This is a genomic window from Sulfurimonas crateris, assembly GCF_005217605.1.
GTDB lineage: Bacteria > Campylobacterota > Campylobacteria > Campylobacterales > Sulfurimonadaceae > Sulfurimonas > Sulfurimonas crateris.
Genome location: NZ_SZPX01000002.1, coordinates 171,490 through 229,160 on the forward strand (window position 1 = coordinate 171,490; position 57,671 = coordinate 229,160).

The following is a 57,671-nucleotide window of genomic DNA, read 5'->3' on the forward strand; positions in this document are numbered from 1 at the left end:
AGGCGGAATATAAGTTCCGGCAAAAAATGGTTTGTTCTCCGGCGTGCAAAATATAGAGGTAGGCCAGCCGCCGGCTCTGCGGTTTAGCATCATATAGACCTCTTGATAGTGTTTGTCTATGTCAGGACGCTCTTCACGGTCTACTTTTATGCAGATAAAGCTCTCATTCAGTATATCCGCGCACTCTTTGTTTTCAAATACCTTCTCCTCCATAACATGGCACCAGTGGCATGAGCTGTAGCCTATGGAGATAAAGATTGCCTTGTTCTCTTTTTTTGCCCTCTCAAACGCTTCATCGCACCACGGGTACCAATCTACGGGATTGTCTTTGTGCTGCTGAAGGTATGGAGAGTCTTCTGATTTTAATCTGTTTGACATTTTTATTTCTTTAATATAAATTTTTGTTAGAGTAGAGAAATGTTGCTAATTTTGCGCTTAAAAAAATTGCCCTAAAGTCCTAAACGCACTCGCCTTTAAAATATCTTTTTAGTAAAAACGGGGGCAGAACCGTCGTGACTACTATTACAAATATCAGCATAGCATATATATCGTTTGGCAAGATATTGTTGACTCTTCCCATCTCTGCAAATATAAGCCCAACTTCTCCGCGTGGAACCATCGAGATACCGATGAGCGCGTTGTTTTTGACACACTTTTGTATAATGAAAAAAGCGCCGATAAATTTGCTAAAGAAGGCTATAAAGATAAATGAGAGCCCCATAATCCAAAAAATGGATGATGAAAAATCTATGATGCTAAGGTCAACAGAGAGTCCGACCATAACAAAAAATATGGGAGTAAATATTTGAATGATAGGCGTCATATTTGATTTAACATCTTTAAGTAGCGGCTCGTTCGCGCTTAGAAGTGTTCCAAAAGGGAGAAAAAATCTTCTAGAGAGCGCAAGTCCGGCTGCAAAAGAGCCCAAGATCGCAGGTGCGCCGAATAGATGTGAAAGGTATGAGAAGAGAAGAATAAGCGAGATGATGATTGTCGGTATATACCCCGGAACCAGATCGTTGCCGTGAAACTTATGGATAGCATATGATATTATCTTTGCAAAAGCGGGTGCAAGGAGTAAAAATGTGACGACCATTCCCGCAACCGAGAGCGTATGCTCAAAGTTTGTTTCATGGGAGATAGAGAAATCGTATATAAAGACAAGAAGAATAATCCCTATGATGTCATCAATAACAGCCGCACCGATCACGATTTGAGCAATATTTGTATCTTCCATATGGATATCTTTAAGAACTCTAAGCGTGATGCCTATGCTTGTGGCGGTAAGCGTTCCGCCTATAAAAAGAGATATGTCTGAAGATAGCCCAAACAGATAGTGCGCTGTGAAAAAACTAAAGCTAAAAGGCAAGATTACACCCAGTAGAGCGACTATGAGGGATTTCGTTCCCGCATTTTTGAGGCGCGTAAAATCGGTCTCTAAACCTACTTCAAAGAGAAGCAGGATTATGCCGATCTCCGCCAATATTTTTAGAACCTGATTTGGCTCTACAATGCCAAAAACAGAGGAACCAAGAAGGATTCCTGCTAAAAGTTCGCCAAGAACCGATGGGATGCCCGCCCTTGCAAAAAGTTCGCCCAATATCCTCGCCGATATCAATATTAAAAAAAGTGTTAAAAAAAAGTTATGTATCTCCATGCAAAATTGTACTATTTTTTGATTAAATTGTTAAAAGAAGCGCTAATGTGTGTCATTGGTATTAATTTGTTATAATTTCTCGACATTACATAAATCGGAAAATACAGTATGAAAAAACTTCTTTTGCTTCTTGTCTCATCAGTTCTGCTTTTTGGCGCACAGCCTAAATTTCTAATGCCCGAAGAGGCCTTTAAACCTACCGCAAAACTAAATGATAAGATGCAGATAGAAGCAACTATAGAGTTAGGCAAGGATATATATGTCTATGAGGACTCTATTAAGTTAAATATTAAAGATGGAAGCGGCATAGGCATCAAGGATGTGCTCTATCCAAAAAGCGTGGATCATCATGGGGATATGTCATATATTACTTCTCCGACATTTATTATAGATTTAAGCAAAGAGAGCGGTGTAGACGGTGTAAAAACTGTAGAGTTTGAGCTCTCTTATCAGGGGTGCTCAGAACAGGGGCTCTGTTATGAGCCCTATACAGAAGCTTTTACTTTTGAGGTAGACAGCTCAAAACTTAGCGATGCCACAGTTAAAGAGAATAGCGCAGCGGATAAAAAAGCCCAAGAGAAGATAGAAGTAAATATCGAAGTTAAAAAAGAGCTCTCGGAGAGTGACTCTATCGCCGACACTATCAAAGAGGGAAGCGTTGCTCTTGTACTTCTCACTTTTTTGGGCTTTGGGCTTCTGCTAGCACTCACTCCATGTACGTTTCCTATGATCCCTATTATTTCAGGGATCATTATCTCTCAAGGTGAGGGGATAACGACTAAAAAAGCATTTATGCTCTCTCTTGTATATGTCTTGGCCATGGCTGTAGCTTATACAATAGCGGGAGTTTTAGCGGGTCTATTTGGTTCAAATCTTCAAGCCGCTCTTCAAGCTCCATGGGCGATATATACCTTCTCAGCAATCTTTGTTGCGCTTGCGCTTAGCATGTTTGGATTTTATGAGCTAAAACTTCCAGACTCTTTTGTTGCAAAAATAAGCTCAAATCACCATACGAACCGCAGCGGTTATGTCGGAGTTGCGGTTATGGGCTTTCTATCAGCTCTTATTGTAGGACCATGTGTTGCGGCTCCTCTTGCAGGTGCTTTGGTCTATATAGGTCAGACGGGAGATGCCATCCTCGGTGGAGCGGCTCTTTTTGCCATGAGCATAGGGATGGGAGTTCCTCTTATACTCGTAGGTGTGAGTGCAGGTAAGTTTATGCCTAAACCTGGCGCATGGATGACCATGATCAGCGCAATATTCGGTGTGATGATGCTCGGTGTTGCTATTTGGATGCTTGAGAGAGTACTTGACAGTTACATTATTATGCTTCTGTACTCTATTTTGGGGATAGGTTTTGCAGTCTATTTCGGCGCGTTTGAGAAGGATGCGCATACATTTAGAAAAAGTACCGCAATCATAGTCTTTATCTACTCAGTAGCTCTTTTTATAGGAGTTCTTGGCGGTTCAAACAGTATGACAAAACCGCTGGAGTTCTTAAAGCCATCTATCTCAGTATCCTCTGATGCCGTAATCTCTTCGCATCTAAAGTTTAAAAAAGTAAAATCCATCAAGGAGCTTGACACTGTTTTAGAAGCCAACAGAGGCAAAAAGATAATGCTTGATTTTAGTGCAGAGTGGTGTGCGGTTTGTAAAGAGTTAGATAAAAAAACATTTTCAAATGAAGCAGTAAAAGCAAAGCTCTCAGAGTATGTGCTGATCCAAGCAGATGTCACAGAGAATAACCAAGAGCAAAAAGAGCTTAGCAAAAAGTATGGAGTGTTCGGTCCGCCTGTGCTTCTGTTTTTTGACAAAGAGCTGAATGTTCTAGAGTCAAAAACTATTGTAGGATTTATAGGGCCAGAGGAGCTTTTAGAACATCTTGCAAAGATGTAGTTTTAAACCACCCTCTGCTTTATATTACTAGAAGCCACAAAAGATGCCAATTTTTGTATAAACTCATTTGGATTGGTATCTGCTATCTCTTGAGCCAGTATCTTGTCTGCTCCGTCGCCTAGAATCTTCTTAAAGACCGTTTTTATCTCTTCGATATCGCCTTTGTTCTCTAACCTTCTTCTAAGACCGATAACGTTTAGTCCTTTTATTGTGGCTTTGTTTCCCTCGACCAGCATAAAAGGAGGAATGTCCGAAGCTACCACAGATGCTCCGCCTATCATAACACCCGTTCCTATCTTGTTGTTAGCCTCTACTGTGCTAAGTCCGCCGATAATAACGCGCTCGTCGCATTTTACATTCTCATAAAGTCTTACGGCATTTGTAACGATACAAAAATCACCAAGTTCAACCCCGCTTAGGATCTGTACATAACCCATAATGAAACTGTTGGCACCAATGGTTACTTTTCTGTTTTCTTCATCTACGCTCTCTTGAGCGCCTATTTGAGCAAACTCTCTCACATGAGTTTTCTCGCCTATAGTTATCTCTGAATCTTCACATCCGATAACCGCAAAGCTGAAGATCTTTACATTTTCATCTACTTGAAGCTTCCCTTTTAAAATGACATTTGACTCTAACGTGCATCCTGCTTTTAGTTCAACATCTCTGCCAATGAAGGAAAATGGACCTATCTTGACATCAGGGGCTATTTTCGCACCTTCTTCTATAACTACCGTTGGGTGAATATTTGCTTTTGTCTCTGCCATTATTTGCTCGCGATCTCTAGAGTGATTATGCTGTCGTGTACGGTTGCCAGTGAGCCGCTATTGCCTGTGTGCAGGTAGTTTATAAACGCTTCAAGCTCATCTTGGAGAGCATTGCTTCTGTTTACAAAGCAGCTCTTTGTTATAAAGGAGTTTGGATTTATATTTATGCGCTCTGTAAGGGTTTGAGAGATAAGGTCCGCTTCAAAATATTTTATCTTGCTATCCTCATCCACTCTGCACGCCAGAGAGATAGTTCTTTTTCTGTATGGAGTGAGCCAATTCGTAGATATGTCACCGATAACCTGACCCTCCAGCTCAAAGGCGAGAATGGCGTTATCTTCATGCGTCTTGTGGATCTTTTGAGATTTAAATACCGCGCTGTGGATAATGTCTCTTTTTGTTATAAACCTTATCAGGTCGCTGTCGTGGACTGAGAGGTCGGTGAGAATTCCAACATCCGCTATACGCTCTGGAAAAGAGCCGCTGCGAGTAATTGAGATGGATAGTATCTCATGGTCCGCAATTTCGTTTATAAGAGATTTTACAACGGGGTTGTATCTCTCAATATGTCCGACACAGCTTTTTATGCCGTTTTCTTCTACTGCTTTAAGTATCTCTTTGGCATCTTCTACACTTGAAGCTGCAGGCTTCTCTATAAAGATGTCCACTTTGCGCGCGGCACATTTTAGAGCAGCATCTTTATGTAAAAAAGTAGGAGTTACGATAATGACGGCATCAGGTTTGGCATTATCAAGCATCGTCTCTAGATCATAGTAAAAAGGCTCCTCGAAATCGCCGTTTTTTACTACGTCGCATAGTCCGACGATCTCTGCACCCTCTATCTTTTTAAGGGTGTTGTAGTGGTTTCTGCCCATTGCTCCAAGCCCTAGAATTGCAACTCTTTTCAATCTTTAACCTTTAATAGCGCGGACTACAAAGTCCTGCTCCGCTTCACTGAGATATGCGCTCATAGGAAGCGACATTATCTGTTTTGAGACAAGCTCGCTGATCGGAAAATCTCCCTCAGAGTACCCAAGATGCTCAAATGCCTCTTGAAGATGAAGAGGAACAGGATAGTGAACTGCGGTAGGTATGCCTTGTTCACCAAGTTTAGCGATCATCTCTTCTCTCTCTTGAACTCTAATTGAGTACTGTGCATAAACACTTCTGTTTCCCTCAGCGATCTTTGGCGTAATGACATCGGCATCTTCAAGCAGGTCGCTGTATCTTGTGCCTATGTGATCACGAAGCTCTACCTCTTTGTCAAAATGCTTCAGTTTTACATCTAAAATAGCCGCCTGAACCGCATCAAGACGACCGTTAATACCTATATACTTATGCTTATATCTCTCATTTTGACCATGGTTTAGAAGCATTCTCATCTTCTCTGCCAGTTCATCGTCATTTGTGAAGATCGCTCCGCCGTCGCCGTAAGCGCCAAGCGGTTTAGATGGAAAGAAGCTTGTGCATCCTATAGTTGAGAGGTTGCACGATCTTTTGCCTCTGTATGTTGCGCCAAAACTCTGGCATGCGTCCTCTATGACAGGAAGCTCATACTTCGCGGCTATCTCGTTGATAGCATCCATATCTGCACACTGTCCGTAAAGTGAGACCGGCATGATAGCTCTTGTTCTATCGGTTATGTATGACTCTATTTTTGTCGCATCAATATTGTAGCTCTGCTCATCAATATCAACAAAAACGCTCTTTGCGCCAAGTAGTGCAATGACCTCAGCCGTAGAGATAAAGGTAAAAGGAGTAGTGATAACTTCATCGCCCGCTCCAACGCCAAGCGCCATAAGTGCCAATAATAGAGCATCCGTTCCGCTGCTGCACCCTATAGCATGCTTAGAGCCCGTATATGCCGCAAGATTTCTCTCTAGAGAGTTTAGCTTCTCTCCGCCTATAAATTGCGCTGAAGCGAAAACCTCTAAGACCTCTTTGTCTATCTCATCTTTATATGCTTGATACTGCGCTTGTAAATCTATAAAATTAATCTTCATCTCTGTCCTCTATAATTTCTGCTACTCGCTTTGAGCTGCCGTGCACAAGGTACTCTCTTAGTGCTTTTGAGTCACTTAAAAACCTACTTCTGTCATACTCTTTGTATGCTTGAAGCAGGTTTTTGGCGGTTACATCTTTTTGTATAAACTCCGGATGCAGTGCCCTGTTCTTAAACTTAGAAAACATTATATTTGCCAGCCCGATATACTCCAGTTTTACAAGAGAGCTTGCAATAAAATAATCAACCGGTTTGGCAATGTATGTCAACACGAAAGGTATCCCGATAAGTGATGCCTCCAAGGTTGCCGTTCCGCTGCATATAAATGCAAAGTCGGCATCTCTAAGTGCAGTATGCGCGTCATTAGCCGTTTTAAAACCCAAAAGGCTACCATAAACTTCTTTTATATCTTCTTTAGAGAAGTGTTTTGGAACTATAACCGTCGCTTCTACATCAAGCTCTTTTTGAACCTCTCTAAAGATTGGCATAAGTTTGCTAATCTCGCCCCTTCTGCTTCCGGGCATAAAGACAACCTTTTTTACTTCACTCTCTAGAGACTCTTTAAATTCGGTTATCTGGTCTAAAAGAGGGTGTCCGACATACTCTATGGGGGCATCTTTGGAGTAGTACTCTCTCTCAAAAGGGAGGATGGAAGCCAGACGGTCTATCGTCTTCTCTAAAACTGGAATTCTTTTTGGCTTCCATGCCCAAGCCTGTGGGAGGATGTAGTAGATTATCTCTTTGTTGGGGTACTTTTTTTTGATCTTTTTTGCAAGCGGGAGGTTAAATCCGGAGGAGTCGATAAGAAGCACCTTGTCAGCCTCACTTGCGAGCTTTAGCATATCGTTGTTAAGTTTTAAAAAGAACCTCAGTTTTTTGATCGCATCTACAAAGCCCATTATCGCCAAGCTTCTGAGGTCAATTATGCTCTCTCCAAGCTCTTTGTCAAATATGCCGATAAATTCTGTCGTCTGGCTCAACTCTTTTTTAAGAGACTTAAGATGAACGTTTGCCGAGTGCTCTAGCGCGCTAACTAATATTTTCATGATCCTCCATCTCCGTGTACTTGATAACTGTCATCATACCTCTCTTTGTTTGTATCTTCCACATATTCATTCATATAGACCGCTAGATTTTCAATATCTTCATCGCTTAGTCCTACGGCAAAAGGTATCATCATCTCTTGCTGTTGGTTGTCGGAGAGACGCGAGCGAAAACGCTCAAGTTTATACTTCATATACCCTTTTGCACGGTTTGCCAAGTAGGGATAGCGGTGAAGACCTTCGAGTTTTGTTCCGTGACAGCCGTAACAGCCGTTTTTGATATATAGCTCTTTTCCCTTCTCATAGGCACTATCTGCATTTAAAAGAAGTGCGATCAGAGATAAAAAAAGTGTTTTCAATGCTCTCTCCCTCTGCTTTATAGATGCAATTATTTCGTATTTGAGTTAACATACTTGCGCAGAGTGTCAAAAAGTTTTTCAAGATCTATCGGTTTTATAAGGTGTCCATTCATTCCTACGGCTTTTGTCTTCTCTATCTCTTCGCTCATAGCATTCGCGGTAAGGGCAATAATAGGAGTATCGCTATCCATGCTTCTGATGATTCTGGTTGCTTCATATCCGTCCATAACAGGCATCTGCAGATCCATAAAGATAAGCTCGTATTTATCTTTTTCAAACATCTCAACAGCCTCTTTGCCGTTTTTTGCAATATCTATCTTTTCTACACACTCTTCAAGCAGTCCAAGAAGCACAAGCTGGTTCGTCTCATTGTCCTCAACTATAAGAACTCTTTTTGCATCTATGAACTCTTTGCTGAATTCTATTTTTTTCTTCTCTTTTGCTTTTCTTATAAACTCCGTCTCTTTTAGTTTTATCTCAAAGATAAAAGAGCTCCCTATGTTCTCTCTGCTCTCAACCCATATCTTTCCGCCCATAAGCTCAACAAGCTGTTTTGAGATCGCCAGGCCAAGTCCTGTCCCTCCGTACTTTCTTGTGGTGCTGCTGTCAGCCTGAGAGAAGAGTTTAAATAGTTTTGTCTGCTCCCTCTGGCTAAGGCCTATTCCTGAATCATGGACTTTAAATCTGTATTTTGACTCTTGCACTTTAGCAACATAGATGTTTATCTTTCCATTTTTTGGAGTAAACTTAATGGCATTTCCGATCAGATTGGTCAGTATTTGCGAGATCCTAAGAGCATCGCCGATAAAGTAACTTCCGACATTGTTTGCATAATCCACTGAGATAGTTATATTTTTTTGGTTTGCTATCACTTCAAGTGGGGATATGACCTTATCTATGGTATCTTTTAAGTTGAATTCAATCTTCTCTATCTTCATCTTTCCAGCTTCTATCTTTGAGAAATCCAAAATATCGTTTATTATGTTAAGAAGCGATTTTGCCGAGTCATCTATCTTGTCGAGGTAGTTTTTCTGTTTCTCGTTTAGGTCTGTTTTGAGAAGCAGACGGCTTATGCCTATCAGACCGTTCATAGGAGTTCTTATCTCATGCGACATATTTGCCAAAAACTGTGACTTTGCTTTTGTTGCATTTTGGGCAATGGTCTTCTCTTTCTCAAGCTCTTTTGTACGCTCTTTTACTATTGTCTCAAGATTCATACGCTGTTTTATATTGAAGTAGATGACCGTCAGCAGAATCATAAGCCCAAAAAATGCAGCGGCGTTTATCATAAAGTACTCATATATCATATTGTGAAGATATTTACTTTTTGTGTATGAGACAAGGTATGCCATCGTAACTTGGTTTTGAATATTTTTAATAGGTAAAAAAGAGATTATATATGAGTCATCCAAGTGATGCGTATAGAGCGAAAAGGAGTTGTTGTGGGTTATGTTTTTTGTTATCTCATCTTTTAGCTCTTTGTTCGAGAGAAGAGTTTGCGGAAAGATCTTTCTCTTTTTTGTCTTTGTGTTTAGAAACAAAAAGTCTTCATGCTCCAAGCTCTGTGTATAGTTTGAGTTAAAGTCATTGCTATACTCAACAACATCAAAGATACTCTTTCTGACTATAAAGTTTGTGTATGTGTCGTGAAGTTCAAGCATAGCGTCTTGCATACTTTGAGACGAGAAAGATATTTCGGCAGCTCCCAAATACTCTTCATTATAAAAGAGAGGAAAAACGTTTCTAAAAGCGTGTGTTCCTTTCCCCTCTTCAAAGCCGCTTATAGGCTCTTTTGTTCTGTTGGTATAAGCAAAGGAATAGCGCACCAAGGAGAGATCGTCACCGTATACATCTCTTTTGTGGACCCTTAGAAATGATCTGTTGTCTTCAAAGACGAAGTGAATAATATTTACGCCTATCTCTCTTAGATTGTAAAAATGCGGAAGAAGTTCAAAGTAGAGCATAGTGCGAAGCATATCTCGCTCATCTTTATCTTTCGTATTTTTGGCATTGTTGAAAAGCTTTAAAACTCTATTGCTGTTAAAGACCTCTTGATTTATGATCTGTGATACAACACTGTATCTATCAGTTGTGACTTTATAGCTGTGGGTAAGATTGCTTACTTCTTGATTAAGTAGGAGTTCAAGGCGTGAATTTCTATCGTTAGTAGTAATCGTATAGACAGATGAGTAGAGGAGTATAAACAGGAGGATGATGAAAATTTTGATTGTACCTAAAGAGAATCTCAACCGGCCCGCCTTCTTTTATCTCTGGATTAGTATAGCCTAAATATATTAAAAAGTTATTAGATTAATCTTATTTATAAGTCATAATCCACTACAATTTCGTTAACAGATTAAAGGTTGGGTAGATGGTAATAAAAAATGCGACGGTTTGCGATATACACGGCGAGAGAGTAACAGATGTACGCATAGAAGATGGCATAGTAACAGAGATGGCAGATGGGCTCTCATGCAGCGAGATGCTAGATGCAAGCTCTCTTTACTTTATGCCTCTTTTGGTGGAGACGAACGCAAGGGTTCAAGACTCCTCTTTAAATGCAAAGAACATAAAAGCGCTCTCAGAAGAAGCTCTAAGTGCAGGGATTGGACACGTTGTGTTAAATCCAGACACAGCTCCCGCAATAGATAATGAGATAGTTTTAGAGTTTGCCCAAAACGGTTTGCATGAGTTAAAGGGTGCAAAAGTAAATCTTATGTTAAATTCTCTTAAAGAGGATAACACCCTTAGCAATATCGCCATCTTACTAAAGAGAGGCTCAGTCGCACCATATATGAGCACGATCGCTAAAAATGACGTTGCCATCAAGATAGCAGAGTATTGCCAGATGTATGGAGTAACACTCTTTTGCAAGGCGGAAGACAACTCTCTGATATCCAGCGGCGTTATGCTAGAGGGCGATATCAGCTCAAAACTTGGACTTGCAGGCATACCTGATCTGAGCGAAGTGCTGCATGTATCTCGTATGATAGAGATAGCAAGACATTTTAAGATAAAGATACTTTTTAAGTCGATCGCATCTCCGCGTTCTATCTACCTTATAGACAAAGCAAAACAAGACGGAGTAGATGTCACGTGCGAGGTATCCATCCACCATCTAAGCAACTCGGATGAGGCTTGTCAAAACTTCAACACCACAGCAAAGTTAAATCCTCCTCTCTCTTCAAAAGAGGATCTCAAACTTTTGCAGGAGGCTCTTAAAGAGGGTAAGATAGACATACTCACAACTCTTCATCAGCCAAGCTCTCCTCTAAACAAAGAGGTTGCTTTTTATGATGCGGCTTACGGCTGTGAGGGTCTAAAAAATGCAATGAGCGTCTACTATACAAAACTTGTAAAGAGCGGCATTATATCTATGCAAGAGCTTGTAAAACTCTGCGTGCAAAATCCATCTCGCTCAATCGGAGAGAGCGCAGGGGAGATAAAGGTCGGAAGCAGAGCAAATGCGATGCTGTTCAATCCTGATGAGAAAGTTATGATGGATGAGAAACTATCTTTGTACTGCGGTGAAGAACTTTACGGCAGGGTTGAGAAGATTTTTAATTGATAATGTGATAAGATTCCAAAAAAAAATCAAGGATAAAAAATGTTACACGAATACAGAGACATTATTACACATATGAAAGAGAACAGCGCAGCAAATGCCCACTTTTTAAGAATTTTTGACAAGCATAACGAGCTTGACGATAAAATAACAAAAGCTGAGAACGGCGAGTTGGTATTGACTGACAAAGAGGTAGAGACTCTTAAAAAAGAGAAGCTGTTGTTAAAAGATGAGGCTTATGCGATTCTAATCCAGTATAAAAAAGAGCACAGCCTGTAATATAATCCATCATTTTTGATGGATTAACCCCTCTTACTATAAAACTCCGCTTTAAATTCGGCAAATCTATCCGCTAAGATCGCTTCTCTGGCTTCTCTCATAAGATTCAGGTAATAATGCAGGTTATGAATAGTTGCAAGTCTGAAGTATGTTATCTCACGGGCACGGAATAGATGGTTGAGGTAGGCTCTTGAGTATCTCTTACAAGTTAGACACTCGCACTCGCTATCTACCGGAGTATTATCCTCTTTGTACGTTGCACCTTTGATGTTGAGTCTTCCAAAAGGGGTAAAGAGCGTTCCGTTTCTTGCGTTTCTAGTAGGCATAACGCAGTCAAACATATCTATACCGCGCTCAATATTCTCTATAAGATCTTCGGGGGTTCCCACGCCCATAAGGTAGCGCGGTTTATCTTTGGGCATATATTGCACGGTATGTTCAACCGTATCGTACATATCCTGATTTGCTTCTCCAACAGATAGTCCTCCTATCGCAAAACCGTCAAAGTCAAGGTCGCAAAGCTCAGTCGCACTCTTTGTTCTAAAAGCTCTGTCCGTTCCGCCTTGGATGATCGCAAAGATGTTTTGCTCTACACCGACACCCTCTTTTTGCTTTGCTCTAAAGTACTCAATGGACTCTTTCGCCCATGCTGTCGTTCTCTCGATGCTAAGAGCGATGCGCTCCTGAGTTGCGGGAAGAGCTACGAGGTCATCTAAGATCATCATAATATCCGAGCCTAGATTGTGCTGAATGTCTATAACTTTTTTTGGCGTGAAAAAGTGCTTGCTTCCGTCAATATGGCTTCTAAACTCTATGCCGTTTTGTGAAGCTTTGGATATGTCGCTGAGACTAAAAGCCTGAAAACCTCCGCTGTCTGTCAAGAAGCTTTTTGGAAATGTAGTAAAGCCGTGAAGCTTCCCCATCTTTGCAACAGTCTCATCTCCGGGGCGCAGATACATATGGTAAGTGTTTGCCAAAATTATCTCGGCACCAAGCAGTTCTAGTACATCTTCCATATCCAGAGCTTTAACGCTCCCCACGGTTCCAACAGGCATAAAAACAGGTGTCTTTATGGTCGAGTGGGCAGTCTTGATCGTGCAGGCACGTGCATTTTTTGAGGTTGCTTCTAAAGTAAATTCCATAGATAGTAGGTTCCTAAAGCGTATTAATTTTTGAAATTATAACAAAAGAAATTAAGTCCAGTTAGTGTAAAATTTTAAAAAATATTTTATCAAGGTGTTTTAATGGCAACTGTAGGTATGAGTGATATCAAAAAAGGCGTTCGCTTAATTATTGGCGAAGTCCCATATAGAGTAGTAGAGTTTCAACATGTTAAACCGGGTAAGGGTGCAGCGTTTGTTCGTATGAAAGTTAAGAGTTTTTTAAACGGCAAAGTTGTTGATAAAACTGTTCACGCCGGAGATAAGTTTGAAGTTCCTGAGATAACTTACAAAACTATGCAGTATCTTTACGATGACGGTGAGCAGTACCAGTTTATGGACAATGAGAGCTATGAGCAGCTTGGACTTAGCTATGAGCAGTGTGATGATGCGTCAAAGTGGTTTAAAGACGGGATCAACGTTGATATAGTATTCTACAAAGGAAAGGCTATCACCGTAACTGCTCCTGAAGTTATGGAGCTTGTAATTACGGATACTCCTCCAAACTTTAAAGGTGACACTTCAAGCGGAAGCAAAAAACCTGCTACTCTTGAGACAGGTGCCGTTGTGCAGGTTCCTTACCACGTTTTAGAGGGTGATACTATTAAAGTAAATACTGTAGAGGGTGAATACTTAGAAAAAGTAAAATAGTCTCTGCGTTTAACTATTGCCTGCATCTAAAACGATATGCAGGCAATTGAAAGGCTGAACAATGAAAGATTTTTCACTTTTTAATATCTTGCCGACATGTGTAATCAGATTTTAAGGGAGATTCATGAGTACGATGGGTAATAGTGTTTTTTGTCAGAGGTTGTTTTGTTTGTTTTGTTGCTGCGCTTTTTTATTTCCATTTTCTTTGGGTGCGGTATCAACATTTAAGGGGCAGTTAGTCTACTTAAAAGAGTGCAGAGTATGCCATTTAAGCAGCAAGATATTTGTAGGTACGCACAGCTCTAGTGAGTGGGAAAAAATGCTTGATGCAAAGGGGAAAAGGCTCTCGGATATTCATCTAAATGCGGAAGAAAAATATGTGAACTCCAAAGATAGGATCCGCAAAAGTTCTCATAAATATTTTAAGAGTGAATATTACAGTAAAAAATATCATGAGCTGAGAGATTTTATAGTGGAGAGTGCGAAAAAAAATGAAGCCAGAGATGCGATCTACAGAGAGTAAAAAAGTATTATTACTCAATATTAAGTCAAATTTACTATAATAAATTTAAAAAAATATAGGCAAATTTATTATGAGCGCTCAACCATTTACCCACTTACATCTTCACACCGAATACTCACTTCTTGACGGTGCAAATAAACTTACAAATTTGGTATCGCAGGTTAAAAAGCTCGGCATGACAAGCGTCGCTATGACCGACCACGGAAATATGTTCGGCGCAATCGATTTTTACAAACAGATGAAAGATGCCGACATAAAGCCGATAATAGGGATGGAGGGCTACATCCATAACGGCGAAACGCTTGATGACAAAAGCACGAAGCAGAGATTTCATATCTGTCTTTTTGCAAAGAATCAAAAGGGGTACGAAAATCTTATGTACCTCTCTTCAAAAGCTTTTATAGACGGCTTTTACTACTTTCCTCGTATCAACAAACAAGAGCTGCGCGAACACTCAGAGGGGCTGATCTGCACAAGCGCGTGTCTGCAGGGCGAGGTGAACTGGCACTTAAATACGGCAAACGAGAGAAATGTAAAGAATGGAGCACTCGGATATGAGGGTGCAAAAGCGGTCGCGCAGGAGTACAAAGATATTTTCGGCGATGACTTCTACCTAGAACTAATGCGCCACGGCATAGGCGATCAGCTCCATATTGACGAGCAGGTGCTTCGTCTGGGAAAAGAGCTTGACATCAAGGTCGTTGCCACAAACGACACCCACTACACCTTTCCTGGTGATGCACAGTATCACGAGGCGTTTATGTGTATCGGGATGAATAAACTCTACGACGACCCAAATCGTATGCGCCACTCCGTGCATGAGTTTTACCTAAAATCCCCAGAGCAGATGGCGCGTCTTTTTGCCGACATACCCGAAGCCATCACCCATACACAAGAGATCGTAGACAAGTGTAACTTGGAGCTAAAACTGGGTGATCCGATCCCTCCGAACTTTAAGTTTACAAGAGAGTACGCAAGAGAAGAGGGTCTGGAGATAAACAACCAAGATGATGAGCCTCTGGGAGATGATGCGACCAAAGAGCAGAAGAGAGCTTGGAAGAGTGCGGCGGATAAAAATGATGCCGAGTATTTTATATACCGCTGTGAACTCGGACTTATAGAGAGGTTACAGCATGTTCCTCAAGAGAGACATGAGGAGTATAAAAAGAGACTAGAGTTTGAGATGGATGTTATCAACTCAATGAAGTTTCCCGGCTATATGCTTATAGTCTGGGACTTTGTCAAAGTTGCCAAAGAGATGGGTATTGCGGTAGGACCTGGGCGTGGTAGTGCGGCTGGAAGCCTTGTCGCTTATTCGCTTGGTATTACCGACATTGACCCGATGAAGTATGATCTGCTTTTTGAGAGATTTTTGAACCCGGAACGTGTAAGTATGCCCGATATAGATATGGACTTTATGCAGGCTCGCCGTGGAGAGGTGATAGACTATGTTGTTGAGAAGTATGGGCGAAATCAGGTCGCACAGATAATCACGTTTGGTTCGCTTCTGGCAAAAGGTGTCATCCGCGACGTAGCTCGCGTTCTTGACATGCCGCTCTCTCAAGCCGATGCGATGGCAAAGCTTGTTCCTGACGAGCTTGGAATAACACTCAACGGGAAGAAAAAAGGAGATGAGTTTATTGCGGGAGCTTTTCAAAAAGAGCCAAAACTTCAAGAACTCATCCAAAACGATGCAAATGCCGCAAGAGTTTGGGAGTTTGCTAAAAAACTCGAAGGGCTTAAGCGCAACTCGGGGATACATGCGGCAGGTGTGGTCATCTCAAATGAAGAGCTCTGGAAAAAGACCCCTATCTATAAACCATCCGGCGAGAATGTTTTTGTAACGCAATACTCTCTTAACTATCTTGAAGATGTTGATCTTATCAAGTTCGACTTCTTGGGGCTTAAAACTCTCGACGTGATCGACAACGCCATAAAGCTTATAAAATTTCGTTACAACAAAGAGGTTGTCTGGCACGAGATAGATGAAAACGACCCTAAAGTTTACGACGTTATACGCGGCGGAAACACGGTGGGGATGTTCCAGATAGAGAGTTCTGGTATGCAGGATCTAAACAAGCGTCTAAAGCCCGACAGTTTTGAAGACCTTATCGCGGTCTTGGCACTCTACCGTCCGGGACCGATGGAGTCGGGGATGCTTGACAGTTTTATCGAGAGAAAGCACGGCAGAGAGAAGATAGAGTACACTTTTGATACGATGGAACCAATTTTAGAGAACACATACGGGGTCATCGTATATCAAGAGCAGGTCATGCAGATAGTTCAGACCATCGGAGGCTTCTCTCTTGGCTATTCAGATATTATCCGCCGCTCTATGGGTAAGAAAAAGGATATGTCCGTCTACAACGACGAGTTTGCAAGAGGTGCGCAAAGCCAAGGTCTTGATTATGCTGAGGCATCCAAGCTATTTGACCTCATTGAGAAATTTGCTGGGTACGGTTTTAACAAATCGCACTCTGCGGCTTATGCGATGATAACCTTTCAGACCGCATGGCTAAAGACATACTATCCAAACGAGTTTATGGCGGCGCTTCTAACCTCGGACAAAGACAATACCGACAAGGTCGTACGCTACATAGATGAGACCAAAAGAATGGGCATTGAGCTCTCTCCTCCAGATATTTGTGACTCACAACTAGAGTTCTCGGCGATCACAAAAGATGAGAGAGAGATAGTCCTTTTTGGTCTTGGTGCTATCAAAGGAGTCGGAGAAGCTGCCGTTTTATCAATTTTAGAGACTAGAAAAGAGGGCGGCGACTTCACTTCGCTTCAAGATTTCGTCAACAGGATCGAGCCTTCAAAAGTGAACAAAAGAGTTATAGAGTCCATCATAAAAGCTGGCGGGTTCGATCGGTTCGGCTTTTCAAGAAAGGCTCTGCTTGATCAGATCGAGTATATAGTAGATACTGCAAAGGATGCCTCTCAAGCCAGAAAAAATGCCATAGGAAGCCTCTTTGGAGATGACTCCGAGATAACTATGGTCGAGCTTAAACTTACCAACTCTAGCGAGTATGAGCTAAAAGAGATACTGGAGTTTGAGAAAGAGACTTTGGGCTTTTACGTCTCAGGGCATCCGCTAGATGAGTTTAGAGAGAAGATAGATGAGCTTGACTACACGCTCTCTTCGGAGATAGAGAGTGCAAAAGACGGTTCTTATGCCATCTTCATAGGCAAGGTCGAGGAGATAACCAAAAAGACATCCAAGAAAGGGAACCAGTTCGGCATAGTAAGCCTTATGGATTTTCACGGAAATATAGAGGTGATGCTCTTTGCCGACAAGCTTGAAGAGCTTCAGGGAATGAACCTGAACGAGCCTATCGCCATCAAGGCAAAAATAACGCATACCGAGATGTTTACAAGGATCGGCGTCAGCAAGCTAATGACACTTAAAGAGGCGAAAAAAGAGACGCAAAAGACGAAAAAAGAGGTGCGTGAAGTAGAGCCAGAGCCGCTAGAGCCGATAAACCTAGCCATAAGACTCGACAGTGACATGAGAGTTTTGGAGGATTTGTACAGAGTTGTACGTCAAAATCCAGGAAAAAGAGAGCTGAAAATCACCATTATCTCAAAACTGCAAAATGTCGTAATCGACTCGGCTATAAGGGTTGATGGCAAACTTATAGCTGCGCTTGAGGGCAATGAGGAAGTGGATATTATTGCTTCATAGGAAATAGATGAAAGCAATAGTTGAATGCTTTGATGTTTTGTTTAACTGGATATTTACGAAGGGGGAGTCTATATGGAGTTGATATTTTATAAAAAAGCAAAAGGTTCTTTTTTACCTGAATCTGGACAATTATCTGTATATTTAAGGGTGGACAATTGGAATGATTTTAGTTATCGCACACTTTATGAAATAATCCTTTTTGATGAAAATGGAAGTAAGTATGACTTAGGATATATAAAGATTGCTAATTTTGGACAAACAATTGAAGAAAGAATTGAACTAGAAGAAAAATTCGATAGATTAGATGATGGATATTTTTCTTTAGGACAAAGTGCAGAATATTACCAGACCATTCAAAGTTTAAATCCAAGATTAAAAGAATTATTATTAGCTGGTTTGAGAGATATTGTTTTTAATGAAGAATTACAAGCAAGAGCTTTGGAAGAAGATGTAACAAAAATATCATTACTAAGAGGTACGAGTTTAGTAACAATTCAAGGGCAGTATAAAAGAATATTAAATGGTGGTGCAGTTCTTACGCCATATGATTTTTCATATAAAACTATACAAACTGGAAACGAAGCTGGTTATGAGTTATCTTTTAATGTAGTACCAGAATCTAATCCACCAACAAATATTCATGTATTGATAGGTCGAAATGGTGTAGGGAAAACGCATTTACTTAATAATATGGTTAAAAGTTTTATAGGTGTTGAAGATGCTAAAGGAGAATTTAAACAAGCAGAGGATGAGTGGGAAGAATCTGGAGATTTTTTTTCACGAGTAGTATCTGTATCATATAGTGCATTTGACCCATTCAATCCATATTCTGAAAATCAATATTCACACTATTCATATATTGGATTAAAAAAAGAAGAATTAGAGACAACAAAAAGTCATGATGAATTAGCAAAAGAATTTTTTGAAAGCATAAGATATTGTTTTGGTGTTGGTAAAAAAGAAAAATGGGTAAATGCTGTAAAAAGCTTAGAATCAGATCCTCTTTTTGCTGAAATTAATATTACTCAATTGATTGATATATCATTAGATGAGCAAAGAACTATAAGATTGTTTAAAAGATTAAGTTCTGGTCATTCTATTGTATTACTTACGATTACAAAACTAGTTGAAAAAATTGAAGAAAAAACATTGGTGTTGCTGGATGAACCTGAAGCACACTTGCATCCTCCACTTTTATCGGCATTTATTCGAGCATTGTCTGATTTGTTAATAAATAAAAATGCAGTAGCAATAATAGCTACACATTCTCCAGTAATTGCACAAGAAGTTCCTAAAAGTTGTGTATGGAAATTAAGTAGATTTGGATATGAAGCAAAGGCTGAACGATTTGAAACTGAAACCTTTGGTGAAACGATTGGAAAATTGACTCGTGAAGTTTTTGGTTTAGAAGTAAATGAATCAGGATTTTATAAATTACTCAGTGAAGATGTAAATACAGGAAAAACTTATGAACAAATTATCCGAAAGTATAATGACCAATTAGGATTTGAAGCAAAATTATTATTAAGAGCATTATTGAATAACAGCAGTAATGATGATGAAGAGGAATTATTTTAATGAGAATAATTCCTAAACCAAATATCTCTCCTGTTAGAGCTTATGTGGCATGTTATTCTAGTTTTGCTAATCCAGTGATACAAAATAATTTTAAATCTATTGCCAGTTTTATTAATACACAATCCATGTTGTATGATACAAATGCCAATAATATGAATTTATATACTTTTCAGCCTCACGTAGTAGTACAAGGAACTATTTCAAAAAACGATATGAAAACATTGTATAAAAATAATATGGTTCAAAATAAAAGAGGGCGAAAAATATACGATAAGCTATTATCTTTAGCACCGCTTAGTAGATGCCCGTATTGTGGAGTTGGTGAAGTTTCAACCTTAGATCATTATTTACCCAAAGCAGAATTTCCGATATTTTCTGTATTACCGCATAATTTAGTAGCTAGTTGCAAAGATTGTAATACTGGTAAATTAGCAAGCTATGCAACTACGCAAAATACACAAACATTACATCCATATTATGATGATTTCACAACTCAACAATGGCTGTATGCTAGAGTGTTGCAAACTTCTCCAGTATCAATAGAATTTTATGTGAACCCTCATGCAACTTGGAACCAAGTAGATAAAGATAGAGTTAAAGAACATTTTGTTAATTACAAATTGTATGGAAGATTTGCTATGCAAGCTGCAAATGTTTTAGCTGATTTAAGGGAAGAATTTATTTTATACAATTCAACTCCTTTGGATATTCAACAAGAACTTCAAAAAAAAGCAAGAAGTTATGAGAGTAGATATAAAAACTCTTGGGAAACTGCTATGTATCAAGCATTATATCAAGACCAATGGTATTACAATGGAGGATATCAATAATGACACAAAACTCAACTAACCAAATTCTCATCTACCAAATCCAAGACGGAAATAACTTTATGTTAAATAGAGAGGGAGTTAAATGAAGCCAGTAAAAAATGATGATTTGTATCTGAACATAAAAAATATCCTCCAGAGTGCTAGAGACAACGCCTACAGACAAGTGAACTTCATAATGGTTGAGGCTTACTGGAACATCGGTCAGCAAATCGTAGAGGAAGAACAAAACGGAAAAGATAGAGCCGAGTATGGTTCATATCTCATCAAAGAACTCTCTACTAAACTAACTAAAGATTTTGGGAAGGGGTTTACCCAGCAAAATCTTAGAAATATGAGACAGTTTTATAACTGTTTTCCAATTCGCTCCACACTGTGTGGCGAATTGAGTTGGAGTCATTATCGACTTATCATGAGGTTAGATAATCCACAAGCACGACTTTGGTACACAGAGGAATCCGCCAAAGCAAGCTGGAGTGTAAGAGCCTTAGAGAGACAAATCGGCACGCATTACTATGAAAGATTGCTCTCAAGCAAAGAAAAACAACCAGTCATAAATGAAGCTAAAGAGAACACAAAAGATTTACAGCTCACTCCAAAAGACATCATCAAAGACCCTTATGTTTTAGAATTTTTAGACCTCAAACAAAATAATGCTTTTTATGAAAGCGACTTAGAATCCGCTCTCATCGAAAAGATACAAGAATTTTTACTAGAACTTGGACGAGGTTTTGCATTTGTAGCCAGACAAAAAAGAATCAAAACAGAGACAAGTGACTTTTACATAGACCTAGTTTTTTATAACTACATGTTGAAATGTTTTGTTATCATAGACCTAAAAAAGGGAAAACTAACCCATCAAGATGTAGGGCAGATGGATATGTATGTGCGAATGTATAACGACTTAGAAAAAGCAGAGAACGACAACCCGACCATCGGTATCATACTCTGTGCAGACAAAGACAATACAGTCGTAAAATACTCCGTCTTAAACGACAATGAAAATCTGTTTGTGTCGAAGTATCAGCTCTATTTGCCGAGTGAAGAAGAGTTGAAGGCGGAGATAGAGAGGGATGTTTTGGAATTCGGGTTGAAGTAAAAGACATTTGATAGTTAAAGGCAATAGTTCTAAAAAAAGGAAATAGCAAAGTTGCTTAAAGAGAGAAAAAATAAATGAAACATAAAATCAAAGAAAAAGCACAAGCAATAGCAAAAAATCCAAACACCAAAAAAGCGCTTGAGTCGATGAAGCCTGAGAAAAATTTTTGGGGTATTGGCGGGGTTATTCTCTTTTTTATCGTTCCTGAGTTTATCGCTTACATCTGGGGAGCGGATATTACAGAGTTTGCAAAAAATCAGCTCTTGGAACCTCAGAACTTTTTCTCTACGCAGTATTACGAACTTTTAGTGATGCTTTTTGAAGATGGTATGAGCTTCTTAAATCTTGCCATTGGCATAGCACTTCTGCTCTGGCTGTTTTTTTAGATGAGAGCGCAAGACCTTGAACACGGTTTTTACGAGTGGGACGGCGACGTTTTGGTGCTAAATATACTCGGCACGCCTATGGCAAAAAAAGATGTCATACTTAAACCAAAGGGCAATCAGCTAAAGGTTAGTGTAAAAGCGCAACCCCAAAACGGACGGGCAACGGACTATATGGTCTCGTTTCTGGCAAAAGAGTTTGGCGTAAGCTCATCCGACATAGAGGTGGTTTACGGGCGTGAGAGCATCCACAAACAGCTTCGCATAAAAGCGCCCAAAAAACTCTCAGGCGGCATAGAGTTTGAGTAGAATTGAAGATATTTTTGTATAATCAGAAAAAAATTATAAATTTAACTAGGAATTGCAATGATGACAAAAGATGATTTTAACGAGGGTTTACTTGGCTTTTTAGACGCTTCGCCGACGCCGTTTCACGCAACGCAGAATATGGCCGGAATGTTTGAGAACGCCGGCTTTGTAAAGCTTAGTGAAGTAGAGAAGTGGTCTCTGAAAAAAGGCGAGAGATATTACGTCACCCGCAACGACTCATCTATCATAGCTTTTACATATCCGGGCTCGAAAGAGTACGTTATAGTCGGTGCTCACACGGATTCGCCAAACCTAAAACTAAAGCCAAATCCTGTTATAAAAGAGCATGGAGTCGTAAAGTTTGGAGTTGAGCCTTACGGCGGAGTTTTGCTAAACACTTGGTTTGACAGAGATCTCTCTTTGGCGGGGAGAGTGAGCTATCTCGATGCAAAAAATATCATAAAAGACGCACTCATAGATGCCCAAAAGCCCATAGCGATCATCCCCTCTCTTGCTATTCATCTCGATCGTGAGGTAAATGAGAAAAAAAGCGTAAATGCCCAAACTGACATAACGCCTATCTTATCTACCTCTGAAGAGTTCAGTTTTGAGCTCTTTTTAAAAGAGCAGTTAAAGTCAAGCGGCGTGGATGACGCAGTGGAGCTTTATGCGAACGAGCTTAGTTTTTATGATACACAAAAAGCCTCGTTTGTGGGTTTAAATAGTGAGTTTATTGCAAGTGCAAGGATAGACAATCTGCTTAGCTGTTACGTCGGGATGCTCTCCATCTGCAGCATCGGCGAAGATAAACCGATGCTCTTTATTGCAAGCGATCATGAAGAGGTTGGGAGCGAGAGCACGTCAGGGGCAGGGGGCTCATTCTTGGAGAGCACGCTAAAACGTATGTTCGGTGATTTTGAGGAGTATACTCAGATGATACGCTCATCTATGCTTATAAGCGCCGATAACGCTCATGCCATTCATCCGAATTTCCCAAGCAAGCACGACTCAAACCACGCTCCGCTTATCAACAAAGGAAGCGTTGTAAAGGTAAATGCAAACCAGCGATATGCATCCAACTCAAAGACGATCTCAAGGTTTATGAACGTCGCATCCTCCATTAACGAGCCGATTCAAAACTTTGTAACAAGAAGCGATATGGGCTGCGGCTCTACCATCGGTCCCATAACAGCTTCAAGACTCGGCATTGAGACTCTGGATGTCGGACTTCCGACATTTGCTATGCACTCCATCAGAGAGCTTTGCGGAAGCGATGATGCATACAGCCTTTATAAAATAATCTTGGGGTTTAACGACTGATGTCAGGCATAACACCCGATGAGCTGAACCTTCTAATAGAACAGACCTACAAGGTTGAGAAGGAGTTTAATGAGCTAAAAGCCTCTTACGCACATTTGCAGGACACAGTTGAAGAGGTTGTCGAGTTTTTGCCAAATGCCATCTGGATATTGGAGAAGGACGGCGGCGTTTTTTTGCAAAACTCTCAGGCAAAATCACTGGGCAAATTATTTGAGCTTTTGGAGCTTAAAAATGATGACTACGAGGTACAGTTTGACTCAAAATCCTACCTTATAAAAAGCTCTTCATACAAAGAGAAACTGCTTCTGAGTGCCACCGATATAACCGAGCAGAAGAGAAAAGAGAACCTCGCAACTATGGGACAGATGGCGGCACATCTCTCTCACGAGATAAGAAACCCTATAGGCTCTATCTCGCTTTTAAGCTCAACTCTTAAAAAGAGGGTTCTTCCCGAAAACGTGGCAATTGTCGAGGAGATCCAAAAGTCGGTATGCAGGATAGAGAGGATCATAAAAGCCACGCTGATGTTTAGCAAAGGCGTTCATGCGAACAAAGCGCCGTTTATGTGGAGCGAGCTTCAAGATGCTCTGAATATGGCTGTGGGATATTATGACTATACAAAAGAGATTACATTTATATTTCCGCAGCAGAAGTTTATACTAAACGCCGACAAAGACCTTCTGGAGATGCTTTTTTCAAACTTTCTGACAAATGCCATCGATGCGATAGAGCTTGATGATAATGATTATGGAAGTGTTGAGATACTCTATGAGAGTGATGACGAATTTCATAAATTTTACATATATGACAGCGGCGTGATGATAGAAAACACAAAAGAGCTTTTTGAAGCGTTTAAGAGCACGAAGGTCAAAGGAAACGGGCTTGGGCTTGTTCTCTCAAGACAGATCGCCGAGGCTCACGGGGGAAGTGTTGAGCTGCTTAGCTCAAAAAGAAAAGGATTTGAGATAAAACTTGCGTTATGACAATTTTTTTTGAATTATAAGATGTTAGAATAAACGAAAAAAAGGGGTAAATGTGAAAAAAGAGTTGATCGAGGTTCCAAGAACTACGCTGGATTTTTTCAAATATGAAGAGGATGGCTTGACATACTATGAGTATGATGCAACAGGTTGTCAGCCGCCTGAGCCTATGGTAAACACAATGGTTGGGCTCTCTCTCTTAAAAAGCAAAAACGACAGACTGGTCGGAATATTTTTTCACGAACCTTTTCCACTGTATGAGAGAATTCCACTCACAATATCACATGAAGCAGCGCAGCTTGAGAGCGGCGATTTTAGAATAACTTTCAAATTGGAAGAATAAGCCTGCATAGTTAAACTTTGTTATCTAAATTTAACTAGAATATCCTTTTTTAAATTAAGGATCTAATATATGAAACAACTTTTATCGCTGGTTAGTTCTATGAAAACCATGGCTGTTCTGATGCTAATATTTGCAGCAGCCATCGGTTACGCTACATTTATAGAGAATGACTACGGAACTATAACGGCAAAAGCCGATATCTACAACGCTCTTTGGTTTGAAGTGTTAATGGCGCTTTTAGCTCTCAATCTAACAATCAATATATTCAAATACAAGATGTTTAGCGTTAAAAAAGCTCCTATTTTTATCTTCCACTTGTCGTTTCTTATTATACTTCTAGGCGCGGCAATAACCCGTTTTATAGGTTTTGAGGGTACTATGCATATTCGTGAGGGCGAGACGGCAAACACGATGATAAGCATGGACACATATTTTCTAGTAAGTGCGAAAGTTGACGATAACAAAGTCGAGACTCAAGAGAGCGTATATCTCTCTAAAAGAGGCAGCAACTCTCTATCTGCATCTCTAAACATAGATGGAAAAGATGTAAGCGTAAATCTATCAGAGTACATCCCTGACGTTGTTGAGAGCTATATCGAGGGTGAAGATGGCGGCTTTGAGATGGTGGATATGATGGTAACGGGCGAGCAGGGGAGCGAGCCTATAAAGCTCCGCAGAGGCGAATATTATGAAAATGAGAGCATAGCAATAGATTTTGATTCAGGCAAAGTCTTTTTAAGACCTACCATTTCACTCTACAGTGAGGGCGGCGAACTCTTTATGAAGCACGATTTCGCACTAAAGTTTATGAAGATGGACGGCAGAGAAGAGGGTGAGATAGCTCCTAGCGATAAGAGTGCTCTTGCATTTAGAACACTTTTTGGCGCTGAGGGGAGCAACTTTGTCGTTAGAAATTTTTACAAACATACAAAGACAAAACTAGTCTCAAATCCAAACGCATCTGCAATGTCACCAGGAATGGATGCTTTAATCTTTGATGTGAATGTCGCAGGCGTATCAGAGTCTGTTACAATTTTCGGTCAGGCGGGAAGAAAGGCTAAAGAGAGCCACAATATAATCAATGGCGTAGATGTTCATATAGGGTACGGTTCAAAGATACTAGAACTCCCTTTTGGAGTAAAACTTTTGGACTTTCAGTTAGACAGATACCCTGGTTCTATGTCTCCTGCATCTTATGCGAGTGAAGTAGAGCTGATAGATGAAGAGCAGAACATACATATGCCTTATAGGATCTATATGAACAATATTTTAGAACACCGCGGGTACAGATTTTTCCAATCTTCATACGATCAAGATGAACAGGGAACAGTTCTATCAGTCAATAACGATCCCGGAACTCTCCCTTCGTATATAGGATACTTTCTTTTGAGTGTGGGTATGTTTTGGTCACTCTTTTCAAGAAATAACAGGTTTGCTCAGCTCTCGCAGAGGGCTAGAAAAGCAAGTGAGCAGAAAGCTCTTGGGGTACTGCTCTCTATCGGTATGCTCTTTAGCGTTGCACCGACATACGCAGAAGATGTGGACCCCCTCATAAAAACGGTACTCTCGTTTGACAAAGAGCACGCTAAGAAGTTTGGTGAGCTTATCGTGCAGGACAGCGCAGGAAGAATGAAACCTCTTGATACTCTCTCACATGAGATATTGGCAAAGATATATAGAGGCTCATCTCTAAAAGTGGGAAATGAGACACTAAATGCAAATCAGGTTATTTTGGGAATGATGTCAAAGCCCGATGCCTATAAAGAGCTTAAAATAATCAGAACAAAAAATGAAGAGATAAACAGGATCATAGGAGCAAAACTTAATGCTACCCATGCATCTTTTACGCAATTTTTTGCCGATCCGCAAAATTTAAGCACCTATAAGCTGGTCGAGTATGTTGATACTGCAGCCAGAAAAGAGCCAAAAACAAGAGACCTGTTTGATAAAGCGGTTCTAGAGGTAGATGAGAGGGTAAATATCTCATTTTCCGTCTATACGGGTGACCTTATAAAAATATGGCCAAAGCCCAATGATCTCAACAATAAATGGTTTCCAAGCATAGAGGCTCTTCAAACTTTCCCGCAAGACCATGCCCTGAAGATCAGAGAGATAGCGTTTGAGTATTTTGTCTCACTTGACAAAGGCGTTGCAACAGGTGATTGGAGTGATGCAAATAGCGCAATAGAGAAAATATCCAAGTATCAGAAGTTTTACGGGGTATCCGTTATGCCTTCAGAGAACAGGATCAAAGCTGAGATGTTGTACAACTATGCAAATATCTTTGAGAGGCTATACCCTCTCTACTTTGTGATCGGTTTCATACTTTTAATAGCAAGTTTTATAAAGATCCTAAAACCTGCACTAAATATCAGAGTGCTTGAAAAGAGTTCTCTGTGGCTTTTAACTGCCCTGTTTGTCGCTCACACGTTCGGACTTGGTCTTAGATGGTATGTTGCGGGGCATGCACCTTGGTCTGATGGATATGAGTCTATGATATACATTAGCTGGGCAACTATTTTAGCGGGTCTCTTCTTCTCTAAACGCTCATCAATGACCATGGCTTCAACTGCAGTACTTACAGGCTTGATTCTCTTTGTGGCGCATCTAAACTGGATGAATCCGCAGGTGACAAACTTGGTACCGGTTCTTAACTCATACTGGCTTAGCATACATGTTGCGGTTATCACTGCTAGTTACGGTTTCTTGGGGCTTGGCGCACTTTTGGGCTTTATAGTGATCCTTCTGTTTATATTTAAGACTAAAAGCAATGAGAAGCATATCTCGTTATCAATTAAAGAGCTAAACTCCATTAATGAGATGGGTCTTATGATAGGTCTTGTGTTGTTAACGGTTGGAAACTTCATAGGCGGTGTCTGGGCAAACGAGAGTTGGGGACGCTACTGGGGCTGGGACCCGAAAGAGACATGGGCGCTTGTGACTATTTTGGTCTATGCGGTCGTTGTTCACCTTAGATTTATCAAGTCTATCTACAGCGAATTTAACTTTAGCGTTATTTCATTGTTGTCATATACATCGGTCATCATGACATACTTCGGAGTAAACTATTACCTTGCGGGAATGCACTCATACGCAAAAGGCGACCCTGTTCCTATTCCTGATTTTGTTCCTGTGACATATACGATCCTCTTTATTGTTATTGCTGTTGCGTTTAGAAACAGAAAGTTGGCGTAAAAGGCTTAGTAGTGGAGTTTTCAGGCTTTAGCAAAAAAACGCTTCCTTTTTTGGAAGCTATCCGCAAAAACAACAACAAAGAGTGGTTTGAGGCGCACAGAAACGAGTATGAGGAGTATATACTAAACCCATCCCGCGCTTTTGTACAGGAGATGGGTGAACATCTCATGGCGTTGGAACCGACAATAGATTTTGAGCCAAAGATAAACAAATCACTCTTTAGAATCTACAGAGATACGCGAAGAATGGGCGCGAACAAGGCACCTTTAAAATCAAGGATCGGCATTATCTTTACACAAGGCAGCGGAAGCAGGCTGCAGAGATCCTCCTTTTATCTTCACTTCTCTTGCGACGAGCTTTTTGTTTCCGCTGGTGTGAGATGGTTTGAAAAACCGATGTTGGATGCTTACAGAGAGTACATAAAAGATGAGAGACGAAGAGTCGAGCTCGATAATCTTTTAGATGCTCTTGAGGCAAAGGGATACAAGACCATCGATAAGGGCTATAAAAAGTATCCGCGCGGCTTTAGCGCTGACATGCCGAGTGCCCACTTGAGCCTTTATAAAGGGATGGCAGTCTATAAGATCCTTGAGCCAAGCCTTATAGAAGAGGGCGAGAAGCTCATAGATACGCTCTATAAAATATATGAAGATATGCTACCATTACAAAAAACAGTTTATGAGATAAGCTTAAGAGCTAAAGAGGATTAGGTTATGAAAAAAGAGGCGATAGTTCTGTTAAATATGGGCGGACCGAATAACCTTGAAGAGGTTGAAGTTTTTTTAACAAATATGTTTAACGACAAGAACATAATTACCGTAAAGAGCTCACTGCTTAGAGCCTTTATAGCAAAGATGATTACTTTTACAAGAACGGAAAAATCTCAAGAGATATACAGACAGATAGGTTCAAAATCTCCGATCGTCGGACATACGAAGGAGTTGGTTGAAAAGCTTCAATCACGCTTCGGCGAAGATGTTGTGGTTGATTTTGCTATGCGTTATACGCCTCCTTTTGCCTCGGAAGTTATAGAGAGACTAAACAGAGAAGATATTGAGAAGATTTACCTGATCCCGCTCTATCCGCAGTTCTCTACGACCACCACAAAGTCCTCTCTAGAGGATTTTGAGGAACAGTACCATCTAAAGGGCGGCGATGCCATTTTGGTTGAGATAAAGCACTTTTTTCAAAATCAAAACTACAACAGAGCAGTGCTTCAAAGAATCACAGAGCGCATAAGTGCGGATGAGTGTCCAAATTTTGATCTTATCTTCTCTGCTCACGGACTACCCGTAAAAGTAATCGAGAGAGGCGATGTTTATGAGCGCCATGTAAACAAGCATGTCGCTATTTTGACAAATATGCTTAAAGAGGCGGGGATGAACTTTAATGCCATCCATCTGGCATACCAGTCAAAAGTTGGACCGATGGAGTGGCTAAAACCATCGCTTGAAGATAAGCTAAAGGAGATAAAGAGCAACGGAGTTCTTATTTTTCCGATTGCCTTTACCATTGATAACTCGGAGACCGACTTTGAGCTTGAGATCGAGTACAGAGAAGTAGCAGAGGAGCTTGGTTTTAAGGATTATAGAGTCTGCGAGTGTCCAAATGATAGTGACTTTTTTGTTGACACTCTCGTTGAGCTATATGAGAAGATGAGATAAAATAAAGAGATGAAAATCGTTATCTTTGATATGGACGGCACTCTGCTGGATTCAAAAAAAGATATTACGGTCTCGGTAAACTACGTAAGAGAGATGCACCACAAGCTGCCTCCTCTCAGCGAGGAGTTTATAGTCGAGGCTATAAATATGGAGGTGCGGAATCTCCCTATGCTTTTTTATGAGACAGAGGTCTATCATCCAAAAGATAGAGATCTATTTGAGGCTCACTACGAGCAGGAGTGCGTAAAAAACGTCTATCTATATGATGGCGTAGAAGAGCTGCTTCAAAAACTCGTAGCAGCAAACGTAAAAATATCGGTCGCCACAAATGCTCCAACGCAGTTTGCACTAAGGATGCTCGAACATCTGAAAGTAAAACCTCTCTTTGATGTCATCATAGGAGCGGACATGGTCTCCGCTTCAAAACCGAGCCCTGAGATGCTTCATCATATCTTGAACCACTATGAGTACGATGCAACAAATCATAAGGCGTGGATGGTAGGAGACAACACAAAAGATATTTTAAGTGCAAATAGCGCAGGCATAGAGTCGATATTTGCGACATGGGGTTTTAGCCCTAAAAGCGACGCTAAACTTATTGTAAAAAAACCTGCCGAGGTATTAGATATAGTTTTATAAAACTTTATGCTAGAATAGTTTTAAACTATTTTAAGGACGCAAAAGTGTTTGATAGTGACTTACTTATTGCATTTGGGTTGATGGCACTGCTTTTTCTTAGACAGATATCGATTATAAAAGAGCCAAACAAGATAAACTATGCGCCTCTAATGCTTGGCATCGGTGCTATAAGCGCCGTTGTCCACTTTATTTTACACCCTGATAGCATAGATATGTTCATGGCTCTCAAAGAGAGCTTCTTTCCCATCTTAGTCTCCCTTATTTTATACATAATAATGAATATTTTTCACCAGACACAGCAAAGAGAGCAGGAGAGGACTCAACACAAATTTACAAAAGCGCTAACTCAACAGCTCTCTGAGCTTAAAGAGTTTACGTCTGAGCTTGAGAAAAAGATGATCTTAAATCAGAACCAAGACAAGCAGATGCAAGAGGAGAACAGAGAGAGATTTAAGCATGATATAAAGGCGCTTGACTCTATACTGATAAACCAGAACAGATTTGTAGAAAAGTTTGAAGAGATGCGCGGCTGGCATGAAGATGTCAAAAGCTCTTTTGAAAATTTCACAGATGTGCAGATACCTTCGCTTGATAATATAGTACATAAACACATAGATATACTAAGGGTCGCCGAGCAGGATCACTTCAATAAGGTAAAGACTACTCTGGCAAAAGCGATGGAGAGCAGAAGCGACATAATAGATGAGATCGAAGAGCTCAAAGAGAATCTTCAGCAGATGAGCAACCTCTCAAAAAGTATTGCCAAATCGATCGTGAAAGAGACCATTGGGGAGCTCTCAAGTATCTCAAAATCTTTTGAAAAAGAGGTGCTCTCTTTAAGGTCACATACCGAAGGTGTAAACACATCTCTTTATGAGAGTGAAAACAGGCTTGGAGGCATAAAAGAGCAAAGCGAGATCATTATGAAGCAGATGATCCTCTCTTCAAACAAGATGCGCGAGCTTAAAGATCAAAACAGCTCTCTGCATGACATATACTCTACGATGAGAGATCTGATGAAAGATATAGAGGTCATTAAGTCGGAGTATGTAAAATCGCAGTCACAGCTTAGTATGATGATAAAAGAGTTCAAAGATATAAAAGAGAGCGAGATAAAGAGCGCAAAAGAGCAGATGGAGTCCATTGGCAATGAACTTGGAGCTAAAATAGAGAGCTCTTTGGAAAAGCTGCACAAAGACTACTCTTTGGCGAATGAAGATATCTCCCAAAGTGTCAAATTTCTCTCTAAGCAGGCTCAGCTAAAAAGCGGCTATACAATGTCAGAGAGCAAAGAGAATAAGTAGCGGATATAAAAAAAGCCCGATATATGGTAAAAAGCTGTTTATAGGTGCAAGAAGAATAAGGCTTAACTCTTGTGAGAGCTCTCTTTTTGTGTATATCTGCTCTATTAGAAGTATCTTGGTAGCAATATCCAGAGTCTTCAAAAAGAGCAGTATCAAGGCGTAGATATTTAGATCGGTAAGCATCGCAAAGCCGATGCTGAAATAGAATGTCGGATGCATTATCAAAAACAGCAATATGCTCTTTGAGTAGTATCTGTGCATCTTGATTATCATGCCCATAATAGTCGGCGCCTTCTGCCAAGTTACTTCAAAAAACTCTAACAAAATAAACAAAAGTAAATAGTTCAAAATCAAATCATCAGTCATCCTTGCATTTTACTATATTAATACTAAAGTACTATTTACTTGCAAAAATCTATATGTTAACATTGTGGGATAATAAAACGGAGGTGTGATATGGCAGCTGGAAAAGTAATAGGTCAGATAGAAGTAACAAAAGGCAGCATTAAAATAGTAGGTGTTGACGGTATCGTTCGCGAGCCTGGATATGAGGGGTTTTTGTATGAGAATGAACAAGTTATAAGTAATGACCCGACTGCTCTGTTTCAGATCAAGTTTTTAGCACTTCCTGAGGCCTCTGCGTATGACGGAGTATTTAGAATCTTGGCAGATGGCTCTGTAATTCACGGCAGAGATGCTATGGACAGCATAGCAAGCGATGAAGATCTCTCAAATATTTTAGAGACAGCTGCCGGAGATAATTTTGATGATCTAGAGACTGCGGCAGGTGAAGAGTCGGCTGAGGGCAGCTCTTCGTTCACTCCTACAAACATCGTTGCCGAATCAAGCGTGCTAGGCTTTAACAGAGGTGCGAACGGTGAGCTTGGATTTGGCATAACTGACTTCGGCGGCGAAAATGTTGTTTATGATCTTGCACAAGAAGAGGGCGAAGCGCCTATAGTCACTCCTCCCGTAATAACATCTCCAAACGTTGTAATATATGATGAAAACGGTACTGAGCCGGTAATTCAGGTTGAAGCAAACGGTGAGAGCAGTGTGAGCTACAGCATAGCAGGGCTTGACAGCGAGCACTTTACAATCGATCCTCAAAGCGGTGTCGTAACTTTTAACGACTCTCCAGACTTTGAAAATCCAAAAGACTTAAGCGGGGACAATGAATATAATGTTTACGTAACAGCTACAGATGAAGCCGGAAACTATACGACACAACTCCTCTCAGTTTCAATCAATAACCTAAATGACAACATTCCTCTTGCAGATGATGGCAGTAATAGTGCAACAGAAGATGTTCCTGTTGATGTTTCTGGTCAAGTTGCAGGAAGCGATGCTGACGGAAACGCAATAGAGTTCGTTTTAGTCAAAGGATTAAACGAAGGTGAGGGTACTTTAATATTTAACTCTGATGGAAGCTATACTTATAATATAGGCGATGCTTTTCAGAGCCTTGACGAGGGTGAAACAAAGGATATTACATTTACGTACAAAACTGTAGAAATAGCAGGCTCTGAGCCATCGGACCAAGGTCCTTTTGAGAGCGCGGAAGCTACAGTTACCATAACTATAACCGGTGCAGAAGATGGTCCTGTAGTAAGCGGTATTTTTACCGGTGCGGTTGCTGAGGATGCTGTTTTAACTGTTTCAGGAACACTTGCAATCACCGACGTAGATACACTTGACAATCCTGTAGACTTTAATAATGTTGCGGCAACTGTAGGAGATAATGGTTTTGGTACCTTTGAACTTACAAACGGCGAATGGACATATACGCTTAATAATGATGCGGTACAGTTCCTTGGAGATGGAGAGAGCAGAGAAGATACTCACACATTTACTGCAACGGATGGTTCTACTCAGGATGTTGTAATAACAATTGCAGGTGCAGAGGATGGACCGACAATTATAGTTACGGCAACGCCAAATGAGATTGTAGAGGATTCTGCTACTCAAGATACTATAGTCGCAAGTTTTGCGGCAGATGATGTGGATAGTGACAACTCCGCGATGACCTATGAAGTAACAGTAGGAACTGATTTAAACGGCTACTATGTTATAGACGGCTCGGATGTCAAGCTTACTGCTGCAGGTGTTGCACATGTAAATAGCGGTGGAGAGTTGCCTGATGTAAGTGTAACTGTATATTCATCAGGTTTGAGTGCGATCGGTTCAGATGCTGCACCTGAAATAACTCCTGCCGCGGATCCGCTTGTTGTCAGTGATGAACTTGGAACAATAGGCGAGCCGCTGTTTGATTTGGCAGATTTTACCTTGGAGGGTGATACAGACTTTATTAATGGAGTATCTACTACCTACAGCTCTAACGGACTTGTGATTACATCCGATACGCCTTTAAATTTTAATCCAGGACATGGGCTTGGTGTTGACACTCTTAGTGATAACACTCAAAGCGAAGCTATGAATATAGACGGAAGATATGATGAAGGACTAAATATTGAGCTTCCTAGCTCGGTATTTGCACTAAATATTGACCTAAAACTTACTAGCGGCGATTTGATAGAGATTAAGCTTTATGATGCAAACGGTAATCAGATAACATCCGGCGTGACATTTGCAAAAGGCAATGAAACTTTATTGAGTGTTGATGCAAATGGCTATATAAACGGCAATGATTTAAAAAATGGTGGTGATACCATCAGGATAATGAGCGATACAAAATTTGCTGAAATATTTATAGCAGATGCAAATGCAGATACTCAAGACGGTTTCTCATTGATAAATATTTACGATCCGATGTCTGTTGCAGGTTATTATACATATGAATATAATATGGATCTTGTTTTACAAGAGATCGATGAGGCTGTTGATAGCGTTACAATTAGTGGGTTTGACGATACGACGACAAAAATTGTATTTACATACGGTGATAGCACTCAAGTGGAATATACATCAGATGCCGACGGAATGATAACCATAGATGACAGTAATCTGTTATCTGATGTCGTAGATGGAGATGTTGTAGTTACAATAGCCGCACAAAATGAGATTATTGAAGGTTTTCAGCCTGCTTTTGATGCAATTACAATTGAAAGTGAGAGTGGTCTACCTGTTTCACACACAATTTTAGGCGGAACTGCAGATGAGATTTTGGCAGGAGAAGATGGCAACGACTATATTGATGGACGTGATGGAAGCGATACTATTTATGGTGGTGCAGGCAATGATGATATTGAATACGACGCCTTGGACGCAGAGATAGACGGTGGAGATGGATTTGATACCGTGATAGGCAGCTCCGAAATTATAAATCTCTCAAATATATCAAATATTGAGGTGATTGAGCTAAACTCAGGAACAAGTGTTGTAGGCAGCAGCGCTGATCTTGGAATAAATGCAGATGATGTCTTAAGTGCCACTGATGGCGGTACCCTTATCATCCAGTCATCTGACGGCAGTGATTTAAATCAAGTCAATGTCGATACAGACTCACTGGCTCTTCAATTGGATAGCGTAAGCATTGACGGTATTAACTATGCAGAGTATACAGGCGGAGGAGCAACACTTCTTATAGAATTGGATGACTCTATAGACGTTATTTAAAAATTTTAATATGGATATATCTCTACTTAAATTTAAGTGCAAGAGATATTCTGTCGGTCACATTCGCTTTTTCAAATATATGGTGGATGTGACCCTTTACTGTTGAGAGTGCGATCTTCTCTCTTTGTGCGATCTCTTTATTGCTTAGACCATCTGCTATCATAAGCGCTATATCCTTCTCTTTTTCAGTTAGCAGCGAGATAAATTCAGGCTCATCTCTCTTTTTGTTTTGTATGTATTTGTTTATTATGAAGTATGTAAGGTCTGCAAAGAGCCAGTTGTTTCCATCTTCTACACTTAAGAGCATCTTTAGCAGGTTATCTTTGTTAATATATGAGTTCTCATAACCTTTTATGCCGCTTCCAAGCAGGGTTGATGCGTGATACACTTCAGGGACCGCATTGAAGATCATAATAATTGCATGCGGATATTTTTTAAACTTAAGCAGGGCTTCTTCAATATTATGGACACTCATCTCATCTAGCATTAGAGCAATTTTCTCGTCGTGCTTTTTAAGGTACTCAAGCAGCTCCTCAAAGTTCTCTATTGACACTGTTTCATAAGAGCCGACTAAAGCGTTTTGCCAATGCTTTTTAATCGATGACATATTTGTAAATAGAATTACTTTTTTCATAGCTACCTCTCACTCAGCACATTGTCCCGCGCTCTTAGGATCGGTTTTAGTATGTAGTCAAGCACCGTTTTTTTACCGGTTATGATGTCCACATCTGCCGTCATTCCGACTATGATGTTTAATTTTTTATCTTCATTGCCCAAGTAGTTCTTATCAGTTTTTATTCTCACCAGATAGTAGTTCTGTCTGCTTACTTCATCATAGATAGTGTCTGCACTTATATGGGTCAGCGTACCTTTTAATGAGCCGTATATTGCAAAATCATATGCAGAGAACTTCACGATAGCGCGCTGCCCGGGAAATAAAAAAGCGATATCCGCAGGTCTTATTTTTGCCTCGACAAAGAGATTGTCCTGAGTAGGTACAACTTCAATTATATCCATCCCCGGTCTAACAACGCCGCCGACGGTATTGACTAGTAGCTGTTTTATAGTCCCATCAACGGGAGAGCGCACAAATGTACGTTTTACTTTGTCCTCTCTGGCTATATTTGCCTGTTCTATTCTTGACATCTCGGCTCTGACTTCGTTGTATTGCTCTTTTGCCGCATTTTTAAATCTAAGTTCAACTTCCCTTATGTTGTTTTTTTGCTCCTCTATAATAGAGGCAAGACGAGGAATAGAGAGTTTTGTAGATTTTACCTGCCCCTCAATAGTGCTGGCTTCTCTTTGAAGTTTTAGGTACTCGACCTCAGATACTATCCCTTTATCTACCAGCGGCTTGTTAAGTTCCAGTTCTCTGGTGATAAGTTTATAGTTTATTGTCAGATTTTGTAATCTCGCCTCTGCCTCTTTGAGCTCATCTTTTTTTTGCTCAAGGCGGCGCTGATAGATCTTGATGTTGTTTTCTAGCTGCTCTTTATTGCTTTGATAGAGAGACTCTTCATGCTTAATTAGCTCCGGAGAGTTTTTTCTTATTAAGTCGCTTGTTTTAAAAGGTATTCCCGTTGATTCAGCCAATAGGCGTACGCTCTTTGCCTGAAGCTCATTGTATCGCAGTTGACTCTCTATAAAACTGCTTACAAAACCGGTATCGTCGATTTTAATAAGAATATCGCCTTTCTTTACTACCTCTCCTGCTTCAACAAGTATCTCACTGACGATACCACCCTCTAGATTTTGAATGATCTGAACCTGAGAAGAGGGGATTACTTTGCCGTGACCGCGGGTTAGGGCGTCTATCTCTGCGTTATATGCCCAAAATATCAGCCAGATAATAGCAAACGCACTTATCCAGAGCATAAATTTGGTGCCTCTAGAGTGATTCATAAGCAGAGCCGCACTAACGGAGTTCATATACTCTAAGTCACTCTCATCTTTAATGCTAAGGTTTTTAATATCCTTCTTTTTATAGGAGTACTCTACAAACTTGTCTTCTAGGCTCATTGACTACTCTTTTTAGGGGATCTTAATTGTTTCATAACATCTTCATACGGGCCATCCAGAACAACTTTGCCTCTATCTAAGAGGATCAATCTTTTAGTTAGTGTCAGCAGTATGTTTTTGTGAGAGATCAGTATCATAGTACGATCCTTCTCATAACTGCTCATAGCTCTTATAAAGTGGTTTTCATGTGTGCTGTCCATTGAGTTTGTAGGTTCGTCAAGAAGTATAATAGGCGCTGGATGTATAAAGGCACGTGCTATTGAAATAGACTGTTTTTGTCCTCCTGATAGACCATCACCTCTCTCTCCTATGCGCATATCATATCCCATCGGATGAGAGTCTGCAAAGTAGCTTACACCGCTTAGTTTGGCAACTTCTAAGATCTCATCATCGCTCGCACCTGGAGAGCGTAGTATAATGTTCTCTTTTAGAGTTCCTTGAAACAGAATAACCTCCTGAGGTACATAAGATATATTGCGTCTCAAATCAGCAGGGTCTATCTGCTTTATATCTATGCCGTCTATCAGTATGGAGCCTTCCGTTGGTTCGTAAAGCCCGAGAATAAGCTTCTCTATGGTTGTCTTTCCCGAACCGTTTGTCCCTATAATTCCTACAGACTCCCCGGGGTTAATAACAAAGCTTACATCATCAAGGACTTTGTTGTCGGTGTCAGGATAGATAAAAGTTACGTTTTTAAACTCTATCTTTCCTTTAAAGAGTGGACGCTGTACAAAGTTTTTTGACTCTTCACGCTCAACAGAGAGCTTCATAATGGAGTTGATAACGTCATAAGCGGTTTTTGTCTGCTGAAAATTTGCGATAAGTGCAGCTACTTGACCCAAAGGAGCGAGCATTCTTGAACCAAGCATAACAACTGCGATCAGCCCTCCCATAGTCAGATTATTGTCCCCTATGGCATAAACACCGCCGATAATTAGTGCAATAGTATTTAGCTGAACGATGAAATTTACAAATGTCGAGATGGAGTTTGAGAGTATTTTGGATTTAAGCCCTTTTTGAGCAACATCTCCTGTTGCTTCTTCCCATTTCCACTGATACTGTCCGCTTATTCCAAGCGCTTTTATGGTCTCTAGAGCAGTAAGTGACTCTATAAGTACAGAGTTTTTGTGAGCAGAAGCTTCATAAGTGCTTTGCACGCTTCTTCTCATGGGTTTCTCTACAAATATGCTGTAGATCACAATTATAAGCGCACTTACTATAGGAATGGCTATCATCCAGCCGCCTATTATGTAGATAATAAAGAGGAATATGATGGTAAAAGGCAGATCTATTATAGTTGCGATAGAAGATGCCGTAAAAAAGCCTCTTATGGAGTCAAAATCCTTTAAATTGTTTGCAAATGAGCCGACTGATCGCGGCTTTGAGGCTATTTTTAGATTTAGTACATGCTCGTAAATGATAGAGGACATAATTACGTCGCTTTTTTTTGCGGCATTTTCAAGAAAGTATGAGCGAAGGAACTTCAGCATTATGTCAAAAATATAGATGACGATTATACCGGTTGCAAATACCCAAAGCGTGTCCATTGCATTGTTTGGTACTACTCTGTCATATACGTTTAGAGTAAAAATAGGCGTTGCCATAACAAAAAGATTTATAAGCAAAGAGGCGATTATTACATCTACGTATATACCGGAAAAGTACCTCATTGTCCCCCAGAACCAGTGATGATCATCATGCTTTAAGAGGCGGTTGTGATCACCTTGGTATTGGTGATTATGTTTAAGAAGAAACGCAAAATTTATATATTCCGCTTCTAAAAACTCACTCTCAACCCAGTTCTCTCCCTCTCCGGCTTCTGGCAGGATGATTTTTGCATATTTTCTATCTGGACTTATCTCAGTTAAGATGCAGGCTCTCTCACCATTCTCATCACCTTTTAAGATCAGGATTACGGGCAGCAGAAGAGGGGATATATCTTTAAATGAGTAGTCTACTAATTTAGAGCTAAATCCGGCACGCCCAGCCGCACGGTGAAATGCTGATTTTGAGCCTTTTGCGTCAAGTGAAAAAAGTTTAGGAGTGGTTCTTCCCGGTGGGATAGGCAGATCTGCTATAAGAGCATCGGCACTGTATGGACGATTGTAGAGCTTGGTGAATATCACCAAACTCTCAAGAAGAGGGTTCTCTAGTTTACTACTCAACTACTACGCTCATCTCTTCTAATATTTTTCCTGTATATGCAAGGATCTGGTAATAAGCCAGTAGACGCTCATACTCGGCTGTCGCTCTTCTGTTTCTTGCGTTGTTATACTCAAGTTCGATATTTAAAAGGTCTATGATGCTTCTTCTGCCAAGCTCATTCTCTTTTTGATAATCGGCAACTGTCTGAGCACTCGCTTCTACAGTGTTGTCAAGATGAACAAGCTGCTTTTTTGTGAGCTCAAACGTTTTGTATGCTATCTCTGTATGAGCTTTTATATAGCGTTTTGCATCTGCAAGCGTGCTGTTCTTGTTTAGAACTCTGTGTCTGTTGGCTTCTATATTCGCTTTGTCGGCAAAACCGTTAAAGATATTGTAGCTAAGAACTAAAAGAGCGTTATAGCCTGAATCCTCTTCGACCGTACTTTGAGTAGGGGCATCGGTTGCTATACCGTGAACGTTCTTGTTCCAGTACGCCTCCATCTTAATGTCCGCTTTTGGGTAGTAAGGCGCATTTGAGCGCTTTAGTGCCGCATTTGCAGCTTGGATGTCAGCTTGTGAAACATGGATGGTAGGATTGTTTTGCATTGCGATATCAACCAATGACTCTATGTCGTTGGCAGGAATCTCACCTGTAGAAGGTTTTTGTAAATCAGCCGCCGTTACAGCACCAGGCAGGATGCGCTCAAAACTGGAGATCGAGTTTATGTAGTTCTGTTCTGCAAGATACTGTATGCTAAGAGCGTTCTCATAACGAGCAAGCGTCTGTTTGTAGTCCGAGCTGCGTCCGACTCCTGCATTTACCTTCTCCTCTATCTGTGATAGATACTTCTTATGAACTTCTACATTCTCTTTTGAGATCTGATAGAGTTCATAGTTCTTTAGAACGTCAAGATAGTAAGTGACAGTTGAGAGAGCAAGTTCGTTCGCACTCTCTTTAACACCGTCGCTTGCAGATAAGATAAGAGCTTTCTGCTGTTTTACTCCAAGTTCTGTTTCAAAACCTGCAAAAAGGCTCTGTGTTAAAACTGCAGAGGCATCCTGACGGGTCAGATGCTCTCTTATGCCGTCATTATTAACGGTCTTTGTAGCTTCAGGACCTACTGAGTAAGAGAGATCGACTGAGGGAAGATAACCCGCTTTTGCTCTTGTTAAAAGCTTGCTTTGAGTATTTTTGTCCTCTTTTTTCATCTCGATCTGAGGATGAGTCTCAACCGCCTTTTGTACCGCCTCCGTAATTGTCATCGCACTTACGAGCATAGGCACTAAAACCACTGATAGTAATGTTAACTGCTTCATCTAAAATCCTTTATTTTACATTATTTTAGTATACTCCTTGAAATATTAAGCATCTCTTAACTTAATCATAAGTTTAATTCATTTTTTCAAATAAAATAAAAGCTTTGGTTTTGTAGAATGTCAAAATTTATTTTTCGGACTCAGAGGAATATTATAATTGAAACAATTTTTTCAAAATATTTCCATAAAGTCTAAACTCATTTTTCTGCTCAGCCTTAGTGCTTTTGTGGCTCTCTTTATCTCCTATCTTGTTATGAACGTCTACCATGTCAAAAAAGATATGGAGTGGAGTGTCGCTTCTACTTCAAATCTGGCAAAGGTAAGCGCTAAAAATATTGCTGCGGCTCTTACATTTTTGGATGAAAAAGCTGTGGAGTCAATATTGATGCCCACGCTTGCAAATGAAGATATAGTCTCTATCAGAGTGTATGACACACAAGCCAACTGCTTTGTCTCTTTGGGCGAAGATTCTCAAGTTAAAACAAAAAGAACAGTTCAAGAGCTTTTAGAGATCAAAGAGGTAAGCTCAAATATTGATCTTAAATTTATAGAAGTTGTCTCTGTCATCTCTTTAGGAGATGAGAGAATAGGGTATTTAGAGATTATAAAAATGACTTCGAGCATAAAGAAGAAGTTCTATGAACAACTTCTCTTCTCTGTTTTTGTGATCTTTTTAACACTTGTGGTGATCTTTTTTCTATCTGTTTGGTTTGAAAAGATCTTCTCAAAACCTATTTACCTGCTTCTTGATGCGATGAAAAACATACAGCACAACGCTAACTATAATGCATGTATCGTCTCAGATTCAAAAGATGAGTTCAATGCACTCTACAAAGAGTTTAATAAGCTTATGCAAGAGGTTCAAAAAAGAGATGCCGTCTTAAAACAAAACAATCTAAGTCTTGAAAATCTGGTCTACTCTACTGCAAATGAGCTTGAAAAAACAAGAGAAGATTTAAAAGAGTTCACAGCCCTAGCAGAGATAGACTCTCTAAGCGGACTTGCAAACAGAAGAGTTGCAATGCAGAGATTTGAGCAGATGCTAGAAATTGCAAAACAAAATGCTCATCATATAGGCGTTTTGATGGCAGATATGGATCATTTTAAAAATATAAATGACATATATGGTCATCAGGTCGGTGACGAGGTAATAAAAGCGGTTGCTTCTGTATTATTGGAAAACATTAGAAAAACAGACCTCGCCGCAAGAATTGGCGGTGAGGAGTTTTTAATCCTTTTTGATAATGGAGATGCAAAAGTTGTTTATGAGATCGCGCAAAGAATAAGAGAAAAAATTGAAAAAATGCCGATAAAAGTAATAAACTTTGATGTTTTTCATATAACGATCAGTCTAGGCTTTTGCTCCGTTATTCCAAAAGATGAGACTCTTGAAGAACTTTTTAAAGAGGCTGATGACGCGCTTTATAGAGCAAAAAGAGAGGGAAGAAACAGAGTCGTGGCGGCAGACAGAGCATGATAAAAGTTTTTTTCATTTCTATTTTATTTTCCCTTACTCTGTTTGCTCAGAATTTAAGTGAAGAGAAGAAGTTGCAGGCTGTTTTTTTCTCCAAGTTTGCAAAATTTATAGAGTGGCCGAAAGAGAATAAAGAGAGTTTTGTTATTACCATAATCGATGAAAACCCTTTTGAGAATCTGCTTGAGACTCTTTATAAGGGCAAAATGATAAATTCCAAGCCTGTAAAGATACGCTATGCAAAAAATCTTGAAGAACTCGATGGAAGCGACATTGTTTATATTACGGTAACAAATCCGCTTTTTGCACAAGAGATCATTGCCTATTCACAAGCCAACTCAATTCTTAGCATAAGCGATCAGAGAGGTTTTGCTCAAAGGGGCGGCATAATCCAGCTTAGTTTTGTTGCAAGAAAGGCACACTTGGTCATTAATCATGAAGCATCTCAGGCTTCAGGCATTAAGATCAGCTCGTCTCTCTTGGCAATTGCAGCTCAAGTTATCCAAAAGGACAAAAAATGATTCGAATTCTACTTTTGCTATTTTCGCTTCTTTTCTCTCAAATGCAGGCTTTAGCTAATAGTGATTCATTGTTTGACAAGTCACTTGAAGAGCTTTTGGATCTAGAGACTGAAACAAAAGCTGATGTCGGCTCAAGAAGTGGCAAACGTGATATGACATTTTCAGAAGTCCCTATCGATGTTATTACCTCTGAGCAGATAAGACAAAGCGGAGCGACAGAACTAACAAGAGTGCTCTCAAGATTTATTCCAGGATTTAATGCGCCAAGAAGTTCTATTACCGATGGAACGGATCATGTAAAAACTTTTACTCTTAGAGGATTAGATCCAGACCAAGTACTCGTTCTTATTAATGGAAAGCGTATGCATCAAAGCTCGCTTACCCATACAAACGGAACTATTGGCAGAGGGACTTCAAATGTTGATCTTAATACCATTCCCCTAGTCTCTATCGATAGAATCGAATTTTTAAGAGACAGCGCAGCAGCTCAGTACGGCTCAGATGCGATCGCAGGTGTTATCAATATAATACTCAAAGGGTTTGCATACGAGAGTGAGGCAAACTTAAGATACGGTGAAACATCAAAGGGCGACGGAGCGCTAAAGCAGAGTGATTTTTTCTACTCGATTCCTCTTGAATACGATGGATTTTTTAATATCTCGGGAGAAATTAGAGACAGAGCTTCAACAAATAGAGCAGGAGCAGATTCAAGAGATAACTATATTGTAAATACACACTATGGAGACCCTGATACACTTGACAAAATATTGGCTATTAATGGTGAAGTAGTTATGAAAAATGGAAATATAGTTTATATGCATGGACTATACAACAAAAGAGAGAGCGAAGCAGGAGCTTTTTACAGACTTGAAGGGGATGCGGCAAACAATATAAATATATATCCTGATGGTTTTTTACCAATGATCGCGCCAAAAATAGAGGACTACTCTTTTACGATTGGTTCAAAGGGGGTCATGGGTAGAGATCTTTCATGGGATGCAAGTTACACTAGAGGTTATAACGATTTTCATTTTTTTGTCTACAACACTCATAACGACTCTTTAGGTGAGAGCTCACCCACCTCTTTTGACAGCGGAGGAACTAAATATACACAAGATATTTTAAACCTTGATTTCTCAACAAAAGTAAAAGAACTTACTGTTGCTTTTGGGGCGGAGTTTAAAATGGAGAATTATCGCATATATAGCGGAGAGGAAGGCTCATATATATTAGGGAGTGCTAGTACTTTAGCTGGTGCACAAGGTTTTCCGGGCTTTCAACCTCAAAACGAGACGGATAAGAGTCGTAAAAATGGCGCTTTGTATCTAGATTTAAAATACAACTCGACAAAAGATTTGACTTTTGGAGCAGCTTCAAGATATGAAAAGAATAGTGATTTTGGCGCAACATGGGATCAGAAAATCTCTGCTACTTATAAGCCTACACAATCAACAATGCTAAGAAGCAGTGCAAGTACAGGTTTTAGAGCCCCATCACTTACCCAATCATATTATACGCACACCGTTATGGCAACATCAGGAATAGATATTGTCCAAAAAGGAACCTTTGCAACAGATCATCCTCTCTCGGTCGCTCTTGGTGCGACTCCGCTTGATGCCGAAAAATCAACTCACTTCTCTGCCGGACTAGTCTATGCACCGACATCAGATTTTTCACTCTCACTTGATTATTTCTACACTAAAATAGACGATAGAATAATGCTAAGTAGAAATATAAGTTTTGACGAAGATGCTTCATTGACCCCAATCTTTAATCTTTATGGAGTGCAGCAGGCAAGATACTTTACAAATGCTCTAGATACAGAGACAGATGGGTTTGATCTTAGAATGAGCTATAAGCATCAATTTAAAAACAGCTCTAATCTAAAGACAGGTCTAAGTTACCATAGAAACAGCACAAAAGTAGTAGGGGCAAAAGACTCTTTTTTAACTTCAGGAATCATAGGAGCAACATCACTTGCAGAGGCAAAAGCTGTTATAGAGAAGTCGCAACCAAATGATGATCTCAAAATCTGGGCACAGTACTTTTTGAAAAACTACGCTTTTGCGCTAAATCTAAATAGATATGGCAGCTACGAACATCTCTTCGCTGGAGAGACTAATAAATTTGGTGCAAAATGGACAACTGATGCAGAGATCTCTTATGAGATCTCTAAAAAATTAAACTTTGCTATAGGAGCAGAGAACCTTTTTGATGTCTACCCCGATAAATGGTCTGATACATATAATCCGCTTATAGGAGAAGATTCAATTATTCAGTACTCTCAATACTCTCCGTTTGGGGTTAACGGAGCATTTTACTATGTAAGAGTCGGTGTTAAATTTTAGAAAATAGTGCGGGGGTTAAGATAGTGAATATTAGAGTCTATTACGAATAGGCTACTTATATATTTATTACAGAAAAACCCCATAAATAAAGGCTTTTTATTTTCTACAATTCTTCTTTCATATTTATTTAAGATCTGATTTTGGAGCGAAAAAAGAGCGAATAATTTTGAGTATACCTCGTGTAGCTCGTGCATATATTTTAGACTATATTAAGTTTTATTCAAATATACTTCTCGTGTAGCTCGTGCATATATTTTAGATTTTATTAAGGATTAAGCTTGAAACAATTCTCTCTTGATATTTTACAGATTTTAGCTTCAAATGTTGATACTTACATATCTCGTAGCGATATAGAAAATAAATTAGAAAGAGTTTCTAAAAGGGCTATTTTAAATGAGTTAAAACTTCTTCTTACTCAAAAAAGAGTCAAAATTGTTGGACAAAGTTCACAAATAGCATATAAGATTTCAAATGCTTATTATGAAGAGTATCCAGAACTTCTTTATATCTATCAAAATCAAATCTTAGTTGGTTATCTTGGCTTTGATTATCAAACTTACTATTTTACTTACGATACAAACTATTTAATTAGTGGTAAATACATCGCAAAATTTCAAATGCTATTTAGTTTGGAAACATTTGTTCAAGAATCATGTTTTGTAGATTTTGAAGAGTGTCTTCCAGAGGGAATTGATAGAAAAATATTGATTGATAAGATCGGTAATGCTACAGAGTTTTTTTTACTTGCTCACAATGACTATAGTAAAAATGATTTGATATTTTCTTCAAAACCTCTAACATTTGCTGAAAAATTAAAACCTCAAAGTTATCTAGTAAATAAAGAGAAAATTCTAGGAAAAAACAAATTCCCAAATATTTTAAAATATACTGTAGATATCGATGATGTTTCACTTTTTCCTTCACTTCATATGGATGAAACCGAGGAATTAAAGCATGTACGAACAATGAGTTTATCTGGTTATCAGCACAAACTTCAAGTGGTGGTTGATGGTGATACAATCAGAACTCCAAAAAATGGTGAGGATGCAAACTTTTTTATAAAGCCGTATGATCCTATAAAGGCTTATGAGAATAGTGAGTATTACTTTCCACACATCGCTATCAATGAACATCTTCATATGAGTTTTGCAAAAAATGAACTTGGGTTTGATGTTCCTATGAGTGGCATATTTAAGAGAACGAGTGATAGAGAATACCACTATTTTATAAAGTATTTTGATCGTATTGGAAGTTATAAATTTCAAAGAAAAGAGTTCTCTACTTTTATGGGATTAAATAGTGATAACAAATATAAAACAAGTTCAGAAAAGCTTTTTGAAACAGCTGCAAAAGTTTTTCCAAGACAAAGCGACCGCCTAAGAATGTTAGAGTACTATTTTTACTCTTTTGTTATCAGGCACGAAGATATGCACACAAAAAATATATCTGCAATTTATGACAATGACAAAATTTTTATAGCACCTTTGTACGATATAGCAAGTACCGGATTTTATAATGGCATTATAAATTTTGAATCACATCTTACTATCAATGGCAAGCAAACAAATATTAGATACAATGACTTTTTGAAGCTGACAAGCAAAGCTAAAGTAGATAAAAACGATTTTAAAATTTCTGCCACAAAGATGCTAAAAGCTTATATACAAAAGATGCCAACTTATATTAAAAAAATATCAAAACTTGAAAATATAGATTTTTTTATAAAAGAAAAACCCAATGCGCAAGATAAAAAAATAAAAATCAAATCTCAATCTACTCTTGATATTGTAATGATGGAACATTATAAAAATAGATGCGAAACTCTAAAACAAAATGGCTGGTTTGAAAAACTTGGTATCTAAAACTTATAAAGAAGATGAAGAAACTAGGCTTAAGAAAATCTCTTACATTGGAGCGATTTTTGGAGCGAATGTTTTAACAGAGTTGTCAAAATCCGATAAACAGGGGGTAGTTAATTGAATATAAGAGTCTATTACGAAGATACCGATACAGGTGGAGTTGTTTATCACTCTAACTACCTTAATTTTTGCGAGCGTGCAAGAAGCGAAGCTTTTTTCTCTAAAGGTCTTACTCCTGTTTTACAAAACGGTCATTTTGTCGCTAGAAGAGTCGAGGCTGATTATATAAAGAGTGCAAAGCTCGGAGATGAACTATGTGTAATGACGAGACTCATAGAGATGAGAGCGGCTTCGTTTAAGTTGCTGCAGAGTGTATTTAAAGAGAATGAGAAGATATTTGAGCTAACTATCACTCTGGCATATATAAATTTTGAGGGCAAGCCTCAAAAGATCACAAAAGAGGTAGAGGAGTTAGTCCGCTTGCTTTTCATAGAGTGAGTAGTATGGTATAAACCTTGAAAATGAGGGCTGAAGCAGGTTGATAGGGTAGATCATCTGGTTATCGACATTTTCTATATCATACTCTCTTGCTTCGCCGCTTATTAGATGGGCAAAGTAGTCTATGCCGACGGTTGTCGTGTAGTTTATCCAGTCATATACGATATCGTTGCCCAAAAGAGAGTTTGTCTCAATGAGGACATCTTTGTTCTGCGTAATGGAGTTGGCGATTATCATATCTTTTCTGTCTTGATACTGTGTCATAGAGAGAAGCAGCGGGTTGTAGTTTGTCTGTGTTGAGAGTATATTCGTAGCGTTTGTGTCATAGAGCGTAAGCTGAGATATTATCATTCCGCTTTTTATGATCGGAGTGTTTACGAAAAAAGAGGCTGCGTTTATCTTTTCGTTCTCTTTAAGCTGTTTTTCGAGGTTTGTAGTCTGCTGTGGAATAGAGAACTTTATAATAGTCGGTTTTTCTGTAGCCTGCATAGAGTTTGAAACAGTATCAGCAAATTTAGCGCTAAATGCATACTCCTGATACTCTGAGAGCTGTTCTCCTATAGCGGATTGATCAAAAAATATGACAAGAGGAGAGATCGCCTCTTTTAAGAGAAGATCGCTCTGCGCTCTGTAGTCTATTCCTCCGTAGTAGAGATAGCTTGAAGCATTTTTAGCATCTTTTTTGTTAATGGTCGGAAAAAATATGTTTATGTCAGGGTCTATTCTTGAGACGATCTCCTCACCCTCTTGTGTCATCGGCGCTATCACGTAAGAGAAGCCGTCTTTTTGAATTTTTTGAAGAGCTTCTTTTATATCGTCATAACTCTCATCCTCTATTTTGTAGCTTTTTAGCTCAAACGGACGGTTTTTTGACATAAGATAGGCAAAAGATGCGTTTGTGGTAGAGGCTGCATATCTTGCAATTTTTTTGTATGGCAGAAGCAGGGCAATACGAAGTTTGCTCCCTGTAAAGACCTTTTTAACATTAAAGATCGCCATATATTCTTGCCTTCTGGCTTCTAAAACATCATCTTCAAGCTTTTTTCTTGCATGTGCCAAAAATGAGAATATATGACCATTTTCAAGATGCTCCTGCAAGCACTCTTCATTACAAGGGTATGGATCGAGATTTTGTACATCTGTTTTTGGAATAGTTATATCGGAGACTATAAAGCTTTTTGAAAACAGCAGTGCGGGAAAAAGCAAAGCGATAATATATAGTTTTTTCATAGACAACTCTTTATAGTTTTTAGATCGTTAAAAGCGATTTTTTTATCATCAGGATTTCTAAGAAGATGATTCGGATGAAGTATAGGAACAAGTTTGTAATCTTTAAAGTCTACAACATGGCCTCTTACACTTCCAAAATTTTCTTCTTCAGATGTAACTTTAGCATAAGCATCCTTACCTAAAGTTACAACTACTTTTGGTTTTACAAATTCTATCTGTGAAAAAAGATAGCTTTTACATGAGTCCCACTCTGAGTCTGAGGGTATATTGGAGTTTAGAGGTTTGCATTTTACGGCGTGTGTAAAGTATACATCTTCAACTTTTAGTTTTAATACATTCTCTATCATATCTTTGAGCATCTCACCGCTTCTGCCGCTGTAGTAGGAGTTTGCATTGTCTTCGCTGTAAGATACGCTATAGTCAATAATCATGAGATCTGCATTTTGGTTGCCATACCCGCTCATACTCTGTTTCCTTGATTTGCTAAGATCGCACAGATGGCAGGTAGATATATTTTTTGTAAGTTCATTTAAGTTTTTAGGTTTTTCATTTGGGCTTACCCGGTTTATGGAAAAAGAGTCGCTGTATTCAAACCCTAGAGCTTTGAGCCGATATAAGTTTTGTAAAAATAGTAGATTTTGAAAAGAGTTCAATGATAACCTTTTTAAATATAACAGTTATGGGAGTATATTTAAAGTGTGGTTAAAATCTACTTTATAAATTTTCAGATAGAATGTGAGAAAGTATTTTTGGAGAACATTTTGACCTTAGAGAGTGAAATATTAGATGTTAACAGTTTTAAACTTGAATCTTCAAGGGAGATCCAGAGCGTCATCAGAGATCTTGAGAAATTAAATAAAGATAATGTTCTTATTCATATTATCTCTTTTATCCACAATACGGTTCTTGTTCAGAGCCTCAAAAACGAGCTTGCTAAGATACTTCCAAATGCCAAGATAGTTCTCCTAAAACATGAGGATAAGGCAAAAACACAACTCACTATCTATTCGCTAAAAAAAGAGATAGATCCGCAAAATCTGAGTGATGAAATAGCCAAAGAGCTCTATACTAGAGCAGTAGAAGAGTCGAGCAGCGTAAAAGAGTACAGAAACAAACTCTTTAGCAGATACTTTACAGACCATCTCACAAATCTTCCAAATACATACAAATTAAGAAACGATCTTGATGAGTTCAAGGAGTTTTCTCTAGTCGTTTTTAACATAGACAACTTTCAGATGATAAACAATTTTTACGGATATATAGTAGGTGACTACGTCATTGAGAAGGTCGGAAAATTTCTTAAGGAGAATATTCCGCAGCATCATATATATAAGCTCTCCGGAGATGAGTTTGCTTTTATTATTGATAGAGAGATAGGATTTTACGAGCTTAAAGATTATCTCGAAGAGCTTTATGAGAAGATGAAAAATATCATCATAGAGTATCAAGATATTAATATTTACGTTGATTTCACTCTTGCATCTTCGGCGAACAGAGATAGCAAAAATATATTTTCTAAGGTATCTATGGCGCTTAAATATGCAAAAGAGATAGGCGCAAAATATTGGATATATGAAGATAGAATGAATTTTGAAAATGAGTATGAGAGAAACCTAAAGCTCTCTGGAATCGTAAGAGATGCTGTTGAAAATCTTAGAGTTCTTCCATATTTTCAAGCCATCGTAGATACGAAAACGTTGGAGATCAAGAAGTATGAGTGTCTGGCAAGACTTATTGACAAAAATGGAAAAATTCTCTCACCCGCTCTTTTTATTCCCGTTGCAAAAAAGATAAAAGTTTACAACATCGTAACAAAAGCGATAATTGACAAATCGTTTGAAACGTTCGAGAACAGCGAATTTGAGTTTAGCATCAACCTCTCCATTGAGGATATTATGAGCAGTGAAATATTCAATTTCATTATCCAAAAATTAAAAAATTCAAAAGCGTCCAGAAGGGTGATATTCGAGCTTCTTGAGTCAGATGCCGTTGAAGACTTTAAAAAAGTAGACCGCTTTATAAGCGAAGTTAAAAGATATGGAGCTAGAATAGCAATAGACGATTTCGGAAGCGGATATTCAAATTTCGGATATTTGACAAGAATGAACGCCGATTTTATTAAGATCGACGGCTCTTTGGTACAAGATATAGATGTGGATAGAAACGCTCTTTTTATTGTCGAGACTATCGTAGAATTTGCGAAAAAACTCGGGATCCAAACTATTGCTGAGTATGTACACTCAAGTGTAATAATGGACATAGTGAAAAAACTCGGAGTAGATTACTCTCAGGGTTATTATATTGATGAACCTTCCATAGGATTGCTAAAGAAGGATAACTAAGCCTATACTAAATAGTAGGCTCTACAAAAAAATAAGATTACACACAAAGGATTAGAATGTTAAACAACATCTCGATTAAATTAAAGATGGCACTTATGATTGTGGTGCCGGTGTTAGTGATACTTTTGTGGCTTACAACAGAGAGTTATAATAGTTATAAAGAGGTAAAAGCTTTAGAGAAGATCAGCGAGATGGTTCTCTTTAGTCAAAAAAGCAGCTCTCTTGTTCACAATCTTCAAAAGGAGAGAGGCGCATCTGCCGGGTTTATAAGCTCAGAGGGTGCAAAGTTTTCATCTGAGCTCATTTCCATTAGAAAAGATACGGATGCGACTCTTTTGGAGTTGAAAAGGTTCTACTCTCTAATCCCCTTGGATGAGTACTCTGCTAGTATGCGCTCAAAGATGCAAAAAGCGGTCGATGCACTCTCAAAGATCGGCGAGATCAGAAAAAGTGTTGACACACTTAGCGTTGCGGTTGCTGTTCCTGTAAGTTATTACACTTCACTAAACTCAGCGTTTATATCCTCAATAGAGGAGATCATTAAGATGAGCGACAACGCTCAGACAAACAATGAGATAAATGCTTTTGTAAACTTTCTCTCGGCAAAAGAGAGAGCCGGCATAGAGAGAGCGGTTCTTTCATCAACTTTTAGTCGGGACAGCTTTGCTCCCGGATTTCACGATAAATTTATAGCACTTTTGAGTGAGCAGAACAGTTTTACTCAGAAGTTTCTCTTTTTTGCATCGCCTAAGCTTAAAGAGTTTTATGATAAAAAAATGAGTGCAGATGCGGTAAATAAAGTACAAGAGATGAGAGAAATCGCTCTAGCAAATCCAAGCGGAGGCTTTAATATAGATGCCACATACTGGTTTGCAACAATAACTTCAAAGATAAACCTGCTCAAAGAGGTCGAAGACGAGATCTCAAAGGATATAAGCCAAAACGTTTTAAAACTTCATGACGAGGCTTTTAGCTCTATGATAATCGGTCTTGTAGTAAATATGATAGTTGTATTCTTTATAATAGGTCTAGGCTCTTTTATCTCGAGAAATCTTATAAAAAAAGTAGATATGTTAAAAAATGAGATAGATGAGATCATAACTTCAAAAGATTTTTCAAAAACTATCACAAAAAGCGGACGTGATGAGATTGGCTTTATCCAAGAGTATGTAAACCAGCTGGTTAAAGCCGCTGATAGATCAATGCATGAGGCAAAAGAGAGTCTTGAGGAGTCTGCAAGATATGCAAAGGAGGTAGAGCAGAGGATAGAAGCGAACAAATTGACCCTCTCTCTAACCGAGCTCTTAAATAATGGTGCCGTATCAGGAGTGGGAAGTGTTCAAGAGGGATTGACACATAATATGGGCTCACTTAAAGATATAAACGATAAAAATGCTCAAACAGGTGTGATTGTTGATGAAGTAAAGCACTCTACCGAGGAGATGGTTCACTCTCTAAACAATATATCTCAGAAGATGCAGGGCAGCCAAGAGAGTTCCGAGCAGTTAAACAACAGTGTAAATGAGATCACAAACGTCATAGCGCTTATTAAAGACATCAGCGATCAGACAAATCTTCTGGCACTGAATGCTGCCATAGAAGCTGCGCGTGCGGGTGAGCATGGGCGTGGATTTGCAGTTGTTGCCGATGAAGTAAGAAAGCTTGCAGAGAGAACACAAAAAGCGACAAACGAGGTTGAAGTAAACATAAACCTGCTTAAGCAAAACAGCTCTATGATGCAGGAGTTCTCAGATCTTATGAATGAAGAGGTCTCTTCATCTCTGGAGAAATTAGAAGAGTTTAACACCAGCCTTTATTCTCTGGTAGATGGTGCAAAAGATATTCAGCTCTCAAATAAAAAGATATCAAACGAGCTATTTATCACTCTTGCAAAACTAGACCATATAGCATTTAAACTAAGCGGGTACAGCGCGGTATTTAAAGATGACCAAGAGTTTAAATTCTCAGACCACACAAGCTGCAGATTTGGAAAATGGTATGTCGGTGATGCAAAAGAGTCATTCTCTTATACTACTTCTTATGCAAAGATTGATCCTATCCATAAGACTGTTCATGACAGAGTTAGAGCAATTCCTGATTATATTAAAGGCGGCTCAGTTAACAATTCAGATAAGATCATTTTGGCATTTAGTGAAGCGGAAAAAGCATCAAAAGAGCTATTTGTCACACTTAATGATATGATGAACGAGGTAAAGTAGTTTTTTAAAAGAGAGGTTTTATCAAGAGATGAGTCTCTTGATAAAAATAAATTATTCGCTAACTTCTACAACTTTTTCAGTTGATTCCCAAACACCGTGTTTTGTACAGTATGCTTGAGCAGTAAGTTTAAGTTTGCTTCCTGTTGGAATGATGTTAAAGGTTACTGTAGCGTGTGCTTTTATATTTCCCAAAGTACCTGGAGTGAAATCAGCACGTGCTAAAAGAGTCTCACCGTTAAAAAGTGACATATTTGCTATGTAGTGATCAAAATCATCAGGGTGAGAGTACTCATTACCCATTTTAACTGTTACACTGAACATCTCTCCGGCTTTAGCACTATCTTCACAGTGGATAAACGGCGAGTGGCGGTCAATATAATCTTTTTTACTTTCTCTCTCAACTGTATCTATATCAACATAACGATTGATTTTTGGCATTTTTAAATCCTTTTATTTTAAGTTTAGGCGATATTGTAACTACAATATCATTTACAAAAAACCTCTCTCGCTCTTTATCTGCATTGATTAAGACTTCTTTAATTTATAAGCATTTAACAAAAATATAGATAAAATCGCGGCATTAATACCCACAAAAAGAGTCTATATTATGATTAAATCTCTATTGATCGAAATTGGCGTTGAAGAGCTTCCGGCGATCCCGCTTTTAAAAGAGTTAAAAAATATTGAAAAAAAGTATGCTGATATTTTAGAGAAATATTCACTGCTGTTCGAGTTTGAATTCTACTACACTCCACGTCGTCTTGTTTTGTGGCACAGAGAGTTTAAAACACAGCAGGATGACAGCGTAGAGGAGTTTTTTGGAGCACCTCTTGAAGTCGCTTACAAAGAGGGCAAGCCTACACCTGCAGCTCTGGGCTTTGCGAAGAAGTGCGGCGTGGAGATAGAAGAGATCGGATCCGCTAAAAAGGGTGCGAAAGATGTGCTTTACTATAAAAAAGAGTTAAAAGGGGAGCCATCCGTACTTCTTCTTGAAAAGATCGTAAATGAGTGGATAAAATCTCTTGAGTTTGGAAAATCTATGAGATGGGGAAGCCTGAACGAGAGTTTTATCCGCCCGATTCGCTGGCTGAACGTGCTTTTTGGCGATGAGCTTGTAGATGTGGAGCTTTTTGGAGTCAGATCGAAAAAAGAGACTTTTGTACACCGCATAAGCAATTTTGACTCAGTAGCACTAAGCGGTGCAAAAGATTACTTTGAGAAACTGCAAGAGGGCGGGGTGACTCTTTTTCCACAGGTAAGACGCGAGGCTATTTTAGAGAATTTTTCAACTCTTGAGAAAGAGAACAATATCAAGATAGAGATAGATGGGGATCTGCTTGATGAAGTAGTAGCAATAACAGAACATCCTACGGCAGTCCTAGGCTCGTTTGATGAGGCGTTCTTGGAACTTCCGCCTGAGGTCATTATCACTTCCATGAAAGAGCACCAGAGATATTTTCCTGTTTTCAAAGATGCTAAACTCTTAAACAAGTTCGTTGTGGTCACAAATGCCCTAACTAATGATTTTTCAAAAGTTATTGAGGGTAACGAGAAAGTTCTGCGTCCTCGTTTGGCAGATGCGCTCTTCTTCTATAACAATGACCTGAGAAATGGACTAAGCACTGAGGGGCTTGAAAAAGTAGTCTTTATGAAAGGACTTGGGAGCGTAGCTGATAAGATAGAGCGTGAGAGAAAAATAGCCAATATCCTGTTTGATATCTATAAACCAAAAGATTCAAGCAAAGAGATGCTTGATCGTGCAATAAGCTTGGCAAAAGCTGACCTGATGAGCGAGATGGTATATGAGTTTACGGAGCTTCAAGGGCTTATGGGCTACTACTACGCTAAAAAATCAGGCCAGAGCGATGAAGTGGCAATTGCCATAAAAGAGCAGTATCTGCCTGACGGTGAAGATAGCGCGCTCCCTACAACTGTTATGAGCGCAATAGTCGCTATGAGCTTGAAGCTAGATACTCTTTTGGGTCTCTTTAGCGTAAATCAGATCCCGACAGGCTCACGTGACCCTTTTGCTCTGCGCCGCGCCGTGAACGGTCTTATAAGAATCACAAAAGAGCATAACTTGGAGTTTGACATAGTTGGTACTGTAAAGCTTTTAAGCAGGGAGTATGCAGAGTTTGACCTCTCTAAACTTGAAGCATTTTTCCTGGAGAGAGTAAGACAGTACTTCAAGGTAAATCCTTCTATTGTCGAGGCAGTGCTTGCAAGCGGCGAGAGAGAGCTTCTAAAAATAGGCAAAAAAATAGAGGCACTTGAGAGTATGGTCTCAAGTGAAGGATTTAGCGACTCCTTCTCAACCTTTAAAAGAGTTGCAAACATAACTAAAGATATTGAGATGTCGGGTGAGTTTAGAGTTGATGCAACGCTCTTTGAAGAGAGTGCGGAAGAGGCTCTTTTTACAAGGTACAGTGAGGTTAGTTCAGCTAAATATGCCTCTTACGAAGAGGAGCTTGATGCTCTTTTGGGACTTAAACCTGAACTGGATAAATTCTTTGACGATGTTATGGTAAATGCAGAAGATAAGAGAGTCAGAAACAACAGAAAAGCTCTTGTTGCATCTATATACAAGAGTATTTTAAATATTGCGGATATTAAAGAGGTGAGCGTTTAAGCTATCTCCTCAATAAGTGTCTTCTTTGAAGTAAGAGCTTTGAGAAGAGAGTTTCTTATGGAGAGGTAGGCACTTTTGTTTTGTGCTAGAATCTTCTCATCTCTTCTCTCTTGCCTCTTAAGCGCATCTAACTCTTTTTTGATGTTGTTGTACTTAAGTATCTGAGACTTACTCGCCATATTTAATGTGAGTCTGTTCTTCTCATCTTTTTTCATCTGTATCTCATTTTGGATATCTCTGACTTCACTTTTAAGACCTTGTGCTTCATTAGGATCTTTTGATGAATCAAGAGAGTCGGTGTAGATATTGAGCCTTTTTATCGCATAGATTATGTTTTGAGAAACTTTTTCTATCTCTTTTGCGATCTTGGCATTGTGCTCGATAGGTGAGAGAGAGTTTATATAATACTCCGAAATAGCCTCTTCAAGCTCCTCTTTTTGCTCTTTTATAGTCTCAAGCGATATTTCTGTCTTTACGTATATTTTGACTATGGACATCATAGATGCAACGTTCCACTTAAGCCCGTTAGATGCTTCGATCTCAGGAACTCTGTATTTTTGTCCGTCTAGTACAACTATGTTTAAAGAGTAGTACTTTAAAAAATCTATAATATATCTGTTTGATGCACTGAGTTCGGAGAGTATAAGATTTGCGATATGGTTAAATACCTCTTTGAAGTGTATTCTAAATACGTAGCCTGAAAACCCTTTAAAAAAGTCATCATTTCTGTCAAACGTGTTTATAAGATGTTCTGTAACGATAGATTGTATAAGAGAAAAAGCGTATTTCTCATATGTCATGTTGTCTATTTTTTTATCCAGCATATAAGTGTCTACAAACTGCTCTGCGACCAGATAGAAGAAGTTTTTGTTCTCCTCTTTTAGAAAAAAGTTGTTGTAAAATGAGCTTAACTCATCTTCATCAAGCCCGTTGTATCTGTTTGCAATAGTGTTTTTCTCTTCATCTGAGACTTTTTTTACACTCTTGTCATCAAATAGTTTTATAAATATCTGTGAGTTTTTTATGATGATAATGTCACTGTCGTTAAGCTCAAACGCTTCTCTAATAGCATACTTTAAAAGCTCTTTTTTGTTTATCTCTTCATTGTTGATCTTGTTTACAAAGTGTGTCAGTTGAAGTGTGAGCTCTTTTTTTAGGCAAATTAGGTCATCTTTGCCGTTATAATTGTACTCTATTAGATCTTCGTTTTTATCGATTATCTCAATTATTGCGTCTAAGTTTATACTATCTTTTGGCTCTGTTTTATAAGGTATCAGCTTTACTTTGAGCTCTTTTTCGCTCACTTTGAACATCGTACACCCTATAGGCTCAAAATGCTCTCTTATTGCGACTTTTACCTCTTGTTGTATCTCTTTGTCAAGTAGTGTATATGATTCAAAATTTTTATCCAAAAAAGAGAGGAGTTTTTCATTGTGCTCGTCACTCCATTTGAAATCTACCGTGGGAGTACCAAGAGATGTTTTTACATGCGTTTTTAGTTTTTGCATCAGCATTTTATAAAACCGCCATATTTGAGAAGAGACTTAGAACAAAAAAACAAGACATAACACTCCAAGAAAAATATATAAATGACTTATTGAAAAACAGACTCAGATGCGGTAAACAAAACATATGCAGAATATGATAAGTAAGTTGCAATCCGACCATCTTGTTCTACACAAGACTCGTGACTTTCCGTCCCTATTTCACAATAAGTTTGGCTTTAGACTTAGTAAATTTTATTTTACTATATGATATTTAAAAGCAGCTAAAAATAGACCTTTAGAGCTATATATTAATCTTCTTTGCTTGCCTTGCTCAGTATCGCTGCTATATTTGAGTGTCCATTCTCTTGTGCATGCATAAGCGGAGTTTTGCCATCGGCATCTTTTGTCTCTATATCGGCACCGCTGTTGATTAGGAGTTCTACGATCTCTTCAAAGCCGTATTTTGCAGCCAGATGGATCGCACAGTTGCCTGTAGAGCTTTTAAAATTGACATCACTTCCATGTTCGATGAGTGATTTTACAAGTTTGTAGTCTCCGCAACATGAGCTTGGAAGCAGCAGGGTGTACCTATCTTCAAAAATCTCATCTGGATTTTGGCTGTTTTTTAGATAGTGTAAAATTGCATTATACTGCTGTGTATTTGTTTTTCTGCATGATTTTGACTCTCTGTTTGAGAGTTTTTTGCAAATCCTTAAAATTGTCTCACGTCTGTCGCTCTCATCCAGCTCTGCTCTTTGGTGCTCTATCTGCTCTTC

General features: G+C 39.2%; 47 protein-coding genes and 1 riboswitch (2 of these 48 only partly in view). Of the genes, 28 read left to right on the forward strand and 19 right to left on the reverse strand.

Annotated features, from left to right (window positions below; genetic code table 11):
- Positions 1–378 carry the 5' portion of a thioredoxin domain-containing protein gene (locus FCU45_RS03540; RefSeq protein WP_137012343.1) on the reverse strand. Its footprint begins 1,557 nt before the window's first position, so only the first 378 of its 1,935 coding nucleotides appear in the window; its start codon is at positions 376–378; the stop codon falls past the left edge of the window.
- 79 nt (positions 379–457) lie between these two features.
- Positions 458–1,600, reverse strand: a complete 1,143-nt coding sequence (locus tag FCU45_RS03545) for a cation:proton antiporter (protein WP_246032231.1) — start codon at positions 1,598–1,600, stop codon at positions 458–460.
- A gap of 165 nt (positions 1,601–1,765) precedes the next feature.
- Here FCU45_RS03545 and dsbD point away from each other — a divergent pair, with 165 nt between their 5' ends.
- Positions 1,766–3,553: a protein-disulfide reductase DsbD gene (gene dsbD, locus FCU45_RS03550; RefSeq protein WP_137012347.1), complete on the forward strand. Its 1,788-nt coding sequence runs from the start codon at positions 1,766–1,768 to the stop codon at positions 3,551–3,553.
- Positions 3,554–3,555: 2 nt separating this feature from the next.
- Here dsbD and FCU45_RS03555 read toward each other — a convergent pair whose 3' ends face one another.
- Genes FCU45_RS03555 through FCU45_RS03580 form a run of 6 tightly spaced genes read right to left on the reverse strand, consistent with a single transcriptional unit; the run spans position 3,556 to position 9,973 of the window.
- Positions 3,556–4,320 (reverse strand): acyl-ACP--UDP-N-acetylglucosamine O-acyltransferase family protein, encoded by a 765-nt coding sequence (locus FCU45_RS03555; RefSeq protein WP_137012349.1) that lies wholly within the window; start codon positions 4,318–4,320, stop codon positions 3,556–3,558.
- Complete coding sequence (locus tag FCU45_RS03560) at positions 4,320–5,228, reverse strand: Gfo/Idh/MocA family oxidoreductase (protein WP_137012351.1); 909 nt, start codon at positions 5,226–5,228, stop codon at positions 4,320–4,322. Before FCU45_RS03560 ends, FCU45_RS03555 begins: the two co-directional genes overlap by 1 nt.
- Before the next feature lie 3 nt (positions 5,229–5,231).
- Entirely contained in the window at positions 5,232–6,323 is a 1,092-nt protein-coding gene (locus tag FCU45_RS03565; RefSeq protein WP_137012353.1) for a DegT/DnrJ/EryC1/StrS family aminotransferase, read from the reverse strand.
- Positions 6,313–7,368: a lipid-A-disaccharide synthase gene (lpxB, locus tag FCU45_RS03570; RefSeq protein WP_137012355.1), complete on the reverse strand. Its 1,056-nt coding sequence runs from the start codon at positions 7,366–7,368 to the stop codon at positions 6,313–6,315. The genes FCU45_RS03565 and lpxB overlap by 11 nt, the downstream gene beginning before the upstream one ends.
- Positions 7,365–7,724: a c-type cytochrome gene (locus tag FCU45_RS03575; protein ID WP_137012357.1), complete on the reverse strand. Its 360-nt coding sequence runs from the start codon at positions 7,722–7,724 to the stop codon at positions 7,365–7,367. The genes lpxB and FCU45_RS03575 overlap by 4 nt, the downstream gene beginning before the upstream one ends.
- A 29-nt stretch (positions 7,725–7,753) precedes the next feature.
- Positions 7,754–9,973 (reverse strand): ATP-binding protein, encoded by a 2,220-nt coding sequence (locus FCU45_RS03580; protein WP_137012359.1) that lies wholly within the window; start codon positions 9,971–9,973, stop codon positions 7,754–7,756.
- Positions 9,974–10,095: 122 nt separating this feature from the next.
- Between FCU45_RS03580 and FCU45_RS03585 the strand changes: the two genes are divergently transcribed.
- The gene (locus FCU45_RS03585; RefSeq protein ID WP_137012361.1) at positions 10,096–11,292 is read left to right on the forward strand and encodes an amidohydrolase family protein; all 1,197 of its coding nucleotides are present in this window, start codon (positions 10,096–10,098) and stop codon (positions 11,290–11,292) included.
- 39 nt (positions 11,293–11,331) lie between these two features.
- A complete protein-coding gene (locus tag FCU45_RS03590) occupies positions 11,332–11,568 on the forward strand; it encodes an HP1242/YdcH family protein (protein WP_137012362.1) in 237 nt (78 codons plus the stop codon).
- 23 nt (positions 11,569–11,591) lie between these two features.
- Here the strand turns inward: FCU45_RS03590 and tgt are convergent, their stop codons facing one another.
- Positions 11,592–12,710 carry a tRNA guanosine(34) transglycosylase Tgt gene (gene tgt / locus FCU45_RS03595; RefSeq protein WP_137012364.1) on the reverse strand — a complete coding sequence of 373 codons (1,119 nt, stop codon included), beginning with the start codon at positions 12,708–12,710 and terminating at the stop codon, positions 11,592–11,594.
- 102 nt (positions 12,711–12,812) lie between these two features.
- On the opposite strand from tgt, the gene efp reads away from it, so the two are divergent.
- From efp to FCU45_RS03675, 16 genes are all read left to right on the forward strand, one after another.
- Positions 12,813–13,379, forward strand: coding sequence for an elongation factor P (efp, locus tag FCU45_RS03600; RefSeq protein WP_137012366.1), 567 nt, complete (start codon positions 12,813–12,815; stop codon positions 13,377–13,379).
- 169 nt (positions 13,380–13,548) lie between these two features.
- Positions 13,549–13,902: a hypothetical protein gene (locus tag FCU45_RS03605; RefSeq protein WP_137012368.1), complete on the forward strand. Its 354-nt coding sequence runs from the start codon at positions 13,549–13,551 to the stop codon at positions 13,900–13,902.
- 70 nt (positions 13,903–13,972) lie between these two features.
- Entirely contained in the window at positions 13,973–17,590 is a 3,618-nt protein-coding gene (dnaE, locus tag FCU45_RS03610) for a DNA polymerase III subunit alpha (RefSeq protein ID WP_137012370.1), read from the forward strand.
- Between the two features lie 72 nt (positions 17,591–17,662).
- The gene (locus FCU45_RS03615) at positions 17,663–19,168 is read left to right on the forward strand and encodes an AAA family ATPase (protein WP_137012372.1); all 1,506 of its coding nucleotides are present in this window, start codon (positions 17,663–17,665) and stop codon (positions 19,166–19,168) included.
- On the forward strand, positions 19,168–19,998 hold the full coding sequence (locus tag FCU45_RS03620) for an HNH endonuclease (RefSeq protein ID WP_137012374.1): 831 nt from the start codon (positions 19,168–19,170) through the stop codon (positions 19,996–19,998). The genes FCU45_RS03615 and FCU45_RS03620 overlap by 1 nt, the downstream gene beginning before the upstream one ends.
- Before the next feature lie 82 nt (positions 19,999–20,080).
- A complete protein-coding gene (locus tag FCU45_RS03625) occupies positions 20,081–21,094 on the forward strand; it encodes a PDDEXK nuclease domain-containing protein (protein WP_137012376.1) in 1,014 nt (337 codons plus the stop codon).
- A gap of 74 nt (positions 21,095–21,168) precedes the next feature.
- Complete coding sequence (locus tag FCU45_RS03630; protein WP_137012378.1) at positions 21,169–21,480, forward strand: hypothetical protein; 312 nt, start codon at positions 21,169–21,171, stop codon at positions 21,478–21,480.
- Positions 21,481–21,786, forward strand: a complete 306-nt coding sequence (locus FCU45_RS03635; protein WP_137012380.1) for a DUF167 domain-containing protein — start codon at positions 21,481–21,483, stop codon at positions 21,784–21,786.
- A 57-nt stretch (positions 21,787–21,843) separates the two neighbouring features.
- Positions 21,844–23,106, forward strand: coding sequence for a M18 family aminopeptidase (locus FCU45_RS03640; protein WP_246032232.1), 1,263 nt, complete (start codon positions 21,844–21,846; stop codon positions 23,104–23,106).
- Positions 23,106–24,089 (forward strand): sensor histidine kinase, encoded by a 984-nt coding sequence (locus tag FCU45_RS03645; protein ID WP_137012382.1) that lies wholly within the window; start codon positions 23,106–23,108, stop codon positions 24,087–24,089. The genes FCU45_RS03640 and FCU45_RS03645 overlap by 1 nt, the downstream gene beginning before the upstream one ends.
- 52 nt (positions 24,090–24,141) lie before the next feature.
- Positions 24,142–24,429 carry a sulfurtransferase TusA family protein gene (locus FCU45_RS03650; RefSeq protein ID WP_137012384.1) on the forward strand — a complete coding sequence of 96 codons (288 nt, stop codon included), beginning with the start codon at positions 24,142–24,144 and terminating at the stop codon, positions 24,427–24,429.
- A gap of 69 nt (positions 24,430–24,498) precedes the next feature.
- Complete coding sequence (locus tag FCU45_RS03655; RefSeq protein WP_137012386.1) at positions 24,499–27,624, forward strand: cytochrome c biogenesis protein CcsA; 3,126 nt, start codon at positions 24,499–24,501, stop codon at positions 27,622–27,624.
- A gap of 11 nt (positions 27,625–27,635) precedes the next feature.
- Complete coding sequence (locus FCU45_RS03660) at positions 27,636–28,334, forward strand: DUF2461 domain-containing protein (protein ID WP_137012388.1); 699 nt, start codon at positions 27,636–27,638, stop codon at positions 28,332–28,334.
- A gap of 3 nt (positions 28,335–28,337) precedes the next feature.
- Positions 28,338–29,288 (forward strand): ferrochelatase, encoded by a 951-nt coding sequence (gene hemH, locus FCU45_RS03665; protein WP_137012390.1) that lies wholly within the window; start codon positions 28,338–28,340, stop codon positions 29,286–29,288.
- Between the two features lie 9 nt (positions 29,289–29,297).
- A complete protein-coding gene (locus tag FCU45_RS03670) occupies positions 29,298–29,927 on the forward strand; it encodes an HAD family hydrolase (protein ID WP_137012392.1) in 630 nt (209 codons plus the stop codon).
- A gap of 44 nt (positions 29,928–29,971) precedes the next feature.
- Complete coding sequence (locus tag FCU45_RS03675; protein WP_137012394.1) at positions 29,972–31,231, forward strand: hypothetical protein; 1,260 nt, start codon at positions 29,972–29,974, stop codon at positions 31,229–31,231.
- On the opposite strand, the gene FCU45_RS03680 is transcribed toward FCU45_RS03675, so the two are convergent.
- Positions 31,208–31,579, reverse strand: a complete 372-nt coding sequence (locus FCU45_RS03680; RefSeq protein WP_246032233.1) for a hypothetical protein — start codon at positions 31,577–31,579, stop codon at positions 31,208–31,210. The two genes, FCU45_RS03675 and FCU45_RS03680, sit on opposite strands and share 24 nt — an antisense overlap.
- 108 nt (positions 31,580–31,687) lie before the next feature.
- Here FCU45_RS03680 and FCU45_RS03685 point away from each other — a divergent pair, with 108 nt between their 5' ends.
- Positions 31,688–34,807, forward strand: coding sequence for a VCBS domain-containing protein (locus FCU45_RS03685; protein WP_137012398.1), 3,120 nt, complete (start codon positions 31,688–31,690; stop codon positions 34,805–34,807).
- Between the two features lie 22 nt (positions 34,808–34,829).
- Here the strand turns inward: FCU45_RS03685 and FCU45_RS03690 are convergent, their stop codons facing one another.
- Genes FCU45_RS03690 through FCU45_RS03705 form a run of 4 tightly spaced genes read right to left on the reverse strand, consistent with a single transcriptional unit; the run spans position 34,830 to position 40,288 of the window.
- On the reverse strand, positions 34,830–35,441 hold the full coding sequence (locus FCU45_RS03690; RefSeq protein ID WP_137012400.1) for a response regulator transcription factor: 612 nt from the start codon (positions 35,439–35,441) through the stop codon (positions 34,830–34,832).
- A gap of 2 nt (positions 35,442–35,443) precedes the next feature.
- A complete protein-coding gene (locus FCU45_RS03695; RefSeq protein WP_137012402.1) occupies positions 35,444–36,826 on the reverse strand; it encodes an HlyD family type I secretion periplasmic adaptor subunit in 1,383 nt (460 codons plus the stop codon).
- Positions 36,823–38,991 (reverse strand): type I secretion system permease/ATPase, encoded by a 2,169-nt coding sequence (locus FCU45_RS03700; protein WP_137012404.1) that lies wholly within the window; start codon positions 38,989–38,991, stop codon positions 36,823–36,825. Before FCU45_RS03700 ends, FCU45_RS03695 begins: the two co-directional genes overlap by 4 nt.
- Positions 38,984–40,288 carry a TolC family outer membrane protein gene (locus FCU45_RS03705; protein WP_137012406.1) on the reverse strand — a complete coding sequence of 435 codons (1,305 nt, stop codon included), beginning with the start codon at positions 40,286–40,288 and terminating at the stop codon, positions 38,984–38,986. Before FCU45_RS03705 ends, FCU45_RS03700 begins: the two co-directional genes overlap by 8 nt.
- 157 nt (positions 40,289–40,445) lie before the next feature.
- Between FCU45_RS03705 and FCU45_RS03710 the strand changes: the two genes are divergently transcribed.
- From FCU45_RS03710 to FCU45_RS03730, 5 genes are all read left to right on the forward strand, one after another.
- Entirely contained in the window at positions 40,446–41,765 is a 1,320-nt protein-coding gene (locus FCU45_RS03710; protein ID WP_137012408.1) for a diguanylate cyclase, read from the forward strand.
- Positions 41,762–42,283, forward strand: a complete 522-nt coding sequence (locus FCU45_RS03715) for a YfiR family protein (RefSeq protein ID WP_137012410.1) — start codon at positions 41,762–41,764, stop codon at positions 42,281–42,283. Before FCU45_RS03710 ends, FCU45_RS03715 begins: the two co-directional genes overlap by 4 nt.
- Positions 42,280–44,631: a TonB-dependent receptor plug domain-containing protein gene (locus tag FCU45_RS03720; protein ID WP_137012412.1), complete on the forward strand. Its 2,352-nt coding sequence runs from the start codon at positions 42,280–42,282 to the stop codon at positions 44,629–44,631. The genes FCU45_RS03715 and FCU45_RS03720 overlap by 4 nt, the downstream gene beginning before the upstream one ends.
- A gap of 278 nt (positions 44,632–44,909) precedes the next feature.
- Positions 44,910–46,493, forward strand: coding sequence for a HipA domain-containing protein (locus FCU45_RS03725; RefSeq protein WP_137012414.1), 1,584 nt, complete (start codon positions 44,910–44,912; stop codon positions 46,491–46,493).
- A 114-nt stretch (positions 46,494–46,607) separates the two neighbouring features.
- Positions 46,608–46,988 (forward strand): YbgC/FadM family acyl-CoA thioesterase, encoded by a 381-nt coding sequence (locus tag FCU45_RS03730; protein ID WP_137012416.1) that lies wholly within the window; start codon positions 46,608–46,610, stop codon positions 46,986–46,988.
- Here FCU45_RS03730 and FCU45_RS03735 read toward each other — a convergent pair.
- Together FCU45_RS03735 and FCU45_RS03740 are read right to left on the reverse strand one after the other, a co-directional pair.
- The gene (locus tag FCU45_RS03735; protein ID WP_137012418.1) at positions 46,962–48,218 is read right to left on the reverse strand and encodes a type 1 periplasmic-binding domain-containing protein; all 1,257 of its coding nucleotides are present in this window, start codon (positions 48,216–48,218) and stop codon (positions 46,962–46,964) included. The genes FCU45_RS03730 and FCU45_RS03735 overlap by 27 nt on opposite strands.
- Positions 48,215–48,682 (reverse strand): uracil-DNA glycosylase, encoded by a 468-nt coding sequence (locus FCU45_RS03740; protein ID WP_246032234.1) that lies wholly within the window; start codon positions 48,680–48,682, stop codon positions 48,215–48,217. The genes FCU45_RS03735 and FCU45_RS03740 overlap by 4 nt, the downstream gene beginning before the upstream one ends.
- Before the next feature lie 234 nt (positions 48,683–48,916).
- On the opposite strand from FCU45_RS03740, the gene FCU45_RS03745 reads away from it, so the two are divergent.
- On the forward strand, positions 48,917–50,560 hold the full coding sequence (locus tag FCU45_RS03745; protein ID WP_246032235.1) for an EAL domain-containing protein: 1,644 nt from the start codon (positions 48,917–48,919) through the stop codon (positions 50,558–50,560).
- A 56-nt stretch (positions 50,561–50,616) separates the two neighbouring features.
- Positions 50,617–52,779, forward strand: a complete 2,163-nt coding sequence (locus FCU45_RS03750; protein WP_137012422.1) for a methyl-accepting chemotaxis protein — start codon at positions 50,617–50,619, stop codon at positions 52,777–52,779.
- Positions 52,780–52,830: 51 nt separating this feature from the next.
- Here FCU45_RS03750 and FCU45_RS03755 read toward each other — a convergent pair whose 3' ends face one another.
- A complete protein-coding gene (locus tag FCU45_RS03755; RefSeq protein WP_137012424.1) occupies positions 52,831–53,217 on the reverse strand; it encodes a class II SORL domain-containing protein in 387 nt (128 codons plus the stop codon).
- Positions 53,218–53,386: 169 nt separating this feature from the next.
- On the opposite strand from FCU45_RS03755, the gene glyS reads away from it, so the two are divergent.
- Entirely contained in the window at positions 53,387–55,408 is a 2,022-nt protein-coding gene (glyS, locus tag FCU45_RS03760; protein WP_137012426.1) for a glycine--tRNA ligase subunit beta, read from the forward strand.
- Here glyS and FCU45_RS03765 read toward each other — a convergent pair.
- Entirely contained in the window at positions 55,405–56,922 is a 1,518-nt protein-coding gene (locus tag FCU45_RS03765; protein WP_137012428.1) for a hypothetical protein, read from the reverse strand. The two genes, glyS and FCU45_RS03765, sit on opposite strands and share 4 nt — an antisense overlap.
- A 137-nt stretch (positions 56,923–57,059) precedes the next feature.
- Positions 57,060–57,140: riboswitch (cyclic di-GMP riboswitch) on the reverse strand.
- Between the two features lie 63 nt (positions 57,141–57,203).
- Positions 57,204–57,671, reverse strand: partial view of an ankyrin repeat domain-containing protein gene (locus FCU45_RS03770; RefSeq protein ID WP_137012430.1) — the 3' portion only. Its footprint extends 318 nt past the window's final position; 468 of the gene's 786 nt are visible here — the last part of the coding sequence; its start codon lies off the right edge, out of view — the gene reads right to left on this strand; it ends in the stop codon at positions 57,204–57,206.

What these genes read in the sequence shown, in the direction of transcription:
- dsbD (WP_137012347.1), top strand. Translation starts at nt 1,766, where the DNA reads ATGAAAAAACTTCTTTTGCTTCTTGTCTCATCAGTTCTGCTTTTTGGC.
- FCU45_RS03555 (WP_137012349.1), bottom strand. Translation starts at nt 4,320, where the DNA reads ATGGCAGAGACAAAAGCAAATATTCACCCAACGGTAGTTATAGAAGAA.
- FCU45_RS03565 (WP_137012353.1), bottom strand. Translation starts at nt 6,323, where the DNA reads ATGAAGATTAATTTTATAGATTTACAAGCGCAGTATCAAGCATATAAA.
- lpxB (WP_137012355.1), bottom strand. Translation starts at nt 7,368, where the DNA reads ATGAAAATATTAGTTAGCGCGCTAGAGCACTCGGCAAACGTTCATCTT.
- FCU45_RS03585 (WP_137012361.1), top strand. Translation starts at nt 10,096, where the DNA reads ATGGTAATAAAAAATGCGACGGTTTGCGATATACACGGCGAGAGAGTA.
- FCU45_RS03590 (WP_137012362.1), top strand. Translation starts at nt 11,332, where the DNA reads ATGTTACACGAATACAGAGACATTATTACACATATGAAAGAGAACAGC.
- tgt (WP_137012364.1), bottom strand. Translation starts at nt 12,710, where the DNA reads ATGGAATTTACTTTAGAAGCAACCTCAAAAAATGCACGTGCCTGCACG.
- efp (WP_137012366.1), top strand. Translation starts at nt 12,813, where the DNA reads ATGGCAACTGTAGGTATGAGTGATATCAAAAAAGGCGTTCGCTTAATT.
- dnaE (WP_137012370.1), top strand. Translation starts at nt 13,973, where the DNA reads ATGAGCGCTCAACCATTTACCCACTTACATCTTCACACCGAATACTCA.
- FCU45_RS03615 (WP_137012372.1), top strand. Translation starts at nt 17,663, where the DNA reads ATGGAGTTGATATTTTATAAAAAAGCAAAAGGTTCTTTTTTACCTGAA.
- FCU45_RS03620 (WP_137012374.1), top strand. Translation starts at nt 19,168, where the DNA reads ATGAGAATAATTCCTAAACCAAATATCTCTCCTGTTAGAGCTTATGTG.
- FCU45_RS03625 (WP_137012376.1), top strand. Translation starts at nt 20,081, where the DNA reads ATGAAGCCAGTAAAAAATGATGATTTGTATCTGAACATAAAAAATATC.
- FCU45_RS03630 (WP_137012378.1), top strand. Translation starts at nt 21,169, where the DNA reads ATGAAACATAAAATCAAAGAAAAAGCACAAGCAATAGCAAAAAATCCA.
- FCU45_RS03635 (WP_137012380.1), top strand. Translation starts at nt 21,481, where the DNA reads ATGAGAGCGCAAGACCTTGAACACGGTTTTTACGAGTGGGACGGCGAC.
- FCU45_RS03640 (WP_246032232.1), top strand. Translation starts at nt 21,844, where the DNA reads ATGATGACAAAAGATGATTTTAACGAGGGTTTACTTGGCTTTTTAGAC.
- FCU45_RS03645 (WP_137012382.1), top strand. Translation starts at nt 23,106, where the DNA reads ATGTCAGGCATAACACCCGATGAGCTGAACCTTCTAATAGAACAGACC.
- FCU45_RS03655 (WP_137012386.1), top strand. Translation starts at nt 24,499, where the DNA reads ATGAAACAACTTTTATCGCTGGTTAGTTCTATGAAAACCATGGCTGTT.
- hemH (WP_137012390.1), top strand. Translation starts at nt 28,338, where the DNA reads ATGAAAAAAGAGGCGATAGTTCTGTTAAATATGGGCGGACCGAATAAC.
- FCU45_RS03670 (WP_137012392.1), top strand. Translation starts at nt 29,298, where the DNA reads ATGAAAATCGTTATCTTTGATATGGACGGCACTCTGCTGGATTCAAAA.
- FCU45_RS03685 (WP_137012398.1), top strand. Translation starts at nt 31,688, where the DNA reads ATGGCAGCTGGAAAAGTAATAGGTCAGATAGAAGTAACAAAAGGCAGC.
- FCU45_RS03690 (WP_137012400.1), bottom strand. Translation starts at nt 35,441, where the DNA reads ATGAAAAAAGTAATTCTATTTACAAATATGTCATCGATTAAAAAGCAT.
- FCU45_RS03695 (WP_137012402.1), bottom strand. Translation starts at nt 36,826, where the DNA reads ATGAGCCTAGAAGACAAGTTTGTAGAGTACTCCTATAAAAAGAAGGAT.
- FCU45_RS03705 (WP_137012406.1), bottom strand. Translation starts at nt 40,288, where the DNA reads ATGAAGCAGTTAACATTACTATCAGTGGTTTTAGTGCCTATGCTCGTA.
- FCU45_RS03715 (WP_137012410.1), top strand. Translation starts at nt 41,762, where the DNA reads ATGATAAAAGTTTTTTTCATTTCTATTTTATTTTCCCTTACTCTGTTT.
- FCU45_RS03720 (WP_137012412.1), top strand. Translation starts at nt 42,280, where the DNA reads ATGATTCGAATTCTACTTTTGCTATTTTCGCTTCTTTTCTCTCAAATG.
- FCU45_RS03735 (WP_137012418.1), bottom strand. Translation starts at nt 48,218, where the DNA reads ATGAAAAAACTATATATTATCGCTTTGCTTTTTCCCGCACTGCTGTTT.
- FCU45_RS03740 (WP_246032234.1), bottom strand. Translation starts at nt 48,682, where the DNA reads ATGAGCGGGTATGGCAACCAAAATGCAGATCTCATGATTATTGACTAT.
- FCU45_RS03750 (WP_137012422.1), top strand. Translation starts at nt 50,617, where the DNA reads ATGTTAAACAACATCTCGATTAAATTAAAGATGGCACTTATGATTGTG.
- FCU45_RS03755 (WP_137012424.1), bottom strand. Translation starts at nt 53,217, where the DNA reads ATGCCAAAAATCAATCGTTATGTTGATATAGATACAGTTGAGAGAGAA.
- glyS (WP_137012426.1), top strand. Translation starts at nt 53,387, where the DNA reads ATGATTAAATCTCTATTGATCGAAATTGGCGTTGAAGAGCTTCCGGCG.
- FCU45_RS03765 (WP_137012428.1), bottom strand. Translation starts at nt 56,922, where the DNA reads ATGCTGATGCAAAAACTAAAAACGCATGTAAAAACATCTCTTGGTACT.